This is a genomic window from Paenibacillus sp. GCM10027630 (assembly GCF_042676305.1).
GTDB lineage: Bacteria > Bacillota > Bacilli > Paenibacillales > NBRC-103111 > Paenibacillus_S.
In genome coordinates this window covers 1-57,671 of the sequence record NZ_JBHTGY010000017.1, presented here as the reverse complement: position 1 = coordinate 57,671, position 57,671 = coordinate 1, and the positions used below count along the sequence as shown (strand labels likewise).

The window sequence follows — 57,671 nt, the reverse complement described above, 5'->3', positions numbered from 1 at the left end:
CTCTATTTCTGCCCGCCCCAGGGAGACCAAAGTTTGTTCTACTCGCTCTTTGGAGCACTTGCAGCGAAATTCAACCTCCGACTCACCCAGCACCTGCACTTCAGGCAAAATTTTATGTAAAATATGTTCAAGATCCAGTCCTTGCTCCAGCATCTTGGTAATCGGCTCAACCCGTGATAGTTGTAGCTCTATCAGCGAAATCTCATCATCGGTTAATCCAGGCAAGAGTTGGATAATAAACCCGCCTGCCGCTGTTACCGTGTAATCGACACCAACTAAAACTCCAAGCGCCACAGCGGAGGGAGTTTGTTCGGATTTGGCAAAATAGTAGGTGAAGTCTTCAGCAAGCTCCCCAGAAACGAGAGGTATACTGCCGCGGTAAGGCTCTTTAAGACCTAAATCTTTGATAATATTCAAAAAGCCTTCGGTTCCCACCGCCCCGGCAACATCCAATTTGCCCGCCTTGTTCAGCGGTAAATCAACCTCCGGATTATCAACATATCCGCGGACTTCGCCGTGAGCATTGGCATCGACCACGATCTGACCAATCGGTCCTCCGCCTTTAACAAGAATCGTTAATTTTTCTTCGCCTTTTAGCATGGCTCCCATCATTAGCCCCGCCGCAACGGTTCGTCCTACTGCAGCAGTAGTTGTCGGTGTCATAGCATGGCGCTTACTGATTTCATTTACGATACCCGTAGCCCGAACGGCAAAAGCCCTCACTTTGCCTTCCATGGCAGTCGCTCTAATTAAATAATCTCGCATCTGTGTTCCCTTTCATGATCGGCTGTATTAGATTGTCAGATCCGTCTTATTGATTACGTTCATAAATAATTTGCAAGCCTTGTAATGTCAGCAATTGGTTCACGCACTTAATAGTACGTGATTCGCTAGAGATAAGTTCCGCCAATCCACCGGTGGCAACCACCTTTGGCTTAACTTTAAATTCCTCACAAATCCGATCCACAATACCATCCACCTGTCCGGCAAAACCGTAAATAATCCCCGCCTGCATCGAAGCTATCGTATTGCGTCCAACTACACTTTTCGGTTTTACCAGCTCGATTCGCGGCAGCTTGGCAGCACGCTGATACAAAGCCTCCGTGGAAATACCTATTCCGGGAGCAACCGCTCCTCCGATATATTGTCCCGCTTCATCTATATAGTCGAAGGTGGTTGCCGTCCCGAAATCAACCACGATACAAGGCGCCCCATATTGCTCGATAGCTGCGACCGCATTCACAATCCTGTCAGCACCAACCTCCCGGGGATTTTCATAACGGATGTTGAGCCCTGTTTTGATACCCGGACCTACAATCAGCGGGGCTTTCTTCAAGTATTTTACACACAATTGCTCCAGGACAAACATTAATGGCGGTACAACGGATGAAATTATTACGCCATTCACTTGATCTAATGAAATACCTGCATGCCGGAATAAATTGTACATCGTCATTCCGTACTCATCAGCCGTTGCCGAACGATTCGTGCTTAAACGCCAATCATGCAGCAGCTGCTTCCCCTTGTAGATGCCTAATACAATGTTGGTATTACCCACATCTACGACCAAAATCACGACTGTACCCCCTTCTGCTCATTTAGATCTAAACTAATGTCGAGAGCTTGAACAGAATACGTCAATCGGCCGACGGATATAACATCAATGCCCGTTTCGGCAACGGCTTTTATCGTTTCTAATGTGATGGAACCTGATGCTTCTACCAGAATATGCGCAGCTTGCGATTTAATGCGTGCAACCGCTGCTCGCATTTGCTCCGGCTTCATGTTATCCAGCATAATGATATCCGGTTGGGCTGACAAAGCCAGCTCCAGCTGCTCCATGCTTTCAACTTCTATCTCAATCTTCATTGTATGCGGAATTTGGGAACGGGCAGCTCGAATGGCTTCTATGATACCGCCAGAGCCTTTAATATGGTTGTCTTTGATCATGACAGCGTCGTAAAGACCAAACCGATGATTGTGGCCGCCGCCGACACGAACCGCATACTTTTCAAGCAGTCGGTGTCCTGGTGTTGTTTTTCGCGTATCTACCAGGCGGACCGGCAATCCTTCCAAGGCATCGACATACTGCTTGGTACGTGTGGCAATCCCCGACATCCTCTGCATTAAATTCAAAGCAAGACGTTCGCCGAGAAGGATGCTGCGCGTACTGCCAGATACTTCAGCTACTATATTGCCGTAACTTACGGTCTGTCCCTCTTGTACCTTCGCTTTGAATTCCAGCTCGGGATCGACCAATGCAAATACAGCCTCTGCAATCTGCAAACCCGCTATGATGCCATTATCCTTCATGTGAATAATACCTTTGGCACGGCTCTCCTTCGCAATGGTGGTCATGGTAGTTACATCGCCCATGCCTATATCTTCTTCCAGCCATAACCGAAGATTTTTATTTATAATTTCCATCTGCAGTTCATACATCCATATGTCCCTCCGTAATGCCCTGCTCGCGGCTGAAAACAGTGTGTTTCCTCCACAATAGGTCATCCTTCTCAGCAAAGTCCTCCCGATAGTGTCCCCCACGGCTTTCTTCCCTAATCAAGGCAGCCTCAGTGGTCAATAGAGCACAGGTCAGCAGGTTGGCAAACTCATAATCCTCACGTTTGGTCAAGCTCGTATCGAATATAGACAGCTGGCGGCGCAATTCATCATAGCCCTTTTGAAGACCTATCGCCGTACGCTTCAATCCGGCATATCGCAGCATGATCTTTTGAAGCTTTAGTTTCTTCTCTACAATAGGCTGCTGCGCATGCTCTGTTCTTTTTTTATCCACTGCTGTTACCTTGGCTTGTTCCAAAGGCTTCAGTTGGTGAATACGTTCCACAATCCTGCGTCCAAACACAATGGCTTCCGATAACGAATTGCTGGCCAAACGGTTCGCTCCATGCACACCTGTCGATGAAACTTCCCCGCATGCAAATAACCGCCTGACTTCCGTCTCCCCGTACAGGTCAGTCTTCACGCCACCCATCATATAATGAGCTGCTGGCGCCACAGGGATCCAATCGGAGGATAAATCCAATCCATAATTCAAACAAAACTCATAGATCGTAGGAAACCGATGTTTAACCGTTTCTTCCGATTCATGGGTAAAGTCAATGTAGACGAACGTAGACCTCGTCTCTTCCATCTCATCTACGATAGCACGGGCAACAATATCCCTCGGAGCCAGCTCCAACTGGTGGTGATACTTCTCCATAAAGCGCTCGCCCTTAATATTGCGCAAGATAGCGCCTTCACCGCGAACCGCTTCCGATACGAGAAACCTTGGAGCTCCCGGATAACATAAAGCCGTCGGGTGGAACTGAATAAACTCAACATCCTGGATTAAAGCCCCAGCCCTGTAAGCTATAGCGATACCATCACCTGTAGCAATATCCGGATTCGTTGTATAGCGGTACAATTGCCCAGCTCCGCCTGTGCAGAGGATAGTTGCATTCGCTCTCACAAATAACTTCTGACCGTCCTGCCTTTGAACTAAAGCACCCAGACACTCGCCATCCTCAGTGATCAAATCAATAACAAAATGATCATCCCAAACTTCAATATTCGGATCCAGCTTCGTCTTCTCTGACAAAGCACGAACGATCTCAGCGCCGGTAGCGTCGCCATGTGCGTGTAAAATACGCCGTTGGCTGTGCGCCCCTTCCTTCGTAAGAGCAAACTCACCATTTTCCAAATCAAACTGTGTCCCCATATGTATTAAATCCTTAACACCTGCAGGTCCTTCATGAACCAGCACATCGACAGCAGATGGCGAACATAATCCCGCTCCGGCAACCAAAGTATCCTGACGGTGATAGGCAGGTGAATCCTCATCTGAAATAACCGCAGCAATCCCGCCTTGTGCATAGCGGGTATTACTATCAAGAAGAGACTTCTTGGTAACCATAAGCACTTTATACTTTTCACTAGCCTTTATAGCGGTAAAAAGACCGGCGATTCCCGCGCCGATCACCATTACTTCAATATGCACTTGAGGCAATTCATTAATATCAAAATCTACAAGATAACGTGGAATCATAGTTAGGCTCACCTCTTCTTACAAGAGAGTAACGCATGCTACTTCACTAGCAGCATGCGTTCCAGGGATGCTCTGGCTTGATCTGCGACATGTGGCGGCACATATATTTGCGGCTGCATGGTTTCAAGACAGCGTACTACCTTTTTCAAATTATTTACCTTCATATTAGGGCAAACCAAATATTTAGTGGCAAAATGGAATGATTTGTTCGGACTATCCAACCTTAGTTGGAATCCTGTACCGTCTTCAGTACCAACAATAAACTCCTGATGTTCGGATTCTTTGCAATATTTAATAATCGCTGTAGTACTGCCGACAAAGTCTCCCAGCTTAACTACTTCAGGACGGCACTCCGGATGAACAACAAACTTGGCATTCGGATACTGAGCTCTCATTTCCTCCACATCTTTTACAGTGAGCATATCATGGGTATTGCAATACCCTTCCCAAATGATTACTTTTTTGTCGGTAAACTTGGATACGTAATCACCCAAATTTTTATCCGGTACCCAGATGATTTCATCCGAATCAACAGATTCGATTACTTTAATCGCATTAGCTGAAGTACAGCAAATATCCGTCTCTGATTTAACATCGGCCGATGTATTGATGTAAGCAACTACCTTGGCATTCGGATGCTGCTTCTTTAAGGCGCGCAGTCCATCCACATTAACCATATCGGCCATCGGACAGCCAGCCCGCTCATCCGGTATTAAGACAGTTTTGGTCGGAGCCAAAATCTTAGCGCTTTCTCCCATAAAATGCACACCACAGAACACTATAACATCAGCATCGGTTGATGCCGCTTTTTGTGCCAATAAAAAGGAGTCGCCCCTAAAATCTGCTACCTCTTGAATTTCATCACGCTGATAATAATGAGCAAGAATAATGGCATTACGCTCTTTCTTCAATTGAAGAATTCTTTCCTTAAGCTCACGCTTTTGTTCCTCTTTACGCTCTAAAGCCAAAGCTTCCATCTTCACACCGTCCCTTCCGTCCTGGTCCCCTTTATTAACTGCAAATTACCTAGTGAAAATGTTCACATAATATTTAAAGATTTACACCTAATTTACACAACATCCTTGGTGGTGTCAATGCTTAAATAACCACAAATTAGCCCGAATTTACTATTATCAGTCGGCCTTATTCCTCGTTCTTTCCCTTAGGACTAGTTTCTCGTCTGAAGTCGATATTTAACCTTCTCTAATGAAGAAAAAGCCGGAAGCATTGGAAAATGCCCCGGCTTATTTCTAATAGTAAAATTAAGATTCTTTCTTCTCGTCATCGCCTGGATCAGCAGCTTTATCGAAATCCAGCTTGTTGGCTTCAGCCGTTGTCTGCTGGCTTTGAATGTTAACCTTCACATCCGTGGAGCTGACCTCGTCTAATTTACCGGTATCGATTAACTGTTTGATCTGATCCTTCTCCAACGTTTCCTTCACAATCAAAGTTTCTGCAATCAGGCGAACCTGATCCGCATACTTCTCAAGTGTTGCCTTTGCGTTAGCATAACAGCTGCGGATAATCGTCTGCATTTCCTGGTCGATTTCGTATGCAATAGCATCACTATAATTCTGCTCATGTCCCAGATCACGGCCAAGGAATACTTGCCCTTGTACGTTACCGAATTGCATCGGACCCAGCTTATCGCTCATTCCGTACTCCATGATCATTTTACGAACAATAGTCGTTGCACGTTGGAAGTCACTGTAAGCGCCAGTTCCAACTTCGCCAATAAACATTTCTTCAGACACACGACCCGCAAGGAGACCTGTTACTTTATCAAGAAGCTCGGTCTTGGTGTTCATCATACGGTCTTCGCCATCTTTAGGGAGCATCATTACATAACCGCCAGCGCGTCCTCTCGGAACAATCGTGACCTTATGAACCATTTCCGCATTTTCCACATGGTAACCGACAATAGTATGTCCCGCTTCATGGAAAGCGACCATGCGTTTCTCACGTTCGCTGACAACCCGGCTCTTCTTCTGCGTACCTACAACGACACGGTCGAAGGCTTCGTCCAGCTCTTCCATTGAAATATCTTTACGATTACGGCGTGCTGCAATCAGCGCCGCTTCGTTCATTAAATTTTCCAAATCGGCACCGGTAAAGCCTGTTGTATAACGTGCCAATGCTTCAAGCTTAACATCTTTATTAAGCGGTTTGTTGCGAGAATGCACTTTCAGTACCGCTTCACGGCCCTTGATATCCGGGCGATCAACCGTAATCTGACGGTCAAAACGACCTGGACGCAACAACGCTGGGTCCAAAATATCCGGCCGGTTTGTTGCAGCAACAATGATAATACCTTCATTGGCGCCAAAACCATCCATCTCCACGAGGAGCTGGTTAAGTGTCTGCTCGCGCTCATCATGTCCGCCGCCTAAACCGGCGCCACGCTGACGACCTACAGCATCAATCTCGTCTATAAATATAATACAAGGAGCATTCTTCTTGGCATTCTCAAACAAGTCACGTACACGGGATGCGCCGACACCGACGAACATTTCCACGAAGTCGGAACCGCTTATGCTGAAGAATGGAACGCCTGCTTCACCTGCAACAGCACGTGCCAGCAAGGTTTTACCTGTTCCCGGAGGACCATTCAATAATACCCCTTTAGGAATTCGAGCTCCTACAGCAGCAAATTTCCGAGGATCCTTCAAAAACTCTACAACTTCTACAAGCTCTTGTTTCTCCTCATCGGCCCCCGCCACATCTTCAAAGGTCACGCGCTTCTTCTCTTCATTATACAGCCTAGCGCGGCTCTTCCCGAAGTTCATTACTTTACCGCCGCCACCCTGCGCCTGGTTTAACAGGAAGAAGAACAGGATGAAAATAATAACGAACGGAATAATGGAGGTAAGGAAGCTGATCCAAACGTTGTCTCCTTCCATTTTTTCAACATTAATGGTCGGAACTTCGCCCTTTTCGATCATCTGGATAACTTCTTGGTCAAAAGGTGCACGGGTTTCGAAATTTTTCTTATCCGGCGTAGGCGGATTTTTGTATTTACCGCGAACCAAGTATGTATATCCGTCAAACTTCACACTGACCGATTCTACATTTTTTTCTATTAAGGCCTGTCGGAGCTTATCGTAGCTAATCGCGTCTTTCTGATCATTTTGTGTGCTGATAAAGTGAACGATACCGACAGTGACCAAAAAAATAAGCAAATAAAAGCCTGTATTGCGAATGATTCGATTCATCCCCTACCTCCTCTCAAAAACGGCAACTTTGTTTATTGTACCACAGCACGTCTTGGCATCACAAGAAATGCTAATGGGAGTACACCTCAGGTTTCAAAATGCCTACATACGGCAGGTTGCGGTACTTTTCCGCATAATCGAGACCGTACCCAACAACAAATGCATCAGGGATAACAAACCCTTTATAGTCTGCATCTAAATCGACCGTTCTACGCGCAGGTTTATCAAATAATGCGGCAACGGTAATCGATAATGCATTACGGCGCTCCAGCACATCGATTAAATAACTCAATGTGAGGCCACTGTCGATAATGTCCTCAACAATTAGAACATGACGACCCTCTACCGAAATGTCCAAATCTTTGATGATTTTTACGACTCCTGTAGATTTAGTGGATTGCCCATAGCTTGAAACCGCCATAAAATCAAGCTCCAAAGGTATGGTGATTTGTTTAACCAAATCAGCCATAAAAATAAACGCTCCCTTCAGCACACAAATAACCAATGGATTGCGCCCTTCAAAATCTTGGCTTAGCTGCTGGCCCATCTCCTTTACTTTGTCTTGAATTTCTTGCTCACTGTAAAGTATTTCTTGAATGTCTTTTTGCAAGAGAGAACCTCCTACTAGAATAATTACACAATTATTTATACTATCTTGACATGCTAAAAGTTAATCCCTCCGGCATGTGAAGCTTCATATACAAAATCAGTCGGGTCGAGTCAGTAACTGTTGAAAGCGATGACCTTCGAACACCAGATAACCAAATAATACGGCCGTGACCATCGGTTATAATTGGAACCTTAGTACGTAAGCTCGGCGGAATTTTGGCATCAATAAAAATATCTTTTACTTTTTTTGAACCGTTTAATCCGAACAGGCTCATACGGTCTCCATCCCTGCGGCTTCGTACTTCTAATGGCTGCTGCAGCTGATCCGCATCAAACCAAGCCGTGTATGGATTATCTGAAATCGGCACTGCCGCCTTATTGAATCGCTCGCGGTCCAACCATGTGCATTCCAGGCTCACACCTATTTCCGGTATTTCCAAATGGTTCTGGCCGGGCTCGAATGAGTGAGAAAAAGGGATAGGTGGTACCACATAATTATGTAGATAAACCCTATCATATTCCCTGGTCAGAATCAGGCTGCCCCCAATATTTAAACGTATATTGGAAGGTTCAACCTTAACAATAGCTTCCCGCATCTTCTCCAGCTTCAGGAAATCTATCGAATCAGGGTCTAAGCCAAGATAATTTAATATTAGTTTAATCAAACGCCTTTGTAAAGCAACATGTAACCCTGCGAACCAATTTCTTGACCATTTGGCGCAATCGCTTTCTTTAGCCACGCCCTCTACTAATAGAGCCCTTGCCTGCGCCTGCATATAGTCGTCTTCAGCAGTCATTAGCTCCGATAACCGATTAAGCGCCTGAGGCAGTTGTTCATTATACTGCTTCTGAAGCGAAGGCATCAGCTCCAGTCTTATTTCATTGCGAACATACTTGCTGTCCAGATTACTGCTATCGATACAATAGGATAAATGCTGATTGCGGCAATAATCTAATATTTCTGTTTTATATATACGGAGCAAGGGGCGAACAAGTTCCAATTCTTTTTCCTCGCGGCGTTTTGGAATTCCTGTCAGTCCTGACGGCCCGGTACCGCGGAGCAAGCGCATAAGAACAGTCTCAGCTTGATCGTCAGCATGATGCGCGAGAGCAATTCGATTTGCCTTAAACCGTACAGCCGCCTCGTGTAAAAACCGGTATCGGATCTCTCTGGCTGCGCTTTGAGAATTTTTGCCCGTTTCTTTAATATACTCCGGAACACTGACATGAGCAATTTCTACGGGCAGACCAAGCCTTGCCGCCAATTCCGACACAAACGCCGCCTCCCGCTCCGATTCCTCAATTCGAAACCCGTGATTAAGATGGGCTACGCTTAAGCGCCACTTCCATTGTTCAGACAACGCAAAAAGGACATGCAGCAAAGCTACGGAGTCCGGCCCCCCCGATACCGCAACTACGATACTGTCCCCTACTTCAAAAAGGCGTTCCGCTCTGATTTCCTGTTCAACCCTGGACACTAAATCCATTGTTCAATTCCTTTCCTCGAAACAACAAGCATTACGATGGCCAATAAAAATATAGAGCTAGTCCAAACATTAATAAAGAGAGGGTGAAACATAATTTCAGCAAAGAGGACAGGCTGCCCTTCTTGGGGGCCGTGAGTGAAGGTTTGCCGTACCCTTGCCTGCGCCAATCAGCCAAAGCTTGCTTCGAAGTCGAATATTGCCCAAGCAGCGCTTTACGAAGCATTGGAGCAACCTGCCGTAGTGCCGGATTTGACTGAAGCATGTTGATAAGAATATCCACGCTTCGATTTTGCGGCAGCAGCTTATCCATCCCCTTCATTCTCTGCTCTGTCTCCACACTGCTGATGATTAGCACGGCAAAAGCAAACAAGTCGTAGGCCTCATCTGCTGAACGGGTCCCGGCTCCCCAATAGCCGCGATCATACACCTCTGTGAACTGCTTAACCGAACGGCCTTTAGCAGTAACCCCGCCGAAATCAATCAATTCAACATCACCATAACCGGACACAAGCATATTTTGTACTTTGATGTCGCCAAAAATATAGGCTTGCCCATGCAGCTCCACCAGCTTGCGAAGCATATTGGTCCCAATTAAACCGATCCAATCCCGTCCGTTTCGCCATATGAAGTCAGTCATGGACTGTCCTTTAATATAGCGCATTACATAGAAGGGTAGATTAACGCCGTTCTCCTCGTAATCATCCACATCCAGCAAATAATGACGAAACGATGTATTCGACTTCGAGAGCTCCTTAAGTGCATTGATCTCCGATTGATGATCCACTGCATCAAAGCCTATTTTCATGGCATACTGGAGCTTTCCCTTCATCACGAGATAGACTTTTCCGTTAGCTCCTGCCCCAAGCATTCGTTCAACACGGTACTGTGCCTTGTTCCATTTTCCGATGATGATTTTACCTGTATGTAGGTCTTGCTCAAACGACGTAATCACCCAGTATCCCTTCCTTGCCTGCAGGCGTGCGCCCTGACGCTCGCCCAGGATTCGCTTCATCGCCTTCTTTACTGATTTTATCGTCAGCAATGCCGCTTGTCATGAGTTGAATTACTTTTAGAAGCGCAGGCCCCGTAGGTGTCGTACCCTTCATGTTTAATTTATAGAACAAACGGTTCAAATTTGCAAGGTCTCGTGTCCAATCCAGGTCCATTTCCACATCAAGCCGTGATGAAGGAGAACCCGGAAAATGAAATACTGCAGTCTCGCTCACACCCGATCGAGCTTGCAGACTAAGCTGCAAATCATAAATCGCTTCTTTGACAGCTTGCAGCTTGGGTTTCATACTTGCGCTCGTATCAATCAGCAGCGCAACCTTCAAAGTGGTGGTTTCACTTAGATCATCCAGAACTTGAACGACTTGTGAACGCTTATCCGGGGGTAAGCTTTCGATTTTGGAGTCTCCTAATATATGCTGCAGCTCCTTGCCAATCACCTGCTGAATCGTCTGGGCAACTGTCTTTCGAGTCATCATCTGAACCGTCTGAGATAGCTGGGCCGTCGTAACTATTCGACTCATTCCTCCGCCTGCCAGCGCGATTTCATTGATTTCCTCGGAACCATGCTCTCCCAGCAAACCGGAATCCAAGAGCCCTATGACATTTACGGTAATGCCTTCCACTTTCGCATTCGCAGCTGCAATAACCGGACTAATCCCTACATTTGAACAGCCGTCGGTAATAAGTATAATCTGTTTCATTTCTGTTCCCTCCCAAGAGCAAGCATCGAATGGATCCTACCATTCCTATCAGTTTTTCCACTTTGCAAGTTTCCTAAACTTGGGAATCGAACTCAAACAAGGACTATCCGAAAAGAAATCGGATGTCCTTGTTATGTCAGATCTCTTATTTGCGTCTAGTAGAGCTATGAAAACCGTTTCACATTAACTAACCGTTTTAGGCCGCTCGATACGCTGCATTCCTGGCCAGCTGAACGTGGCCCATTCCGGTTGATATTTCTCCAAACGCGCTACAACAACCGTCATATCGTCATATATTTCGCCATGGTGATACCGTACAATCCTCTCCAGCAAAATGTCCGCAAATTCCTGCGGCGATTCCGTATCGATTTCTGTAAGCAATCGCTTCATCCATATATCTTTATTGACGGCATGTCCTGGCGCATCATAAATGCCGTCAGTCATCATTATCAGAATATCACCTGGCTGCAGCGGCAGGCTCACCAAATCGACGTCAATTTCGTGAAGAATACCTACCGGTAAATTATTACCCGTAATGGGAAACACTTCGCCTCCTCGTTTGATAAAGCTGGGTGTGGAGCCAATTTTCAAAAAAGTCGTATGAGCATTGTACAGATCAATAATGGCCACATCGACTGTTGCATACATTTCGTCAGAGGATCGCAGCATGAGCACAGAATTAACCGATTTGATCGCCAACTTTTCATCCATGCCTGACTGCAGCAGCTGCTGCAGAATCGTAAGTGCGGTGCTGCTTTCCGCTCGCGCCCGTTCCCCATTGCCCATGCCGTCGCTCAACGCAACAGCAAACTTCCCATTACCAAGCTCCACCGTACTGAAGCTGTCCCCTGACAGCAGATCTCCTCCTTTTGCCGCCGCGGCAATCCCCGTCTCTACCTCATACTCCTTGGCTGATCCGAACACTACGGTGCTGTAACCTTCCTTTCGCTCCAACATCTGTTCATTTTTCACCGCGATATGCTCACCTAATATGTCCGTCAATAAAGGAGCTATAATTTTACGGCATTCGTCAAACCCCCTTGTATACTGGTGGATGATTTCAATTTCCACGTTCCCTTCGTCCAAGCTGATGATATCAATACTGTGAATAGATAGCCCCAACTCCTCCAGTCCAATTCGTATTTGCTCCTCCTGTAAAAACAGCTCCTGCCCCTCTCGTTTGATTTCCTTAGCCAAATCCTCCATAACCTGTGACACACCGAATAGCTGATCGGCTACTAATTGACGACTATCGATAATTTGTTTTTTCCAATGCTGATCATTTCGGTATAGGCTATACTGCTGTTTCATCACTGTGAGCACCTGATCGGGCTTGACGCAGACCTTCTTCCATTGCGGTAAAATATCTTTTCGGCCCATCTCCTCCCTAAGCTCGACTTCTGTCATCATATCGGTCATGAACTTATGCGTTTGATAAAATTTATCATTCCAGCATTGATTTCGTTTCCAGCAAGAGGAGCATGATCGTTCAGCCACCGAGTTCATAAAATGCCCGACTTCCTCTTCCTTCTGCCTCGGCTGGGAGTCTACGGTAATTTGCTTAAAGCTTTTGGAGAGCTGGCGGAATACCTCCGAGAATTGCTCCACACGATTTGCTGTAATATCTCTTACTCTTTTCGCATAATCATGTTGAGACTTCAAATTTTCCTGAGTACCCGGCACGTATTTGGCCAATGTATCAATGACCCCTCTAGGGGTGAGGAGAAATAGCAGGACAGCCGCTACTGATTCCCAAGTAGAATTAATGACTTCAGCTTGATTGCCAATATAAAAAGAGAGAATCGAAGAACCAAGCAACATCCCTAGCCCCACGGCGAGCTTATTGCCTTCTTTTAGCAAACCAGCGAGCATCCCAGCAAATGCCAGCAAACTCATCTGGTAAATGGCATTGGAGTTAGCAAGGCTCAGGATTAACCCTGTAATGACACCGACCGAAGCTCCCAGAGGCGCTCCTCCGACTAGCGCGAATAGTAAGATAAGATATCTCGATAACACATGCTCCACAGTGACAGACCCGATCGACCAACCAACTGTTCCCGTCATTACGGAGGCAAGCAGAATGATAAGACAGATGACCTCCTCGTTTTTTAAACTGTAGTTTTTGCGGGTAAGGGTAAATACAGGGACGGCTTGCAAAAAGATATGGGTTAATATTAAGCTCAGCATCGCCTCGACCCCGGTCAACATAAAGGTGTACCAGCTCAATTCCGTTGAAACGAGATGCACGAACAATTGAACGAGAAAAACCGATACAAAAACAATCACGGGGGAATACGAAATATCTGAGCGCTCAAACCTTTCCACACCTTTCTGGATAAGTACAAACACGAGTATTTCTGACACCATGTAGCTGGTATGCTGGGGATCTCCCGAGAGTAAGCCGCCCAAAACCAGGAAGAATCCAGTCATGAACAGAAGCTCTCGCCGCAAAAAATACACAACAGCAAAAAATGCAATCGCAAACGGAGATAACTGATCAAGAATCATAGCTCTGCCTAGCAAAAATGCCATTAACAATAACAAGATTGACCACTTCTTAGTGTTCACCGACTGTACCAGCCGATTCTCCAGCAACACGCTCGCCGTCTTCTGCTTCGCTTTCTGACTCCATCTGTTCCATGTAAGCCCAACGTGACTGAAACCTGATTTTCTTTGCATACTTTATGAACACCACCCATAGCCTATTAGTGGTCTTAGTATAACGGCACTCTATTATAAAGTTTGTCAGAATGAGTTGGTAGGTATAAAGTTTTTTCCGACAAAAATCAAGACTGACGCGCTAATGACGAAAACCCGCCGCCCCTATATTTGAAAGCGTTTTCAATAATTTTTGTAATAGCTGCTTCTTCTCAATACTTCATAACAAAGGTCTATTAAACGTACGTTATTGCCGTTAGATGTTGTCGATTCACTCTATTCATAATAATATACGACAAAAGCTCCAAATCCAAAGAAGCTATTCAACACAAAAAACGCCCCGCCGGAATCAAAGTTCTCGGCAAGGCGCCTTTTTTTCATCTTACAATAGCGGCGAAGGGGATCGAACCCCCGACCTTACGGGTATGAACCGTACGCTCTAGCCAGCTGAGCTACACCGCCACAACAAGCATGAGTATATAATAGGCCTGGACATTTTGTCAAGCAACAATCAGGGGTGATTTCGCTGCCAATAGCTTCAAATAACTAAAAAGCCGTGCAGGCGAATTCCGCCCAAACGGCTGCATATGCTATAGTTAATCGCGTCTAGCGCCTCGGCCTCCACGTTTCCCTTCGGTGTTCTTCTTCAGGGACGAGATGCGTTCCTCGCTATCTTTTAGAAAGCGCGATACTTTGTCTTCGAATGTAGGTTTACCAGCAGGAGGTTTGCCTCCACGGCCGCCGCCGCCAAATCCACCGCCTCGGCCTCCACGGTCTCCACCGCCGCCGCCGCCAAAACCGCCTCCACGGCCACCGCCGCCAAATCCACCACCAGGGCGACCTCCACGATCTCCGCCGCCAGCGCCAGGTCCGCCGGGTCCGCCACCTTGTCTTTCAAAACGAGGGGGCCTTGGAGCTTCAACCGGTTTGTCTACCGCTTGTTTAATCGATAGGCCGATTTTGCCATCCTTGTCAACATTAATCACTTTAACGGTAACCATGTCATTCAACTTAAGATGATCGTTGACATCCTTAACATAGTTATCTGCTATCTCCGAGATATGCACCAGGCCCGTACCGCCCTCAGGCAGTTCAACAAACGCCCCAAAGTGAGTAATGCCCGTAACCTTTCCTTCCAGCTTGCTGCCGACTTCAATTGCCATAAAGTAAAATGTTCCTCCCTTAAATAGTTAACGAAACCCTGACAATGCAGATTATAACGTACAGCTACAATATGGTCAACTAAAGGTTTGATAGCGCTATCGTGCCTATCTCTTCTGTTCCTTAGGTACATAGAACAGGGTTTCTCCCTGCTTAACATAATGTAACTCTTTTCGAATTTTTTGTTCTACGTATTCTGGATCGTTCAACCGAACAATTTCACGTTTCGTAATCCCATTGGTCTGCTGCGTTTCTTTGTACTTCTGCTCCAATGCGGTTAGTTTCTCGCTTCTGTCATTGATTTTACCGATTTGATTCCACAGAGTGACTCCAGCCCAGCTTAGAAAGCAAGCAAGAACAATCATGACCAATCGGCGTCTGCGATAAGAGCCTTTGTTAAACGGCTTGGTATTGTTGCTTGCCAATCGGGCAGAATTCATAGCTGTAAAACCCTCCTACGTCCGACCAAAAAGCCGCCGAATAAACGACGAGACCGCTTGACCTGATTTGTTTATCCATGAAGGAATGTGAATCCGACGGATTAGCGGCTTACTTAGCCACCATAACAGTTTCCACACAGGATAAAGCAATTGTAACATAATTTTATACAGGAAAATAGCTATGGCTAATAAAAATCCTAAAATTATAATAGTTGCCCTATACATCCATACGATAGGTTTTATTATCAAAATTTCAATTGTGCGTTTACCTATACGGATCAAAGCTCGAACAAACCGAATCATCCATAGAATCATTTGGACGACCGCTCGGCTGAACAGCATAAAGTACACAGCAATTCCTAGCAGCAAACCAACAAAAATGAACATCCGCACTTGTCCTAAATTGCTTGCATACAAAAGCTTGAATACAAGCAAGGTTCCGATGAGCCAAAACACGAGATCCAGGAGGTAGTAAGCATACCGCGGCGCCTTTAGCTGGCTTGCAAGCACCCGGTACAAATCAAACAATCCCCCTAAGGATAACCCCCCCAGCAGCATCATGCCCATCGTAACAAACTGAGTTTGCAGTGTCACTTAAAGAGCTTGCCCCATAATCCCTTGGATTTCCCTTGGGAGTTTGCGTCAACATAGGCCAGCTCGTTCACTAATCCTTCAATCGCCACCAGCCCCTGCTCGAGGCTTAAGTTTTTAATGTGCAGGTTCTGACCTCTGATCATAAGAAACCCGAATTCGGTTTCCAGCAAAAACTCTTCGCTGTCAAAGCTTTCTACGTTCATAACTCCGGACACTTCGAGCAGCTTGCGATTGAGCATTTTTATTTCTTGTCGCTTCACTTTTCCCGGCTCGATTGCCATGGACGATCCCTCCTGGCAGCTTTGTATTGGGAACGTTATTGTCAAGAAAGCGTGGAGTCTCCAGGTTAGTGCTACGGCCTCCGGTCGCTGGTAAAAATCCGTTTTCAAAGGCGACACGTAAACTCTCCGACCGTCACACTAACCCTCCGCTCCACCAACTTGACAAAAACCTAACCCCAAGAACAAAGCTTGTTTACTTAAAAATATGGGGGGATGTCCAAGAATAGAACTACAAAAAAAAGAAGACTGAACTCGTCAGTCTCCCTGGCTTTGCCATAATTCGGTTTTGTGCATTTCTTCTTTAAGCAGAGTGTACATGTTCGCCGCATCTTCCTTGCGGGTAGATTCGGCAAGTTGTTCCACACGAACCGTCACGCTCTTTTGCCCGAATTGAATTTTCAATTCATCGCCGACCTTGACGGCACTGCTTGGTTTTGAGTCTTTCCCATTAATCCAGACACGCCCTTGATCGGATACATCCTTAGCAACGGTGCGCCGCTTGATTAACCGGGAAACCTTGAGAAATTTATCAAGCCGCATTATTTTACCGCTTCTTTAAGCTTGTTACCTGCTTTGAAAGCCGGAACTTTTGACTCAGGAATTGTAATTTCTTTACCTGTTTGAGGATTGCGTCCAGTACGTCCGGAACGTTTGCGAATTTCAAATGTTCCAAAACCGATTAGTTGAACTTTGTCACCAGTAGATAAAGCATCGGTTACTTCGCCCAAGAAGTTGTTAAGAACGGTTTCCACGTCCTTCTTGGTCAAACCGCTTTTTTCTGCAATGTTGCTGATCAAGTCTGTTTTGTTCATGGATACTTTTCCTCCTCAAAATAACTCTATGTTATGTATTCTTTGTTTTTCAGGAAATTCCTGCTAGTTATTGTCGATATATAAAACTTTTTTTGCTTCCTGCCACAAAGATTCCATCTCTTGTAGATCAGTTTGGTCAAAATTTTTGCCCTTTAAACGCAGTTGCCGCTCTATATACCCGAATCTCTCAAAAAATTTGCGATTGGCGCCAGACATAGCTTCCTCTGGCTCAATTTTAAGAAAACGGGCCAGATTAACAACCGAAAACAGCAAATCTCCAAGCTCTTCCTGCTGCTCTTTTTTCGAAAATTGAGCTATCGCTTCTTTCACTTCTGCCAGCTCTGATTCGACAACCTCCAACACTTCATCCAATCGGCTCCAGTCAAAACCCACAGCAGCAGCCTTCTTCTGAAGCTTATAAGCCTTCATCAAGCCCGGCAGCTCACGGGGAACACCGCTCAGCAAAGGAAGCTCGTCAGGATCAATCCCTTTTTGACGTTTCTCTTCTTGTTTAATCTGCTGCCAGTTTTGAAGAGCTTCATCCGCATCCCCGGCCAAAGCCTCTCCAAAAACATGAGGGTGGCGGCGAATCAGCTTCTTATTTAAAGCTTCAATGACGTCCAGTACTGTAAATCCGCCTTCTTCAGCTTCAATCTGGGAGTGCAGCATTATTTGCAGCAATAGATCCCCCAATTCCTCAGCCATATGATCAGGATCTTCTTCATCGAATGTTTCCAAAACCTCGTAGGCTTCCTCTATTAAATTTTTGCGCAAGGATTGATGCGTCTGCTCCCGATCCCAAGGACAGCCCTCCGGGCTGCGAAGAATTGCCACAATTTCATGCAGACGGGCAAAGGTCCGGTTGCGAAGCTTATCCTCATCCGTTCGCGGAATCCAGACAAGCGACAGATTGCCGTAATCCTGTAGATGATCCAGCTCGAACAGCGGTATGCGATGTATTTTTTCTTCATCTGCTACACCCAAAGCATGTCCGACCACGACTTCCATATCGTCCGGGTACAGCTCCATTAAGGTCAGCTTCACATCTGATGCTGTAAAAGTGTCATACACTTGACCGATCACTGTATGCAGCTGCGGGTTCAAGCTGTGAACGGATAGTACCGTTCCATTAAGCAATTGGAACCCGTCAATCGGATCAAAGCCAAGGCGCAGAAACGCTTGGTCCAGAAAGCTTTCTCCACCTAGAAGCGCAAGCGTTACACCCTCCTGCGGACAACGGTCGCGCAGCAGCTGTACCGTCATCTCAGCCACCATCGGATGGCCGGGAACCGCATAAATAATATCTGCCGGCGCGGACTTGGCCAAAGCTAGCAGTTCACCGGCAATTGCCTCATATACATCCTCGAAGGTGTCATGACTTTCATATAACGCATCAAACGATTCATAAGCGATATTGTTGTTTGTCAGCATGCCGATCATCGGATGCTGATCCGTTCGCAGATACAGCTTGTCCGCTGCCTGCAGCTTCTTCCAGACGCCTAGCGTCAGCTGATCTTCATTGCCGGAGCCTAAACCGACAACTGTGATTTGAGGTTGCATGAATATTCGCCTCCTTCGTTCAAGTGGGTCGAGAATGGGGTAAAGATAAGAGCGGCAAATATAAGTCACGATAAGTAGGAGTTCAAGCCATTCTTATCGCAGCAGCTTCGTTCTGCGCAGCAGCGCGAGAGGTTTGCCTCTCAGCTGCGGAATCTGCTCCAGCTCGGCGGAGGACACGACGCCGAGACGAAGCAGTGCGAGCGCGTATACAAGCGCTCCAACGGCTACGCCTGCGAGCGAGACCACGGTGGCCATGCCCCGAGGGGGCAGGCCCACGTGGAGCGCTCCCAGCAGCGCAGGCAAGCCCTGCGTCACGGCGAGCAGGCCCACCGTCATCAAGCCGAGGCTGAGCATCGGTTTGATGACGGTCTGGCCGAACGCCGGCGTGACGCCGGTCGCGCGCAGCGCATGGGCGAGCGCGAGGCCGCCTGCGAGCGCGTAGGCGGCCACCGCCGCGGTCGCGGCGCCATCGATGCCCCAGCGGGGCACGAGGGCGGCGTTCGCCGCGATTTTGGCCGCCGCCGCGGCGAGCAGGTAAAGCGCCGGCGCAGCCACGGCGCCGAAGCCCTGAAGCACGCTGCTTGCGACGATGTTGAGTATGCTAAACAGCGCAGTAAAGCTAAGAATAACCATCGCTAACGATCCTTCACCGCTTCTGAAGAACATCACATTAATCGGTTCAGCCAACACGGCCAAACCAACCGAAGCGGCCAACCCGATCAGCCAGGTTAGACGAAGCGATTGCTCCGTCCGGCTGCGAAGCAGCGCAGAATCCCCCTTAGCCTTCGCCTGAGCTATAGCAGGCACTAGCGCTGCGGACATGGAGGAGGCAAGCATTGCGACCAATTGAACCAAGGGGAGTCCATGATTGTAAAGACCAAACTGATATAACGCCCCCATTTCATCCAATCCGTGATGCTTCAGCAGCCTGGGCACGCTAAACGAATCTACAAGGGTCAGTATCGGCAGAGCAATGGTCCCGAGACAAATGGGCAGGGCGTAAAGTAAAAGACGGCGTATTAGGCTGCTATTGCTTTCCCTTGCATAGCAAACTTCTCCAGACTTCGCTGGAGCAAAAGCCGCGGTCTTCAGAAGAGAACTATCTTTTCCTTTCCTCCGCCCCTTCAAGTAATAATGAAGCATCACCAGCAATCCGGCAACAGCTCCCATTACCGAGCCAAATGTTGCCCCAGCAGCAATCCAATCGGCCCCATAGCCATAATGAACGAAAAGCAACAATAGTCCAAACATAGTCGCTACACGAATGGTTTGTTCGACCACTTGAGAGACTGCGGTAGGTATCATATTCTGATAGCCTTGAAAATACCCGCGCAGCGCAGACATCACAGGCACTAACAGCAGTGCGAAGGAGACGCTGCGAATAGCTCTACTTGTTTGACTCGCCCCCATCAATCCTGCCAGCCAATCAGCGCCGCAAAACAAAAACAAAAAAAACAAGAAACCCGTAGCAGCCAGTACCGCTGACGATACCTTGAGTACGCGATGAGCCTCCTCATGGCGTCCAGCGGATACATGCTCCGACACAAACTTGGAAACTACAATGGGAAAACCTGCCGTTGCCAAAAACAAGATTAATATATACAGTGGATAAACCGCATTATAAATACCGAACACTTCATCCCCTGCCACGTTTTGCAGCGGAATTTTCTGTATCGTTCCAATTAACTTCGATATAACAGCAGCTACACCTAGAACAGCTGCTCCTTTCAGCAGAGTCGCACCTGCTTGCTGCCCTTCTTTGCCTTGAGCCTCTGAATCTTCTTTCATCCCGCTTCCCCTTCGTGCAAGCAGAGCTTGTCCATCTTCCTGCTTTTTCCTTCTTACAATCCATTTATTATATACTATCTGGACACAACAAAAAAAGGGATCCCTAGACCCCCTTTTCAGGTTCCTCTATCTCTCCCTTTAATTTGTTTTACTATTTCACTGCTCCATTTGTTTGGCCAAAAACCCTGCGGCCGTTTCAGCCATTTTAACTTCCATTTGCCCCATCTTAACATTTTCATCCTTGCTGAAGAGAACCACTGATCCAATTGGATCGCCACCTGCAATAATGGGGGCAATGACATAAGAGGTATACGTATCACTTACATCCTTGATAACCTCATATTGGCCTGTACTGCTTTCCATTGAAGTTTTACGGTTTTCCATACACGCTTCCACCAAAGAGCCGATTGATTTCTCCAGATAGTCTTTCTTGGACGCTCCAGCAACGGCAATGATGTTGTCACGGTCTGTGATCATAGTGATATGATTCGTGCTCTCATACAATGATTCCGCATATTCCTTCGCAAAATCACCTAATTCACCGATTGGAGAGTATTTCTTCAAGATGACTTCTCCATCGCGATCCACGAAAATTTCCAGCGGATCCCCTTCCCTTATCCGTAATGTGCGACGAATTTCCTTGGGGATAACCACTCTTCCTAAATCGTCAATACGACGAACGATTCCAGTTGCTTTCATGTTTCTTGATGCCTCGCTTTCCTTGAAGAGTTAGTTACGACTGGATAGCTAAAGTTTTATTCAATGTAGAGGGAATTTCATATTGTAACCATAGTATTCTTCGATTCCCATCGGCTTATACATGTGTTGCATGTAAGACGTCATTTGAGCTAATTTAACCCATGTTGTTGATCTCTTTGATCAGCCCCTTTGAGTTTATGTACCCGTGACGCTGACGTCGTTGCCTTCATTATGTCCATATTTGAGAAATAAAAACAGAGTACCCTCTCGGGTACTCTGGTAATATATTACTTAGCCGGTGTTTCCGCCTTCGGTGCCTCAGGAGTTGGTGTTCCTGCTGGCGCGGTCGGGGCTGGAGCTGGGGCTGGCTTAGGCAAATTATTAGTTTCAATTAAAGTAGGCAGTTCTTTCTCTACAAATTCGTACACTTGCGTTTCCGCCGCTTCCGAGCGCAAGCTTGGTTTTACCTCATCGAATGTTTTAGTTTTACGGGATTCTACCTTCATAATATGGTAACCGTAAGAGGTTTCAACAGGATCGCTAACTTGGTTTAGAGGCAGTTCAATTGCAGCTTTCTTAAATTCAGGAACCCACTGAGAAATTTCAGCATTCTCATATTTACCGCCTTTATCCTTGGAGCCCGGATCTTCGGAGTACTCCTTGGCCAGTGCAGCAAAATCACCGCCATTCTTCAGCTTGTCCTGAACTTCGATTGCGCGTTTTTTCGCATCTTCCTTCGAACGGCTTTCCTTTTGGGTGGCCGGATCCATTATTCCAATTAAAATATGGCTGACCGTTGCAATGTCATACGCATTTTTATCCTGCGCAAGATGCTTATCATACGCATCCTTCACCTGTTGATCCGTAACCTTGCTCTCCATAGCTGCAATTCCTTGCATACTGCGGAGAATAAAATCATTGATATCCTTTTCTGTCAGGCTGGCATCCTTAAGCTGCTTCTCTAAACCGCCCTCCTGCATGCCAAGAAACATTTTGATCTGATCCATTTGTTCTTTCGCCTTAGTTTCCGCTTCCTTTTTCGCCTTATCGTCCGCACGAGCTGAAAGCACACGGAATGTAACAAACTGCTTCATCATATCCTGCTGAAATGCAGGGTCCTCTTTGTATTGTGCATATTCTTTATAGAAAAAAGTATTGATATTCAGGAACGTATTGAATTCGCCACGCGTTACTTTCCCGCCATCCTTGTAGGTTACCAGCACCTCACTAGGGTTCGCTTCAGGTTTTGCCGGTGTTGTAGCACCTGGAGCCGGTTCTTCAACCTTTTTCCCACAGCCTGTAGCAACCACCGAAATCAAGGTTACCGCGGCTAAAACAGCAATAAGCCCCTTTTTTGTTTTCATCCATTTACTTGACAGCATTTTGCAATTCTCCCTTCGATTTCAAAGCACGCTTGTATTGATTCAGGAATTTTTCGAGCAGTTCGATGGATTGCTCCGGCTGCAATCCCTTGCCCTTAAGATGGATATGAATTTGCGGACCGGCAATCAATTTCACACGGCCTTCAAACTCACTTGCTATGCTAAACAACAACTGCCCATCCAAATTGCCGGTTTGATCCGCATGAATCTTAATCTCATAATCCAGCCCTTTTTGCGAAATGGATTCGATGGCATACATGGAGCCATATGCCTTCAATCTCGCAACGGCAAGCAGATTGTGCACAGCTTCCGGCAAATCACCAAAACGATCTACAAGCTCATCATGCAGTTCAGCAGCCTCTTCCAACGATTTAACGGCTACAACCTTTTTGTAAATCTCTATTTTTTGCACGCTATCGTAAATATAATCACCGGGAATATAGGCATCCAATTGGATGTCCAAATGAGTTACCCAAGATTTAATTACTTCCGGCTCTTCGCCTGTAATCTCATGCTTCCGTTTGGCAATTTCCTCAGCAAGCATTTGGGAATACAAGTCAAAGCCTACCGATGCAATAAAACCATGCTGCTCGGCTCCAAGTAAATTCCCCGCACCGCGGATGGACAAATCCCTCATGGCAATTTTAAACCCTGACCCTAATTCTGTAAACTCTTTTATAGCTTGAAGCCTCTTCTCAGCAACCTCGGTCAGCACTTTATCCCGCTGGTAAGTAAAGTAGGCGTAAGCAATCCGATTAGAGCGCCCTACACGGCCTCTAAGCTGGTACAGCTGGGATAAACCCATCTTATCGGAGTCATGAACAATTAATGTATTAACATTCGGGATATCAACACCGGTTTCTATGATGCTCGTGCTGACCAGTACATCATATTCTCCATCTAAAAAGTCGAGAATCGTTTTCTCCAGCTCTTGCTCGGACATTTGGCCATGGGCAACCGTTACCCTCGCATCAGGGACAAGCATCGAAATTTGCTCAGCCATCTGGTTAATGCCCTGGACACGGTTGAACAAATAATACACCTGTCCTTCACGAGCCAATTCACGTTCAATAGCTTCACGAGCTAATGCATTGCTCTGCTCCACCACGTAGGTCTGTACCGGGAACCGGTTCTCTGGCGGCGTTTCGATGACTGACAAATCACGGACTCCAAGCATCGACATATGCAGCGTCCGAGGGATCGGCGTAGCTGTTAGCGTGAGCACATCTACATTCATTTTCAGCCGCTTCAGCTTTTCTTTGTGCGACACACCGAAGCGCTGCTCCTCATCGACGATAAGCAGTCCAAGGTCTTTAAATTTTACATCCGCTGACAGCAATCTGTGTGTACCAATGACGACATCCACAGTTCCCGCCTTGACACCCTTCATAGTCTCAGTCTGCTCCTTTTTGGAACGGAAACGGCTCAGCACTTGAATATTAAAAGGGTATCCGGAAAAACGCTCGCGGAATGTTTCATAATGCTGCTGCGCCAGAATCGTTGTCGGCACCAATACGGCCACTTGCTTGCCATCGATGGCTGACTTGAACGCAGCGCGGATGGCGACCTCCGTCTTCCCATAACCAACGTCGCCGCAAAGCAGCCGATCCATGGGACGCGGTTTTTCCATATCCTCTTTGATTTCACTAATGGCACGCAGTTGATCCACCGTTTCCTCATAAGGAAACATACCTTCAAACTCCTGCTGGTATGTGGTATCCTTGCTGAATCCGTATCCCGTTGTTGCCTGGCGCTCTGCGTATAATTTAATCAGGTCGTCCGCAATGTCTTCAACAGAAGCCCGCGCCTTGCTTTTGACACGATTCCAATCAGCACCGCCAAGCTTATAAATCTTCGGCTCCTTCTCTTCGGAACCTACATATTTTTGGATATGGTCAATCTGGTCAATCGGGACAGACAGCTTATCTCCCCCGGCATACACAATATGCAAATAATCTTTATGAATTCCATTGATTTCGAGTGTGCCAATGCCAACAAACTTGCCGATACCATGGTTAACATGAACCACATAATCGCCAACCTTGAGCTCCTGATAGCTTTTGATGCGCTCGGCGTTTTCTATTTTTTTATCAACTTTACGCGCTTTACGCTGCTTCTGAGTGAACATTTCCCCTTCGGTAATGACCACTAAATGAATATTCGGAAGCTCGAAGCCTGCCTGCAAGTTTCCCCTTAGAATTGTCGGCTCGTCGATATTATAATCAGCAAGCACACGGCGAACCCGATCCACGCGCTCTTCCCCATTGGCCAGAATCAGCACCTTGGCGCCAGATTTTTTCCAACGTTCCATCTCGGACTTCAGCACATTCATTTGACCGTGGAAATTCTGCATAGCCCGGCACATGAAGTTCACAATATTTTGCGGTTGCGTTTGTGGAACTTGCCGCAAAAATAAAGACATATACAGTGTCGGATAAGGCTTCCGCTGTAGCAAGGTTTCATAGGACTTCGACAGCACAAACGCCGGAATGCTCTTTCCATCCTGAAGCGACATGGTCGTCCATTCCGCTTCATCCCGCTCCAGCTGCTTGGCTGTTTCCAACAATCTTGCCGGCTCATCGATCAGCAAAATAGTTTCCTTAGGCATATAATCAAGCAGAGTTTGCCGTTCCGGGTACAGTAAAGAGATGTATTTGAAAATCCCCGGGAAATATTGTCCCTCCCGCATCATTTCAATCTCATGCCCCACACCTTCAAGAAGACGGTCCTTGGCTCCCCGATCAGCCATCTTCTCAAGTTGAGCCTGCAGCAGATCATAAGCGTGCTGGGCCGCAACTTGTAAACGTTTTCCATCCGTAATAATCTCACGGCATGGCGTGATCACTAAAGCATTTAACTTGTCGATAGAACGCTGGTCCGTAACATCAAAGGTACGAATGGAATCAATATCTTCATCGAACAGCTCGACCCGGTAGGGATGGATTGAATATAGCGGAAAAAAGTCAATAATACCGCCCCGCACACTCATCTCACCCTTTGCTTCGACACGTTCCACGCGCTCGTAGCCCAGTCCAACCATGCGGGCAATAAAATCATCCAATTGAAGCGTCTCGCCCACCTTGATTGGAATCCTCGCTTCGGCAATCAGCCCTTTGAGCGGAAGAACGCGTCGCATCCCTGCATAGGGAACAACGACAATGCCGTGAAATCCGGCTGCCAGTCGGGTCAACGCATCAATACGCTGCGCCAGCATCTCCGGACTTGCAACAGCCGTTTCCGCAGCCATAAGCTCCTGTGCCGGGAACAACAAGACTTTGTCGGCAGGCAAACACTCGATCAAATCTTCAAATATTTTTTGCGCCGAGAACATGTTATGTGTCACGATAAATAACGGCTGCTGTAACTCCTCATAAAGAGCCGCCAGCATGACCTGTCGTGAGGAACCCGACAAACCAGACAGCAGCTGCTCTCTCATCCCGGAGCGTACGCCCGATACAATACTCTGCAAATCAGGATCTGCGGAGAATGCTTGAATTAAAGCCTGCAAAAACGTACACCCCTCTCACCCATTAACAAAAGCAACCCAAGGATAATTAGTCGCATCGTCTTTTAAGGACGAGCCATCCTGGGCTAGATTATACATATCCCATCCGTGTACCTGAAAAAGCGCCTAGACATTAATTCAGCCTAGGCGGTATCCGTCAACATTTGTAAATCCGTGTTAAAATCAAACCTTACTGTAGCGGACTGGTAAGAAGCGACAGCTCCGGGTTACTATCCAAGGCTTCCTTGCAATAGTCGCACACCACTTTAACAGTGACATCCCCATTTGGGTTATACGATATTATATCTCTCCGTTCCTCAGGGGTCAAGAAATGGAAGCCTAACAGCTCCTCACTGATATATTGTTGCTCCAACTCGCCTATCAGTGTCTGGCAATGACGGCAAAAATACTTTACTCCCACAAGCACTCTCCTCCTTTTCCTTCATTATGACCAAAAAAGGAGGAATTTAGCCCGAATTTCCAAATCCGTCATCCCGCAGCAGACCATGACTGGCTTCGAAGCAAAAGCAATGAATTAAACATTAAACTTTGCCATTGTCTTTTCAAAAGGATTATCAAGGGTGTATTCCAATGCTTCACAAGTCGTATCCAGGATTTGCGGCATGGACTTGAATTCCTCCTTGGAAAAGGAAGACAATACATAATCTGCTATATTATATCCGGGAGCAGGCCGATTAATGCCCATCCGGATGCGATAGAAGGACTGTGTCCCCAAATGCTGAATAGTGGACTTAATTCCGTTATGTCCTCCGGCACTGCCCTGATAGCGTAACCTTATTTGTCCATAGGACGTATCCAGATCATCATACACGAGGACTAAATCTTCTATCGAGGCTTTGTAAAAGTCCATAAAAGCGCGGATGGATTCTCCGGATAAATTCATATAAGTCATCGGCTTAATCAAATAAACCTTAGTCCCATTTACATTTCCCTCGCCTATAAGCGCTTTGCATTTGCTCTGGGTAATTTTGATACCATGCTTGTCAGCAAACCGATCCACTGCCATAAATCCAATGTTATGCCTTGTCGATTGATAAGGCGTTCCAGGATTCCCTAAGCCTACAAACCATTTCACGTTGCACCTTCTCCCCTTCCTTGAATCGATCATACCAAACTTTTCTCCATACATGAAGCCTGATAAAGGACACAACAAAAGAGCGCATCGCATATCGACACGCCCTCAGACAAGGCTCACTTCAACAGATTCGACAGATGCATGCTGCTTTACTCTTGATCAGCCGCTCCTGCAGGCACCGCTTCCGCCTTCTGATCCTTTTCATCTTCCGCATCATCAGCAATAACTTCTTTCTGAGGCATCAGCACCGTAGCCAAAACATCATTCATATCCGTTTTGATTTCAATAGTAGCTGGAAGCTGCAGCTCTGAAACCAGAACGTTGGTTCCAATCTCCAGAGCGCTGATATCCACCTGAATGGAAGCAGGAATATCCCTTGGCAAGCATCGAATTTCTATTTCGTGATGCTGAATTTGCAGAATGCCGCCCGCTTGTACACCGGCTGACTCACCTGTAAAATCCAATCGGACAGTCGTTGTTACGGGCTCGTCCATATTGATTTGATGGAAATCAACGTGCAGAACACTTCTGGAAAGAGCATCACGCTGCACCTCGCTGATCATAACGGGTTGTTTCCCTATCTGCGGCACATCCATCTCGATAATGGCATGCGGATTAGAGCGAAGAAGCACCAGAAGCTCCTTTTCTGATATAGCGATAGGAGTACTGCTAACCTTTGAACCATATAGAACTGCCGGAATTTTCCCCTTCGCGCGAAGCCCTTTACGTTCTGATTTTGTGCCTCTGTTTCGTTCTTCCGCTTTCATTGTAACTGTCATAAGGGTAATACCTCCTTCAATTTAGCAAATCGGGATTAGGCATTTACAAATTTCCTAATTTTAATTTACCCAATTGAAGGAGAATCAAACCTCTTATTTCTAAGCGAGCCTATAAAGCGTCCGCTTAGTTCTTTCGCGGCCGCTGTTTCTTCTCGGAAAACTTATTGCGTAATTTCTCCGCATAACCCGGTTTGTTAACCTGCCGCTCACGAGCGATAGCCACATCATTATCATCCACATTATGCGTAATCGTTGAGCCGGCCACTACATAAGCGCCCTTGCCTATTTTGATGGGAGCAATCAAATTCACATTACTGCCGATAAATGCATCTTCTTCCACTTCGGTCAGCTGCTTATTGAAGCCGTCATAATTAACCGTGATCGCGCCGCATCCGAAATTCACATTTTTACCTATCCTGGCATCACCGATATAGCTAAGATGCGAAACCTTAACGTCATCAGCCAAAATGGCATTTTTGATTTCAACAAAATCACCGATTTTCACATTTTCCCCAAGCTTGGCACCTGGACGCAAATAAGCGAAAGGTCCAACCGCACTTTGGCTCCCCACTTCAGCATCCAACAGCACCGATTGCTTGATGTGTACTCCATCTCCAATCGTGCTGTCCGTAATTTCTGTATTCGGGCCGATTAAGCAGTCTTCCCCAATAACCGTATGGCCTTTTAAAATAGTTCCAGGCAGCACAACCGTATCCGATCCAATTTGCACATCAGCATCGATATAGGTGTTTGCGGGATCAATTAAAGTAACCCCGTTCAACATGTGATTACGGTTTATACGCGAACGCATGATTCGCTCCGCCTCGGACAGCGCTACACGATCATTAACGCCGAACGTATCCATCGCATCTGGAGTGCAATAAGCCTCGACAATCTCATTTTGACCAACTAATATACCTAACACATCAGTTAAATAATATTCATTCTGTGAATTGTTGTTCGTCACTTTGTTCAAGGCGTCAAACAGCTTGCGGTTAGAGAAGCAATACATGCCGGAGTTGATCTCTTTGATTTCTCGTTCCTCGGCATTGCAATCCTTCTGCTCTACGATACGGGATACACGGCCATCCTCGCTCCGGATAATACGCCCTAAACCGAATGGATCATCCATGATTGCCGTCATGACTGTCGCGGCTGCACCCTTTTCACAGTGAATACGGATCATTTCCTGCAGTGATTCACTAGTTATCAATGGAGTGTCGCCATACAATACAACCGTTAACCCATCTTCATTTCCTAACAGCGGCTCCGCTTGAAGAACTGCATGTCCGGTGCCCAGCTGCTGATCCTGCATAGCATATTCAACTCGGTCTCCCAGATACGATTTAACCGACTCAGCCCCATGTCCGACCACTACTATGGTTCTTTGTGTCTCTATTTTCTCTAATGCCTGAATCACATGCCCAACCATTGGCTTCCCGCCAACTTTATGCAAAACCTTGTACAGTTTCGACTTCATACGCTTGCCTTGTCCCGCTGCCAGAACGATCCCCATTATATTCAATCCGGTCACTCCCTCTATCAAAAATACTCACTAGTGTCATGTCGCAAAAAGAAGCGAGCCAAAAACACGCGCGCCCCATTATTTCAAACTTCATTATCAAAATGATCCCTAAAAACAGCCACTACTATTTTATGCGCAACATACTACGCCCTGCATTCAAATATATATGAATTTATGCAAAAAGAAAAGAGAGCCGCTTACGGCTCTCCCAAACTCGTCGATTATGCCCCTTCAACGATTACTTCTTCCTCAGTCGCTGCACGGTCGTATTCTGCCAAAACAGCAGCTTGAATCTTTTCGCGGGTAGAGGAAGAAATCGGATGAGCGATATCCCTGAACTCTCCATCGGGCGTTCGTTTGCTTGGCATCGCCACGAACATACCGTTGTTACCGTCAATCACACGAATGTCATGAACCACAAATTCGTTGTCGATGGTTATGGAAGCAATGGCTTTCATTCTTCCTTCGGAGTTAACCCGACGGAGTCTCACGTCTGTAATCTGCACTAGTGTTCACCACCTTTTCCCATCTAGAAGACTTGGTCTATAAAATTCCACATTTTAGGGCAAATTCCTTCTTATTTTATATAAATTTATTTAATTTAATAAATATTTGATTAATTTTAAATTATTCGACAATAACTGTTGCGATCAGCTCTATTTCGACAAAAACATCCTTTGGCAGCCGCGCTACTTCGACAGTTGAACGAGCCGGTTTATGGTCTCCAAAGTACTCTGCATAGATTTGGTTGACCTGCGCGAACTGATTCATATCTTTAATAAATACTGTCGCTTTAATTACATGGGCAAAAGATGAGCCTCCCGCTTCCAAAACCGCTTTCAAATTTCGAAATACTTGATGTGTCTGTTCTTCGATCCCACCTTCTACAACTTGTCCATCAAGTCCAAGCGGGATTTGTCCGGATGTAAAAAGAAGCTCTCCAAATTGTACAGCTTGCGAATAAGGTCCAATAGCTGCTGGAGCTTGATTAGTTGCAATTATATTCAATCCCATAATAGGTCACTCTCCATCGTAGAAATAATTACCGGGCACAACCGTAATTTGCTTGGTTTTCGGATCAACTCCAGACAGCTTGGCCAGTGAAATATACTCTTCCACCAGATGCTCCTCTACTTCTCCGGACTCCACAAATACGCCGACCCCTTTTACTGTCGCTCTAAACTCTTTCAACAAGTCCATCATCCCGTGCACCGTACCGCCAACCCGCATAAAATCGTCTATAATCAGCACTCGCGATTCTTCCTTCAAAGCTCTCCGCGACAAAGACATCGTCTGAATACGCTTGTTGGAGCCGGATACATAGTTGATGCTCACTGCTGAGCCTTCCGTTACTTTGTTATCGCGTCTGACAATTACAACAGGCAGATTTAAGAAAGAAGCCGTTGCATAAGCAATCGGAATTCCCTTGGTTTCCACTGTCATAACTACATCAATGTCCTTCGAAGAAAAAGCGGTTGCAAACATCTTGCCCACTTCATTCAAAATGAACGGCTGGCCCATAATATCCGACATGTACATATAACCACCCGGCAAAATGCGTTCCGGCTGCTCCAGCTGTTTGCATATACCTTGAATAAACTGCAGGGATGCTGCTTTGGACACTTTAGGGATAAACTTCACCCCTCCGGCCGCACCCGCTAAAGTTTGTAAATCACCAAGCCCCTCTTCCTCAAACACTTCCTTTATAATCGCTAAATCTTCGCTTATAGATGATTTAGCCGAATTGTACCGATCCGCAAATGTAGTTAAAGGAATAAGTGTATGGGGGCGAAAAAGCAAGTATTGCGTCATTTCGACCAATCTTGCACTTCGTTTTAACTTTTTCATTGGTGGCACCCCTCATCGTAAAATGGCATAAAATCCGAATAATATAACATGAATATACCATTTTTATACGTATTTTTTCAAGATGTCCATGAAAATTATTCTGACATGTATGTGACATCGAAGAATTTAACATCATCAGGTCAAAAGACGAACGGCGAATACATCCTTGCAAAATCCCCGCAGTCCATTATAAATTCTGGCTACCTTCGCTTCCTTGGACACCAAACCGAATACGGTAGGCCCGCTGCCCGACATAAGCACACCATCAGCACCGAGCCGCAGCATACATTCCTTGAGTCGTCTAACCTCCGGGTATAAATCCAACGTAACTTCCTCCAGCACGTTTCCCAGTCGATCACACAATAAATCAAATCGCTTCAGCCGAATAGCCTCCAATACCAGCTCCGCTGACGGATGATGCTGGATGGCGTTAGCTCTCAGCTTACCGTAAACATCTGCCGTCGAGACGTTTATTGGAGGCTTGGCCAATACAACCCAGCATTGCGGCGGCGCCTCGATCGGCTCCAGCTTTTCGCCACGCCCACGCGCAATTGCGGTTCCGCCAGTAACGCAGAAAGGCACGTCAGAGCCGAGTTCGGCTCCTAATCGCTGGAGCTCTGCCATCGGAATGCCAAGCCCCCACAGCCGATTCAGACCGCGCAGAGTGGCAGCCGCATCACTGCTTCCTCCCGCGAGGCCTGCAGCGACCGGTATTTTTTTATCCAAATGTATGTAAACACCTTGCTTCACATCGTAACGATCTTTGATCAATCTGGCTGCCTGGAACGCCAAATTTTTCTCATCCAACGGTATGTATCCGGCTTGACTTGAAATCATAATCGTATCTCTGGGCAGCTCCTGCATTTCAATACGGTCGGCGAGGTCTACCATGGTCATAATCATTTCTACCTCGTGATACCCGTCTTCCCGTTTACGCAGTACATCCAGCATGAGATTAATTTTGGCCGGCGCTTTCTCAAAAACTTTCATAGGACACCTTCTTTGCAGCTCTATTGCTTCACAGCAGTCATTCCACTTACGGAAAAATGCTGGAAAAGTTCTAACACTAATACTATACCAAAAAAGCAACAAAAAAAAGCTAAAGCCGCGCTCTGCGCACTCTAGCCTCCGTTGAACGGTTTTGAACTACTTAATCAATACCTTGGCGGTTGCTGCGGTTGCTGTTTGGATGCTTGCTCGGCAATTTGAATCGCTCTTTTTACCATGTTGCCCGCATCCTTCGTACGTATACCTCCCCAGCCTTCACGCTGCACAGTTTCATAAAAACCCAAGTCCTTCGCAAGCTCGTATTTGAACCCTTCCGACATTACTCCACGGTTCCTGCGTGACATGCGTGTTTCCTCCTTTGCGGTAAGATAGGAGTAGTATGTCCTGAGGCTTAGCGTTACATGCAGGCAATAATAGGGGCATATACAAAAAACAGCACACCCCGCAGGCATGCTGTTTATGTATATTATTGCTGTATAGTGATCCGTACTTGTCCGTCATCGTTACAAACGGTAACTTCCACGGACTCCGTAAGTATGTCTGCGTAACTGTATGAGACTCGCTTAAACGCGTTTTGTTCCTGATCCAGCTTCACGATAAAAACGGAAGGGTAGGTCTCCTCCAATACACCGGATCGTTCGATCGTTTTACGGCGACCACCATTTGCTCTTAGCATGATTTTCTGTCCGACATGAGGTTCCAAACTGCGTTTGATCTCCAACAGCGCGTTTTTAGCCATTGACCACTCCACCTCTTTCCTTACAAAGTATACAGCAATAGTGGTAGTATGTCAAATTAGAACAAATATTATATCAGTCACACAAACCTGTTGTCAACGGCATATTTCCTATGTGGAGTAAGGTTTTGGCTATAAAAAGACCTCGTTCGTTCACAAAATCGTCTTATTTTCAAAATAAAAAGCACCCTAAGGTGCTTGGACAGGAATATTTTTTTGGACTCTGGGCACTCCACGACGGTAGCTTCCCCGGGATTCAATCCCTCCCATGCCTTCCAATCCACTGTGCGTAAGCCTGATAACATCGACCATATTAACCGTATCCTTAATAGATGTGAAGGACACCTTGGCTGCTACACACAGTGGATCAAACGCATGAATCAAGACCCTTGCCGGTGAACTGGCATAGTTGGCCCCCGCTTGCAGCAATGCTTCAAAATGAGATTGACATGCACCCGCAATGACTGTGAGCGTATCTTTATTCTTCTCATATTGTCTGGCCACCCTGACTGCTTTAACAAAGTTGTGTGAGTTCTTATAGCTGCTGAGCTGGCCGATATCTCCGTTTCGTCTACCTTTAAGTATGGCATCATGACCTGTTATGACTACTATATCCGGCCTGATTTGAGGCAGCATTCGATATAAAACATCGGCCATATCCACCTCAGCCACATAAAAGCCCTCTACAGGCACTCTAAGCTCCCCGTACAGACTCATGCATTTTCGCAAATAAGCAGGGTCTCCGTCCAAATGAAGCACCTTTCCAGGCATTTCAAAGTAGCTTTGAGCAGCATTCTCTGCTGATGGCATACTTATGCTATCGTGCAAGGGCGCAGTGGCAGATTGCACCTGTGTCCTGCGCATCGAGTCCATCCATGCCGGTTTAACAGATCCTGCATATTGATAGGGGTCAAATTGTGACGCTGTGGTTAAATCTTGAATAGGAGCATCGGCTAACAAACGATAGTCTACCCCTCGCAGCACTGCTTGCTGCTGCAGGATGTCCTGAATTCTAAAAAGGATGTCACCACCATAAGATCTACGAGTGACCAGGTCTCCCTGTTTCATGGGCAAATCGCCTCCCTCGTCTATCCTATGGCCTTTATAGGCATTTGGTGAATAGCGATACCCCATTTACATTTAGATGACCTGTATGGATGATTTTGTCGATCTAATACTATTTATTCTCAAGCTTTTCCCAGAGCCGCTGATAACGCGCGGCTGAGTCGCGCATATTCTTGCATAGAAAGCGTTTCTCCCCTACGGGAAGGCTCAATCCCTGCCCCCTGTAATATGGCCTCCAACTGCCCTTTCGACTCTTTACTGAAATAACGGGCTGCCAAGTTGTTATATATCGTTTTTCTGCGCTGTACGAAGGACGCTTGAACCACATCAAAGAAAAAAGCTTCATCCTCTACTTCAACGGCAGGCTGCTGGCGCACCTTTAATTTAATAACAGCAGAATCCACATTGGGCTGAGGAATAAAGACTGTACGTGGAACTATAGTTACAATCTCCGGTTCGCAATAATACTGTACGGCAATGCTTAGGCTGCCATACTCTTTGCCGCCCGGCTTTGCAGACATCCGATCAGCTACTTCCTTCTGAATCATGACAACAATATTCTCAAGAGGAAGTTTCTCTTCCAACAGCTTCATAATAATCGGCGTCGTTATATAATAAGGCAAATTTGCAACAACACTGACTTGTTCGAACCCTTGAAACTGCTCATCAAATAAAGGACTTAAATCCACCTTCAGTACATCATCATGAATGACACTAGCGTGTGAATAAGCACTTAAGGTCTCCTGAAGAAGCGGCAAGAGCCGTTGGTCGATCTCGATAGCCACTACTTTACCTGCGATTTTGGACAGCTGCTGGGTTAATGCGCCGATCCCTGGACCGATCTCCAGCACTCCTTTAGATACATCCAGCCCGGCAGCGGAAACAATTTTATGTAAAATGTTCGGATCTACCAGGAAATTTTGGCCCAGACTTTTTTTCAATACAAGACCATGTCTTTTCAAAAGTTCATTGGTTCTCTTTGGGGAAGCTATATCTTCTTGTACGGTTGGTTTGACTGTATCCATGGTTAACTCTACTTACCCCTCTTCTTTATCCAGCTGCCGCCAAGCAGCCGCAAATTCTTCACGTGTGATTTGGAACATTCTGCATCGTTTATAAAATTGCTTGCCGTTACAATAGCCAATCCCCAACACTTTCCCTACAGCCATACGTCGCGAAGCAGCTTGGGGATGAACTATTAATCCTGCCGCAACCAAATCGTCTAAAGTAATATCGGACTCTGCTGACTCATAATCCGTACGCAAGTTAGAGAGTGCTTCACGGATCGTCTCCACAGATGCATTCTCTACCCCAATATCCCCTTTGCTTGTCGCATTTTCCTGCGTTATAAAGGCATGCTTGCAGCCAGGCACTTGGGCAGTAATAATCTTACGAATCCGCTCTCCGGCATGATCCGGGTCAGTCAGCACAATTACACCGCGCCGCTGCTGGGCAAGCTTGATTCGTTTAATAATATCCTTGTTAATCGCCGATCCGCCGGTCTCAATCGTTTCCGCCTCAACCGCTCGTTTTATAGCGGTTGTATCATCTTTTCCTTCAACCACAATAATTTCCTTGATCACTGGATTATTCTCCTCCCAAACCCTCCCCGCCGGGAGGGCCCCAAGGGCTCCGCCCTCTGGACACCCGTTAAGGGCTTGGGGGAGGAGGTTCGGTGGCGCTCCCTTGGAGCCTTATGTACTTACATCGCTACCGTCCCTACGGGACACGCTTCTCCTCTGATCCCCTGCCCTTTATGAATGGGACACTCTGATCTAGCCTGTTACCGCACACTATGCAAGCGTGGAGTGGCTTGCTTCGCGAAGCCAAAGCAGCCACGACTAACGCGCTCCTACCACCTCCAACCCATCGAAGAACTGTCGAAGCTCCTTCCCCAATAAAGCGGGTGTCCAGAGGGCGGTAGCCCTTGGAGCCCTCCCGGCGGGGAGGGTTTGGGTGGGGGACTCCGGAGGATTTTGGTGGGGGCAAGAGTGCACTAACTGAAAGCGTGTCCCCTAGGGACGAAAGCGATCCTCCACCTATAATAGCATACGAAACGCCAATCTGCCTCCCACCCCAAGCCGTTAGCGGGTGTCCAGAGGGCGGCCAGCCCTTGGAGCCCTCCCGGCGGGGAGGGTTTGGGTGGGGAAATCCGGAGGGTTTGGGTGGGGGACTCCGGGGGAAATCCAAAAGAACAGAAAAAAGAAGAGGATGCCCCCTTCTTCTTTCAAAACCTTATATATGATGAGTCTGCCCTAATTGCAGGCCTTTAGTCCGCTGTAGGTTTCTTGGGTCCAATTACGTAAATGGTATACCCGCGTTTAGTGCCGAAACGGTTCGCATAATCGTTGTTGTCAAAATAGACATCAACTTTGTTACCCTTAACTGCACTGCCGGTATCTTCGGCTCTGCGGAATCCAAGTCCGTCAATATAAACCCACCAACCGAGCGGAATTACTTTAGGATCCACTGCAATCGTTCGACCTTCCGTTACTCTCGTGCCTGAGGACGTTAGTCCATACTGCGGGTGTTCGGCGCTTTTGCCAGTTGATGATGCTCCAGCCGAATAGGCCGTTAGCGTCACATTGTTAATAACCTGCTTCACTCCGAAAGAAACGCCGCTCTTCATCACATCTTGCAAATTCGGCGAGGATGCTGATAATACTACTACCGGATTTTTCGTTCCTATTGCAACAATTTTATTGATACTTTCAGACTTTACTTTTTCATCAACCACTTGTTCGGATACAAGCTTACCATCTTCAAACAGCTTTTCTTTCGTTTTTAGGAGCAGCCCTTCTTGTCCTTCTTGAACTATTTGCTCTTTCCCCTTAACAAGCTGAGGATCATTCTTTTTCTCCACATCAAAAGCAATCGGTTCCGTTACCTCTTCCGTCTCTTTCTTGACACGGACGATCTGGATTGCCCTATTCTCCGCCAAATTGGCATCAATAGCTGGACTAACCTTGTCTAGCTCGCCAACCGGCACTTTTAATTCGCTTAAAGCAGTCCCCACGGTCTTGGCCACCGTATACAGGGTCTTGGTTTCTCCATCCGCTGTTAACTGCACCGGTTGTGCATGTTCTATCGCAATCCGGTCCCCGCTCTTCAGCTTGGCTCCAAGCTCTGCAGAGAGACGATCGTGCTCTCCAACAGAAATTCCTTGCTCATCCAGTAAACTCTGTAGAACCCATTGTTTAGTATAAACAACCGATTCCTGTCCGTTCACAACTACAGATACCTTCTTGGTAGCCGTACCGTGTAACATCATCATAAACATGAAAGTCATAGCGATTGAAATAAGTCCAATGATCCAAATCAAACGCAAGTTTTCATGCTTCCATCGCATTGCGAAGGACATGCTGGATGATCGTCTTACATGGGGTTGCTCATGGTGAATAGCTCCCACTTGTTCGGTCCTCCTTCAAAGCCCCGCCGTCGTGTGTTACGCATGATTCATCTGACGCGACTATGGTTTAATTTTGCAATCTTTTCGTTAATCAACTAGGGGCTGCAATCTTACTTTCCATATCGTTCTTCCTGCGTGCGGCTAGCACCTCCTTGGTTACCTGAGCAGCTATGTACCCGGTCTGTGAATTGAATATCGTAACGAAGAACACAAAAAAGTCGCGGAAAGAGGACTCTTCCCGTGACTTTGAGTTATTTCAGCAATATGAAATAAAGCGCACGACAATCGTTACCTCTCTCTTAACGCTTACGAGGTTAGCTGACGGATTCGGACTTGAGAGTCGCCCTACTTGGGTCGGTTCACTGTAACATGACCTAACCATGATTCACCCCTGAAAATGTGACCTTTGTCTCATTGAAAAAATGGGACAGTCACTTTGCGGTTCCCCCGTTTCCCTGATGGAAACTCAGCGAAAATGAAAACTTGGTAAACGTATTAAGTTAATATTGAGTTTACGCTGTCTGATACAAAGTTGTAAAGTATACAAACTGGTCAAAAAACCTTGATTTTTGACCATATTAGGTATTTTCATCCGTTTTCAGGAATAAAACCATTGTTTTTCTATTGAAATCGTACAATATACCATATATTTCTTTGATTATCGTGTTTTCGACGAAAATAGACTCGTCCAAACCCTTATAACCAAATTAAAGTAACCCGAATAATGTAACCGCATTTTGGGTAGTTACCCGAGCTAATTCTTCCAAAGTCAGCCCTTTAAGCTCAGCAGCCGTTTCTGCGACTAATTTCACATATGCCGTCTCGTTCCTCTTGCCGCGAAATGGGTGCGGGGTTAAATAGGGGGCATCTGTTTCAATCAAAAGACGCTCCAACGGCACCTTTTCCAACACTTCTTTTGGCTGCTTTGCATTCTTGAATGTAACAGGCCCTCCGAAGGAAATGTGAAAATTCATATCCATACAGAGCTTCGCCGTTTCCCAGCTGCCTGAGAAGCAGTGCATGACCCCTCCAACATCTGAAGCCTTTTCTTCGCGAAGAACCTGAAGAATGTCATGGTGCGCATCGCGGTTGTGAATCACGATCGGCATACCCAGCTTACGCGCCAACCGGATTTGCTCCCGAAATACACGATCCTGCACATCTTTAGGCGAGGTGTCCCAATAATAATCAAGGCCAATCTCACCTATGGCTACCACTTTCGGATGGGCACATAATTGTTCGATCCAATCTAAATCATCCGCCGTCATATCCTTCGCATCCTGGGGATGCCAACCAACGGTTGAATAAATAAAATCATATTGCTCCGCTAAGGCAATTGAGCTAGGGATGGTTTCCCGATTAAATCCGACATTAATGATTCGACTGATTCCGCTCTCGAGCGCGCGCTGAATAACGTCATGTCGATCTTCATCGAACTGGGGAGCATTAAGATGAGTATGCGTGTCTGTTAACATTGAAGTAGCTATTCTCCTTTATTTGTTTTATGTAGGTAAAACTTTCGCTTAATCTATGCCCAACAGCCTGCGAATATCCGGTGCAAAAGTCTGCCGCTGGCTATGAAGAAGCAGCTCTTCCGGGAAATACAAATGATATTTCCCCATATGAATACCGCTGATTGATCTTACAATGTCGGATTTAAGCGATATCTCAGTTAATCTATCCTTGTTATCCAATAACAAAATGGGCAGTTTTTCGTCATGATCGCCAGGGCGGTACACATCATAGGAAAGATCGGACGGAAAATCAATGGCCAGATAAAAAATAGGGTCCATTCCAAGTCCTTCCATCGTTTCCCTCAGCCGTTCGATCTGTTCAGCTTCAATCCGCTCCAGCGACACATATTTAAAAAGATTACGATTCAGAAACCGTGAGCACAGGTCTGACAAAATCTCATCCTTTTCATACGCCCACTGCATCAGCACCGTTTGCATTAACGCCTCATCCAGCATGTGATATTCCTGAACGGTAAGCGATTGACGGAATAAGCTCAGCAATGGCGGCAGCATGAAGGCGAAGCTATATCCTTCTTCGAATAACTGCTTTGCTCTTTGAAACACCTTATGTAATACAATCTCAGCGCTGCGAGTTACCGGATGGAAATATATTTGCCAATACATCTGATAACGTGACATTAAGTAGTCTTCTACAGCATGCATACCGCTTTCTTTCATTACAATATGTCCTTGAAAGGGCCGCATTACACGCAATATCCGCTCCAAATCAAACGTACCGTAATTCACACCAGTGAAGTAGGCATCGCGCAATAAGTAATCCATACGATCCGCATCCAATTGACTCGAAACTAGACTGACCACAATTTCTTTATGATACGTTTTGGCGATGACACCCGCTACTTGCTGAGGAAAAGTGGGTGAAACCTCTCTTAACACCCGATTGATTTCCGTGTTGCCAAGAACAATGCGGCAGGACCAGTCCTCATGATGGGTTCCAAAGGTTTTTTCAATGGAATGAGAGAACGGACCATGACCTACATCATGAAGCAGCGCGGCGCATAAGCACAACAGCCGTTCTTCACTAGGCCAATCCTCGTATTTGTTGCGTTCAAATTGCGAGATGATTTTACGGGTTACTTCATATACGCCCAGAGAATGAGAAAATCGGCTATGCTCCGCGCCATGAAACGTTAAAAAGCATGTCCCCAACTGACGTATCCGGCGAAGCCTCTGAAATTCCTTTGTATTAATAAGATCCCAAATGGTACGGTCCTGCACATAGATATACTTATGAACCGGATCTTTAAATACTTTTTCTTCTTTTAAGGGACTGGACATAAGGGGTCACCTCCTGGAGTTAAAGTATATTTTTCGACATAATAGGTTTTACTGGTCACTCGTTATGTCGAATAATGTCATATTCATCTTCCAATTACAAGCTGTAAAATGCTTACATTTTTTAGGTTAATAGCAAATAGCTGCAAAAACACCTTCTAATAGGTTTGTTCACAAATTTGCTTTATTCTCAAGGTTTATCTAAAAAAATAATAAATTTTTGGTTAAATCGGTTGTTTTTTACCAAATATTGAGAGGCAAAATGCCAATATGAAGGTTGACTATTATGGGAATGGTTGGTATCATGAATAATAAGAATTATGTCGAAACATGACGATTTATTTTCCGAGAGGGGTACTTATATTATGATGAAATCTACTGGTATCGTTAGAAAAGTCGACGAATTGGGTCGCGTTGTTATACCTATCGAGCTTCGCCGTACTTTGGGCATAGGCGAGAAGGATGCATTGGAAATCTATGTGGACGGCGAACGCATTATGTTGAAGAAGTACGAGCCTGCTTGTATCTTTTGTGGCAATGCCGAAAACGTTTCTTATTTTAAGGGAAAAATTGTTTGTCACGAATGTTTATCAGAAATGCCAATACCTGTGACAAAATAAGAAAAATAGGTTATAATAAGGATAGCACTTCTTACTTAGGTAATTCTAACCTTTTTCATATCTCCTCTATGTCCCTGATTTGCAGGCTTTCTGCAAATTAGGGATTTTTTTTGGCGCGGTGGTGAGAGTTTGAAAATCACCCGTCTTGGGAGAAGGGATGTGCCTCCGGCCGCTGTTGAACCTGTGTTCCCTAATTAGTCTAGGAGGCTGGAACACAGGTTCAAAGGCGGCGCGTAAACTCTCCGGCACAAACCCTTATTCACTTATCCCACTTTTTCAAACTCCACTATATTTAGTAGAGAGACGAGCACTTGGGCAAATCCACATGAAGGCCTTGCTTCTATTTATTACCCAAAATCCTAAATGACTTACTTATGCAAAAAATTATAAAGCTCGCGCTTAGGCATCTGCCGATCGGCGGCAGCGCGTTTGATCGCTTCTTTGCGGTCGAGCCCCTGTGTCACATAATGCTCCACATGCTCCTCCAACCCGAATGCCTCCCACCATGCTACAGATGCGGCATTCTCGGACGCAGTCATGCCCTCAACTACAATGCAATACTCACCTTGGGGAGGCTGTTCCAGAAGTAAGTCATAGCACTCTTGAATGGTACCTCTGGCCACCTCCTCATACTTCTTGGTGAGCTCGCGAATCAGGCACATTTGCCGTTCCGGATTCCACACCTCAAGCATGGCCTCCAAGGTCTTCATAATCCGATGGGGGGATTCATAGCAAATTAGTGTTTCCTTCGCAGAATGAAGCAGCTGAAGCTCCTGGAGCAGAGGTTTCCTGTCTCGCGGCAGGAAGCCGAGGAAAGTAAAGCGATCCGTAGAAAGCCCCGATATGATTAACGCCGATAGTGCCGCATTGGCACCAGGTATCGGGATGACATCGATCCCCGCCTCCACAGCTTGCCTCACCAAATCAGCCCCAGGATCGCATATAGCAGGGAGTCCCGCATCGCTCACCAATGCTATCGATTCACCCGACTGCATGATACGAATCAATTCAGGGCCGCTAGCCTGCTTGTTATGCTCATGGTAGCTGATTAACCGGGTCGATATTTCAAAATGCGTCAGCAGCTTGCGTGTCTGCCTCGTATCCTCAGCCGCAATCCACTGCACTTCCTTCAAAATCCTGATAGCCCTGAAGGTGATATCCTCCAAATTGCCGATTGGGGTACCTACTAAATAAAGCTTGCCTGCTCCTGCATCCTGATGATAGCTCTTTTGAATTTTCACATGCGTTCCCTCATTATAGTACGGGCGGTTGGATGAGTTCAGTTCGCTGGCCATAATAAATATCCAACAGCTCATCGCAATATTCCGTTTTATTTTTGTAAACAATCAATGGAGGCAGCGTTCTAAGCTCCGGCTTCCCATCCCTAACTGCTTCTATAAGCACCATATTTGCTTCTTCGCCAGCTCGCGGATGCACATAGCGGATTCGCTTAGGCTCCAACCTATACTCGCGCATTGTACAGAAAATCTCCACTAATCGGCTGGGCCGATGTACCATGGCTACACGTCCGCCATTTCTGACCAACCGACTGCTCGTCCTGACTACATCCTCCAACGTACAGTGGACTTCATGCCTCGCGGCAGCAAAATGCTCATTCATGTTCTGCTCACCGTTCGGGACCGGCAAATAGGGCGGATTAACTGTAACTACATCAAACTCCCTGTAACCCAGCGTCTTATCGACATTGCGTAAGTCACCGTGTACGATTCGAATTTGCTGCTCCAGCTTATTGATCCTTACATTGCGCTCTGCCATATCAGCAAGTCTGTCCTGAATTTCTACGCCGATAATGGAAGCTTTGGTTCTGGTTGTAAGCAGCAGCGGAATAACGCCATTACCTGTACACAAATCCACAATACGCCCTTTAGATGATAAAGGAACATAACTGAAGCGCCCCAACAGCACCGCGTCCAAAGAAAAGCTAAATACTTCATCACTCTGAATGATTTTTAAATTTTCGGTTAGCAGATCATCAAGCCTCTCACTGCTATTTAATTGAACATTATCCATAATATTATTTTCCTCTTTCTTCAAAAAAACCGCAGAGAAGTGTATACTTCCCTACGGTGGTTCTTATTACATGAAAGTTTTCACACTGCACATGCAGTTATTTATTTAGAAATGACATGCAGAACAAGCAGTCTCCTTCTGTTCGTAAATGTCCGTAATAAACGTTGCATATATGGAAGCCTTCGTGGTACAGCTTAGCTAAATTATCGTGGCCAACACCCGTAATTTCTTTGGCTTGTGCTTGCGCTGCCGTAATAGGCACGAGTGGCACCCCTGTGTTTACTGGGCTGGCATCCTTCTTCAGCACCTTGCGCAGCTGCTGATTTTCTATGCTTAATCTTTTATTCTCTTCCAAAAGCTCAATAATTTGCTGTTTCATCTGGCCTAATTCCGCATATATGGTACCCATCTGTTTTTCCAACTGATCGATTTGCACAAAAACGTCCCGTTTATCCACACGCTCACCTCAAAAGCTTAATGCTGCGCTACCACATCGTCAAAGGAAAGATCCATTACTTTTCCTAACTCGTAAATCTGTACTTTGGCTATTCGCCCACCAATGTTCAGCGACACCACGCGACCATTACCTAACGAAGTAATGACATCACTGCCTACTCGCGGCACGTCCTCTTTGGCACTTTCATAATTATCGTGCTCATATTTCAAGCAGCACATTAACCGGCCGCAAAGTCCGGAAATTTTCGTAGGATTTAATGATAGATTTTGATCCTTCGCCATTTTAATGGAAACCGGTTCAAAATCACCTAAAAAGGAAGAACAACATAAGATACGGCCGCAAGGACCGATTCCTCCCAGCATCTTGGCTTCATCACGAACGCCAATTTGCCGCAGTTCAATCCGTGTACGGAACACACCCGCCAAATCTTTTACCAGCTCCCGGAAATCAACTCTTCCTTCGGCCGTGAAGTAAAAAATAATTTTATTGCGGTCAAATGTATATTCAACATCTACCAACTTCATCTTTAATTGATGATCTTTAATTTTTTCCTGACATAATGCAAAAGCGTTCTTGGCCGCCGACTTATTATCTTCTACAAGCTGGGCATCCGTCTGATCTGCAATCCGAATCACTTTCTTCAAAGGCAATACAACATCTGATTCCTGCACCGTCCGTTTGCCGATAACCACTCTTCCGTATTCTATCCCACGAGCCGTTTCAACGATAACCGCACTTTCATTGTCTACAGGTAGATCAATAGGATCAAAATAATATATTTTACCCGCTTTTTTAAAGCGAACGCCAACCACTGAGTACATGCTACACCCCCTTCAGTTGCATTAACATTTTTTCCAGCACAAGCTGCGGGTTAGCGTGAAAGCGGAGTCTTTTTTGCAATTCAATCGCTTGATCCAAGCAGGTTACCCAGTGCTTCATATCATAAGACAGGGATTGTCCTGCCATCCATTCCGTTTGGTCTGCATAAACCAAATCGTTTCGATCACCGAGACTTAGCCGCACCATATCTTTAAGCCAAAGAATCAGCATATCCATAAACATAGGAAGCTGGTCCGAAAGCTCCGATTTAGCCATCTTTTGCTGCGCTGTAAGCATAGCCGTCGGCAATCGGGTCAAGCTTTCCTTAGTCAATTGTATCACTAGGTTTCTTATTTCTGCAAACCCATTTCCTTGAATAAGTTCACGAGCGGCATCCGTACCTGCAGCCAGGCGAACAGCGGCCTGAATTAGCACAGAAGAATGGCCTTCGGATTGAAGAGCAGCTACCATCAACTGACGGTTAAGCGGTGCAAAAGGAACCCATTGGGATCTCGACCGGATAGTCGGTAAAAGAGCTTGTCCATTATCCGTAATCAGTATAGCTACGACACGAGAGGTTGGTTCCTCTAAAAATTTCAACAGGCTGTTAGCCGCCTGCACGGTCATTGTATCGGCATTCTCGAGCACATACATTTTTAGTCCTGAAGCAACCGCACGATATGAAAACTGCTTCTGCAGCTCGCGTATTTGTTCAATCTTGATCGATGCGCCATCCGGCTTCACCCAATGAAGGTCCGGGTGATTTCCATGCTCTACCTTGCGGCAGTCCAAGCATTCCCCGCAGGCATCGTCAGGCAGCACCTGGCAGTAGAGCGCTTGAGCAAAAGCAAGCGCCATCTGCCTCCGTCCTGTGCCGGAAGGACCTGTGAAAATATAGGCATGAGAAACTTTATCTGTACGCAAACTGTTTTGTAATATACGTTTAACACGATCTTGCCCTGGTATGGATTGAAAAGACATCTCGGGTCCATTAAATCCTTTCCTAATTATCTATAGATGTAAAATGCATTTAGCCAAGATTAAAGCTAAAAAGTAAGATTAATCAGCATGCCTCGAATCTCGCCGATTTTATGAAGCAAATCGATACGTCCCTGCTCACTCTCCAGCATATCATCAGCCATCATGAGCAGCTGTTGGTCCACTTCCTCAAGCAGCTTATAACGTTTGGCGCGCCCACGGCGATCCCAACCCCTCGTATCGCGAAGTTGAACGCCGCGGCGTGCCGTTTCCTCCAGAAACTGCTTGACGAGCAGCTTATACTGGCGCAGCTCGCGCACCGTCATCGACTTGGCCAGTCTATCGCCCTGCATGCTGATCTGCTGTAAAATACGCTGCAGTTGCTCCTGCGACGCTCTTTCGTCCTGATTCTGCATCATATCGGAGAATGATTTATTTTGCAGCTGCTGAGTGGATGAACTTTCACTGCGCTGAATTTCTTTGCCGAAAGTACGTATGCCGGGATTTATTTTCACGCTGGTGTCCAACCTTTCTGTTCTTTCAAGGATACACGGCTGCGCTACCCTTTGAGAACGGGGTCGATCTTAGAAATGCTCAAACCTTTCAACCGGAAGCACGAATACTGCTGCACCGCCAACCTGTACCTCGACAGGGAAAGGGATATATGAATCCGTAGTGCCGCCCATGGGGGATACCGGTGTTACCATTTGCTCACGAATCTTACAATTCGTTTTGATCACCTGCATGACTTCGCTAATACGTTCGTCTTCTATTCCGATCATAAAGGTCGTATTACCGGCGCGTAAAAAGCCACCCGTACTTGCTAATTTCGTTGCCCGAAAACCATCTTTAATCAAAGCATTAGAGAGACGGTTACTGTCTTTATCCTGTACTACGGCAACAACTAATTTCATGGCATTGCCCTCCTTTAACGTTTATGAGACGACTTTTTTCTTCATTAAAGTATGATAGTAGTGCGAGTTCACGAAGCGGCTATTTTACAAAACCACTACTCTAATAATTTGACATAAGTACTCATAATTCCTGCTTACCTAAGGAAGCGGTCCCAAAAGATGAGAAATGTTTTCCGCCTCAAACTATTCGTGGTTACCAGAACAGCTGCTCCAACCCGTCTATCTATAGTATATGAAGGAAATGCCCTTCAGGTTCGGACTTCGAGCAAGGGGGTTACCATGGTGCTGCAAATATGCCGATAAAATAAAAAGCTGACCATAAAAGGACAGCCTGTACAGTTAAAGTCATGACCCGCTTCTTAAATCTTCAGAAATAGATTAAGAGCCTGCTTCACGCGTTCAAATACTTCTTTTATATGATGGTTCGCGTCCACTTTAACAATTCGATTGGGAAAAAGCTTTTCAACCTCCAAATAACCCTCACGAACCTGTTGATGGAACGCTAATGATTCTAAATCAAGTCTATTAATCTCTCTATCCTCATGGGCATGAATCCGTTTAAGTCCAACTTGCGGATCAACGTCCAAATATAGGGTTAAATCGGGCAGCACATTATCTATCGCAAAGTTGTTAATTGCCAATACCTCTTGAATGCCCAAGCCCCTCGCATACCCTTGATAGGCCAGGCTGCTGTCAATAAACCGGTCGCATATCACTATCTTACCTGCAAGCAGAGACGGTACTACCTTTTCTACCAGGTGCTGCCTTCTTGCTGCTGCATATAGTAAAGCTTCAGTGCGTCCGTCCATTAACGTATTTTTTTTATCTAAAATAACCGATCTTATTTGTTCGGCAATTTCTATTCCGCCCGGCTCACGGGAAGTAACGATCTCATAGCCTTTCGAAGCAAGATATTCGCTGGCCAAGGTAATGACGGAAGTTTTTCCAGCTCCCTCACATCCCTCTACGGTAAAAAAGTACCCTTTTTGCATATCTATATATATTCTCCATTCATTTTGTGGATCATACTGTGTAAAAAAACTTCCCCTAAAACCCCTTCAAGTTTACCATTATTATAATGGGTTTGTGCCGATAATGAAAGAGCCCCTCCGTTAAGAGGGGTTCATGGAGCTGTTCATCCAATCGCGAAGCTCTTCAAGCATTTGTTTGATCGTAGGGGTTTCATATTGTATGGAGCGCGTGCTTTTCAACGTCCTGTCAAGGTCAATAACATCATTTGGCTTAATCTGGACATCCCTCTTCTTGAAAACAAGTCGACATTGCTCCAGCAAGTTGTATTTGCTGACCATTTCCTTGCCTGCCAGGTGAACAATCCCTCTAAGCTTGGGCTGTTCTTCAATCAAAAAACAAATGAATTTGGCTAATTCCAACGTTGTGACTCCATTCCATGCCACATTGACGAAGCCCTTGACGATTCCCCGCTGACGCATAAACCATTCGAACAAGCCAACAGGCTCTTTTCCAAGTTCAGGCCCAAACATTGATACTCTAATGGTCACATGCGGAGCCTTAACTTCTCCCAATGCCTTAGTTTTGGCAAACACACTGGTTCCATCAGGTACATGAATTTCCTCGTAATTCCCTCTATTTCCTTCAAATACACCGTCCGAGCTGATCTGCACTAGTCTGGCTCCATAGCGTTCCGCGAGCTTTGCCAGTTGATGCGGCAGAAGAGCGTTAATTCGGTAAGCCGCGATCTCCTGCTGTCGTGCTAAATCATACCAAATGCCGCTTGAATTCACGATAACATTGGGCCTAATTATAGCGATTAGCTTTTCAACCATGACCATATCCTCCGGATCCCAGAATAAAGCCCGTTCCGGCTTGACTTTAGGATGAGATCCCGTTGCTGTATAAAACAGCTCATGAGAGGTACATCGGGATAAGTAGTTAAATAACATGTAACCTGCCATTTCATGACCGCCAAGGATTAATATTCTCATAATCACTATTCACCTTTTAGATTTCTTCAAAGTTTTGCGCCTATAAAGCGGGCTTTTAGAGACAGCATGGATGGTTTTCGTCCAATCATCCCGGTACAGAACATGAATTTTTAAATTCATTATATGTGTATGTCAGACGATTCGAGGAGGTTAGGGATAGATACCTATTTATTTGTCAGGCAAAGGCTCTCCTTCTTTATATGCAGTCCTATTTAGTTTGTTATAAGGCTTACAGCTTGGGCGCTCAATTGGATGGGTGACCATACCGTTTCCGATTTCTAACATAGTCTATATAGATCCTGAGGTCGATCAGTTATAAACGATTCTTAAAGGAAAAGGAGGATTTGTGTGCAGATCGTAATTCGACACGTTTTCTATGAAGCCACCGGATATGGGAATAGTGCCCGGCAAATCGCTTTGGCCATGGATCAAGCAGGTGCTGATATTAAGCTGGAATCGATGGGTAGAAGAGACGAATTTTTGGATCCTTCTATGGAAGCATTTCTGCAGCAAATGGAAAACAAACCTTACCAGGAAGACCGGATTTTGTTAAAGGTTGGAACCGATTTGACCGAAGAGGATCGTCGGTTTTACCGGAAGGTTGTCAATTGTTCCATGTGGGAAACGAACAAAGCCCCAGCTCCTATGGCGAACGACTGCCATAAATTCGATGCTATCATATTACCCAATTCATTTAACCGGCAAGCTTTCTGGGATGCAGGAGTCCGTATTCCGCTTTACATTGCCCCTTATGGAGTAGATTCCAATCTCTACACGTCGGAAGGCGGAAAGGAAAGATTCGGAGAGGGAGACAATACATTCTTATTCTTATCCGTTTTCGGCTGGTCATACAGGAAAGGCCCGGACGTCCTAATTAAAGCTTTCCTGGAGGAATTTGAAGCGGATGAACCGGTAGCACTTGTTGTCAAAACACACGGGTTGGACATTCAGCAAAAACCCGACCGGGATAGTTATGAATCCATCGTACAATCCGTCACAAAGTCAAGGCTCCCCAAATTCAACATAGTGACCCGCGTCATGACCCCGAATGAAACGGCAGCAATGTATCGCGGTGCAGATTGCTTTGTGCTTTCAACCCGTGGAGAGGGGGTTGGACTGCCCGTACTAGAAAGCATGTCAAGCGGAGTCCCCGTCATTGCAACCGGCTGGAGCGGTCTCGTTGACTTTTTGGGCCCCGATAGCGGCTATTTACTTCCCTACAAACTAGTTCCTGCTGGAAATGTGCATTATACAAATTTGTACGGTGAGGATCAATTTTGGGCAGAACCCGATCAAGGATCGCTGCAAAACTTAATGCGCAGGGTCTACGTTCGCCGGGAGGAAGCGAAAAATAAGGGAAGGAAAGCAAGGGAAATGGCTAAGCATTGGAATTGGAACCGCACCGCCCATGCATTTATCGACGCTTTAGAGCAAATTGCCGGAAAACCAATCGCAAGAAAATGATATCCGCAGCAGAATGATAACGTTGAATCGAGGTGATTGTGTATGAGGTTTGGCGTAGATATGATGTACGCCCAGGATGATTGCGCGTTTCATGGCATTGGAAATTATTCCTTTGGGCATATGACACATCTGGCACAATTGCCTGATGTTGAATTGTTCATGTTCCAACCTGATTTCCGGAATATGACCCGGGAGCGTTATGTGAAACAGCTATCCCAATTCATTTCAATGAATAATCTGGATTTTTTCCACTTCCCGAATCCTATGATGGTTCAATTCCCGGATGCATTTTGGAGCGGGGAGCTGCCTAAGGTTCGGTGGACAGCTCTAGTGCACGATATCATTCCGTGGGTTTACCGGAGTCTTTATCTTCCCACGGCAGAGGCCCGTTTATTTTACAAGAAGCAATTAACGATGCTCCAGCAGATGCACCATGTGTTTACAAACTCGGAGTATACCCGTCAGGATCTGGTTCGTATTGGTTTTCCTCCGGAAAAAATCACGAATATTTCCGGAGGGTGCGACAACTCTTTCTTTCCCCTGGATCATGTTGACCTTGGGGGGTTCTCCCATGCGTTCGACATACACGCTCCCTATGTACTTGCTTTTACTCCGGGCGATTTCCGGAAAAACGGAGAAAGACTGATCCGTGCGTTTGTGCGGGCTGTGAGAGAAAGAGAGGATCCCTGGCAGATTGTTTTCACCAATGATACGCCCAATGAAGCTTTATGCCAACGTCTGCGGAATTTGGCTGAGGAAGGTGGAATTCCTGGGGACCGGATCTGCTTTACGGGCAGAATTTCCAAATCTCAAGTTCTGCGTCTGTATAACGGAGCTAAAGCCGTAGCTATGCCGACGCTCTATGAGGGTTTTGGTCTTCCCGTATTGGAGGCTATGCAGTGCGGCACTCCAGTGCTTACTTCTACCGAGACGTGTATGTCGGAAGTAGGGGGTAATGCAGCCGTATTCGTGGATGCTTACGATATTAACAGTATAACCGAAGGACTGAATAAAGTTTTGTTTGATGATTCTTTGAGACGGGAACTTAAAGCCCGCGGATTGGATAGGGCTGAACAGTTTCAATGGAACAAGGTAGCGGAACGTACTTATCATGTGTGCCAACAAATTATGGCAACTGGTGGCGGAGCAATCGGCCTGTTTGAATTGAAACCAACGGATGGGAAAGAGGAAGACATTCCTGTTGGAATCTATTTTCCTGAACCTCGTCCCGCTGGATCCATTCCTGCCGGAACCCCTCCCGCCACAAATGGCGGGGTCGTTTCTACGGAGCCTCACCCGAACCGGGATCTCCCATCAATTAACACCGAGCTCCAGACAATAAAGGAAACTAAAAGAAAGAGGAAAAAGTTCCTATTTAAAAAACGGCCCAAACAATCGCGCAAAAAACGAAAACTTGTATTGAAGCGGATTGGGCGCAAAACCATAAAAGCCCGCTATAAAAAGAAGAAAAAAGGGTTAGCGACCCGTAGGTCACGCAAATTTGTAATGAAGCGTATAGGGCGTAAAACCTTGAAAGTCCGCGATAAAAAGAAGAAAAAAACGGGAACAACCCGCAAGACAAACAAATTTAAGTTGACGGTTGTAAAAAAGAGGCGAAAAGCCTTAACGAAAAGATAAGAGAAGCTTCTGATCGAAGCCAGCAGACAGCCACCCCCGTCAAGGGTCGGCTGTTTTTATACCTAATGGGTAAAATGACTTTCGTATTCTTTTTAATAGGACCCTTTACTTCCATGATTGGTGAGTTTGGAGCATCAGGACATTCGCCAATTTCTCACGGCTTGGGTATTTGCGTAGAAATAGAGTGTCTATGGCTCATAGTATATAAATAAAAATAGAGGTACTGAAAGGAGTGAAGGCGAAAATGAAAAAAATCTCAAGCCTTCCCCGGATTAGAAAAAAAATAAGAAACCGGAATCGATTAAGAAGGCTAATGACCGTCAGATTAAAAAAACGTTCTGTTCGAAAGGCAAAACTGCGAAATATTATTTTACTAAGAAAGAAACGTCCGTTCAAAAAGCGCCAATTAATCAAAAAGAAAAAAATAAAATTTACCGTACAGAAATTAATTCACCTACAGCCCATCCACTCTACCGTACCTATACCCCCTGACTTGCCTGCCATTCCTACACAGGCTGAACTACAGGAGCATACGTCTCCTCCCGTGGAAGACTATTCGGATGTACCTCCACAACTGCTGGAACCTGGTGTTAATCTGATTGGATATACCCGGACGGAAATTGGTTTGGGTGAAGCTTGCAGATTAATGGCTAAGACTTTTGAAACGGTTCAGCTGCCTTTTGGCATCCTAAGTTTTACCGATCCGGGTGCAATAAGCGCAAGAAATACTGATACATCTTGGGTTCATAAAGAAATGAATCACGCCCCTTATAAGGTTAATCTTCTTCATATGAATGCCCCAAACTTGCGCTGGGCTTTTGACCTTAATGCGCTGCCATTAGGCAAAGGACTCTTAAATCACCGATATAATATTGGTTATTGGGCATGGGAAATGCCTGATTTTCCTGATGAATGGTGCAACAGCTTTGAGCTCATACAGGAGGTTTGGGCACCAACAAGCTTTATTGTGGAGTCCATAAAAAAGAAATCCCCCGTACCGGTAATCAGAATGCCACATGCTATTGAAGTTCGAGGTCAAGGCAGAAACAGGCCTATTTTCGGTTTACCGGAGAACCAATTTCTGTTCCTTGCTATGTATGACACGCACAGCCTTAAGGAAAGAAAAAACCCGCAGGGTTCAATTGAGGCATTTAAAAGAGCGTTCGCATTTAACGATACCTCAGTCGGCTTGGTGATCAAAGTCAACAATCCCAATACGAACCCGGCGGAGATGGAAAATCTGAAAGAACTAATCCATGGTTACTCTAACATTTACTTAATTCGGGAAATTTTGGATCGTGATAAAGTCGACATTTTAATCAACTCCTCCGATTGTTTCATGTCCCTCCACAGATCCGAAGGCTTTGGCCTCGTACTGGCGGAAGCTATGTATCTCGGAATACCAGTGATCGGAACCAATTGGTCCGGAAACACTGAATTTATGAACGCAGACAATTCCTGCTTGGTAAATTATTCATTGGCCCAGTTAGGAAGGGATATAGGCCCATACAAAGCGTTTCAAATATGGGCGGAACCGGATATCGACCATGCGGCATACTTTATGCGCAAATTGGTAAACGATACACGATGGCGAAATTCAATAGCGCTGCGGGGACAGCAGACCATACGAAGCGGTTACTCTCCGGCGGTCATTGGGGAGATGGCCAAAAAACGGCTGATGGAAGTAAGTTTACTGGTTTAAGAAGAGAGTATGCTGGAGATCCAATATCATCAAGCTAGCGTATACGGCATCGATGCTTCTCCGATGCTCATCTCCAACTTAACCAATGATCCTCCCTCTTATTAAGAATTGGAAAAATTGGCCTCTGCCGTTGTATACGCGGTCGCCTTTCTCCTTGCCATCCACTTCAAGATCATGTCGCAACAAACTGGGACAAGACAGAACCTATTTTTATTATCTGCCTATGATTTCAAACTCGTCTACATACGCAAATGGACAAGCTGTATTCAAAATTGGGCCAAATGCCAACTCTCCCTAATAGTCCGTTACTTATCATAGTCGACGATTGTAGCATGCATCCGATTTAAAATACAATTTGGCGGTCATGAGGACATGTGCCAATTTCTCAATTACCGGGTCATGGTCCATGGTAGCGAAAGATGACTTGCATATCGTATAGGATGGTCTGCTTATTCAATAGAGATCAGGGACAGGAGGGACCGAATTGAAAGTCATCATAATGGCGGGTGGAAAAGGAACACGTTTTTGGCCCCGAAGTACAGAAGCCACGCCTAAGCAGTTTTTAAGGCTCACCTCGGACGAGACAATGCTTCAGGTGACATATAACCGTTTTGCTGAATGGCTTCCAGTCGATTCCATTTACGTAGTGACTGCCAAGCTATATGAAGATAAGGTTTTAGAGCAACTCCCCCATTTGAGTGGCGACAGGCTCATTATCGAACCGGAGCAGCGGGATACGGGACCGTGCACTGCGTTGACTGCACTTCATTTTTTATGGCGCAAAGATGACGAAATCCTGGTGTTTACTCCTTCAGACCAGTATATATCCGACGCCCAAGCGCTGTGGCAGGCTTTACTTGAGGCAGAGAAAGCGGCCTACATGGGTAGAGCCGTCGCTACCATAGGTATCGTGCCGTCACGACCGGAAACCGGTTATGGTTATATTGAAACGATGGAAGAAGAGACGGAAAGCTTGTTAAAAGTAAAGAGATTTATTGAAAAACCTAACGAAATTGAAGCCAGATCTTTGATACAACGTCCCAACGTGTTTTGGAATAGCGGCATATTTGTATGGAAGCCTTCAACCATTGAGTACTATATGAAGAAACATCAACCTGAGTTATGGGAGCCCTTAGTAAGAACAAAAGGCCAAGAGGATGCCATTAAAATCATTTATCCTTCTTTGCCTAGAATTTCCGTTGATTATGCCATAATAGAAAAAGCAGAGAATATCCTTATGAGACCCGTTCAATTTATCTGGGATGATGTTGGGAATTGGACTTCACTTGAACGCATTCGTTTGGTAGATGATAAAAGCAATATGCTGCAGGGTGATATCCATGCTTATTGGACTGAAAACAGCATCTTATATACGGAAAACCAGAAAATTGTGGTGATTGGCGTTCAAGATCTCATTATCGTATCTACTGACGAGGGGATGTTAATCTGCCATAAAACAAGAGAACAAGATATCAAGAAGGTTCTCCAAGTCATTCAGAACGACCGGAACCTGATTGAAGGAGAGAGTTAGCGAAGGTTGTTTATCGGAGCCGGGTGGTGATACTAGAGGTTCCGTACGATCATGAGAGCCGCATGCGGCAATTAAAAGCCAGTTATAAGCATAGAGACGTCTACAAGGTATACTGGCCGATCATATCGGCCAGTATACCTTGTAGACGTCTCTTGCTTCGCTTGCATGTAATTATTCTCTACCTGCTATTAATACAGGCAGCATGGGTACCTCCCCGGAAATCATCCCATGGATTCGGGCTCCCATTCTGACCAATTGGGTTAAATATTTAACCACTTCCTCTGTAATACGCTCACCTGGACATAGAATGGGTATTCCCGGAGGATAAGGCACAATCATCTCGGCCGACATCTGCCCTATTGCTTCTTCAAGTGGAAGCTGAGCTGTCCCTTTTTGCCTGTACACATGCTCATCGAACGAAACAGGCTCAGATAACCCCGGTACAATGGAATACGTATAAGTTGATTGCCCTTGCTCCACATTGATCTCAGTGCGATGTGCCCTATCATCAATTGCTACGTTCCCTATATTCTCCAATGCCTCAGCTAGCCTGCCCGCATCGTTTTGTGTGGAAGCTAAGCTGAAGACAAGAAGCACGGCCTGCGGGTCGGCTAGCTCCACGAAACAACCCCGCGCCTCAAGTGCATCCTTCAGTTCAAACCCGCTCATTAAGCCCTCGCGATCCTTCAGTATCACTTTAAACGGGTCTTGACGGATACTGCCGAAATCCGCCGGTTTAGTCTCCAGCAGTTCGAACCTGCTCAGCTCCTTCATTCTTTCTTTGAATTGCTCCACGACAGCTATGCCTTGTCCCAGTAGCTCTTCACCATTGGTATGCATCTGCTTTCGGCTAATATCCAAGCTTGCCATTAAAGGATAAGACGGACTCGAGCTTTGAAGCATCGTCAAATACAGCTTGATTTCCTTCCGCTCAATAAGATTACCCTGTACATGCAGCATGGCTCCCATAGTCATGGAAGTTAGCAGCTTATGAGTTGATTGTACTACTACATCCGCCCCACAGGATAACGCCGATTTAGGCAGCGCTGGGTGAAATCCGAAATGCGCTCCATGCGCCTCATCCACTAATAGCGGCTTCTCCCTATCATGAAGGAGCTGCACAATGGGTTCAAGCGGCATAGCCCTTCCATAATAGCTGGGGCGTGTTATAAGAAGCCCCTTGGCTTCAGGATACTTATCCAGTGCCAGTTCTACTGCTTCGGCCGGCAGACCAAGTGTCATACCTGTTTGCGGATCTACCTCGGGGTTTAGAAATACCGCTCTCGCTCCTGCCAGCATAAGTCCATGAATCACTGATTTATGCACATCCCTCTGAACAAGTAGAAGCTCACCCCGTCGACAGACGCTAAGAATCATCGCCAGATTACCTACGGTGCTTCCGTTCACAAGGAAGAAGGTTTCCTCAGCCCCAAAGCAGTCTGCTGCTAATTGTTGTGCCTCCAATATCGCCTCTTCCGGATGATGAAGATCATCCAAACCGGCTATTTCCGTCACGTCCAGCCGCAGCATGGCTTCATAATAAGGCCGGGCGGATGCCTCCAAGCCTTGTCCTGATTTATGACCAGGGACATGGAAGCTGGCGTGCTCTCCCCCGGCGTGTTCGATTAACCGCTCAAATAGCGGAGCCTTATGTTTATTCATGTCAGTTATTCTCCCTATCAAACCAATAAAATGTATAAGCCTATTGTAACAAACAAAAAGCTCTCAACCAACGGGCAGCCGCCGAGATGAGAGCAGTTCTTTTTTCATAGACGAACTAAGCGTCTTTTTTATATAAAATTTGCTTCATTTGGTGGATAAAAAAAGAATACTTGGCATCCATAACATCGGTTTGGACCATCTCGTGTTCGCAGTCCTCGCAAATAAATTCTGATATAATTATAATGCCGTATTCCTTTGTTTGCCCGCAGATGATGCAGTTATGGGTCATAGTCTCAAGCATTGGGTCTCCCACACAACTCACCTCTATTCTTCTTTTCTATCAGTATGTCCTCATTCTCTTAAAGTAAACCTTACTGCTATATTTTTATGAAAATAGCTCGTACATAGTTCCAAAAGCTTATTTTTGGCCCTTTTCCTGCCGATATAATAAATAATTAAAGAAATCTATGAAAATGGACGAGTGAGGTTATTGTGAGGGAACAACAGCTATCCAAGGAATCAACAGTTTATCATTACCGTCTTTTACAAAGGATTCACTCCAATAAGGTTTATTTCGGTATTTACTGGAGCCTAATTGCCGCACTCTATATCTGGGATTTAATCCATCTGCAGCCGTTTTTTCTGCCCATTGGGCTTATTATCATTCCATTTCTACATACTCTTTTGATATACCTGTACTATAAACTAAAAGAGAAACGCAAGCTTGCACACTGGATGCACCAGCTTCGATTACCTTGGATCGGATTTGTTCCAACTAATTTCATAGCCCTGCACCGTTTAATGAGGCTTCATCTTCAGTTGCTGTGGATCCCTGTTGTGATTAGCGCCAGCTTCTACCCCTGGGTATCACTTGACCTTATTATACATATAATATTTGTTCATTTTTGGATTTTACTGCCGCGATTTATTATTTTTTTCCGATTTCGGCGCCATATTGAGAATGGCCTTCTAAAAATTAATGAGCAGGACACCTCTTGTTACACACAATAGTGAATGGTTTAAACAACAGCCCTATTTCTAAACAACCTATAACTCTTTCTTGCTTTCTATTATAGTTATGCAGTTTCATCAGGTCTGGCTTCCCCCAAAGGAAGCCGCCTTTTTCCGAAATCTGCCTGGAATATTCTCCTTAACGGTGAGTCATTTACTAGGCAAACCTTTGTAATTTTATTCTTATAGACACTATCCCCTTGCTTCAGTAAAAATCCACCTTCTTGAGGCTAGCCTCTTCCCAACACCTGTCGTCAGGCAAACCCTTGGAAAAATAACAAAAAAACCTTTTCGAACTAAGTTAAGTCCAAAAAGGTTTTTTCTGTTGTTGTTTTGCTTGGCAACGTCCTACTCTCCCAAGACCCTGCGNTTTGCTTGGCAACGTCCTACTCTCCCAAGACCCTGCGGTCTAAGTACCATTGGCGCTGGAGGGCTTAACGGTCGTGTTCGAGATGGGAACGCGTGGTTCCCCTCCGCCATCATCACCAAACGATGTTTTGCTTGCGCAAAACTAACTTGTTGAATACTTCTGCCAAGAAGCATCGTTAACATCTATTCAAGGCGGCTTGCACCCTGAAAACTAGATCCGAAACAAGCAGCGTCGAGCAACGCTATATATTTTTCACGGGGCCCCCCGCAAAGTATTCGGAGTCAGCTTC

Annotated in this window: 54 protein-coding genes, 1 tRNA gene, 1 rRNA gene and 1 riboswitch (1 of these 57 running past the window's edge); of the genes, 5 read left to right on the top strand and 51 right to left on the bottom strand. The window is 45.9% G+C overall.

Annotated elements, in window-relative coordinates; translation table 11 throughout:
• The 39 genes from hslO to ACFQ0C_RS09455 form a co-directional block, all read right to left on the bottom strand.
• On the bottom strand, positions 1 to 765 hold the 5' portion of the coding sequence (hslO, locus tag ACFQ0C_RS09645) for an Hsp33 family molecular chaperone HslO (protein WP_379366212.1). The gene continues 105 nt to the left of window position 1, outside the view; only the first 765 of its 870 coding nucleotides appear in the window; it begins with the start codon at positions 763 to 765; its stop codon lies off the left edge, out of view.
• A 46-nt stretch (positions 766 to 811) separates the two neighbouring features.
• Positions 812 to 1,576, bottom strand: coding sequence for a type III pantothenate kinase (locus tag ACFQ0C_RS09640; RefSeq protein WP_379366210.1), 765 nt, complete (start codon positions 1,574 to 1,576; stop codon positions 812 to 814).
• Complete coding sequence (nadC, locus tag ACFQ0C_RS09635; protein WP_379366208.1) at positions 1,573 to 2,442, bottom strand: carboxylating nicotinate-nucleotide diphosphorylase; 870 nt, start codon at positions 2,440 to 2,442, stop codon at positions 1,573 to 1,575. The genes ACFQ0C_RS09640 and nadC overlap by 4 nt, the downstream gene beginning before the upstream one ends.
• Positions 2,435 to 4,045, bottom strand: a complete 1,611-nt coding sequence (gene nadB, locus ACFQ0C_RS09630; protein WP_379366206.1) for an L-aspartate oxidase — start codon at positions 4,043 to 4,045, stop codon at positions 2,435 to 2,437. The genes nadC and nadB overlap by 8 nt, the downstream gene beginning before the upstream one ends.
• Before the next feature lie 38 nt (positions 4,046 to 4,083).
• The gene (gene nadA, locus ACFQ0C_RS09625) at positions 4,084 to 5,022 is read right to left on the bottom strand and encodes a quinolinate synthase NadA (RefSeq protein WP_258217673.1); all 939 of its coding nucleotides are present in this window, start codon (positions 5,020 to 5,022) and stop codon (positions 4,084 to 4,086) included.
• 285 nt (positions 5,023 to 5,307) lie between these two features.
• Positions 5,308 to 7,257 (bottom strand): ATP-dependent zinc metalloprotease FtsH, encoded by a 1,950-nt coding sequence (gene ftsH / locus ACFQ0C_RS09620; RefSeq protein WP_258217656.1) that lies wholly within the window; start codon positions 7,255 to 7,257, stop codon positions 5,308 to 5,310.
• A 70-nt stretch (positions 7,258 to 7,327) separates the two neighbouring features.
• Entirely contained in the window at positions 7,328 to 7,867 is a 540-nt protein-coding gene (hpt, locus tag ACFQ0C_RS09615; protein WP_258217655.1) for a hypoxanthine phosphoribosyltransferase, read from the bottom strand.
• A gap of 40 nt (positions 7,868 to 7,907) precedes the next feature.
• On the bottom strand, positions 7,908 to 9,353 hold the full coding sequence (tilS, locus tag ACFQ0C_RS09610) for a tRNA lysidine(34) synthetase TilS (protein WP_379366203.1): 1,446 nt from the start codon (positions 9,351 to 9,353) through the stop codon (positions 7,908 to 7,910).
• A gap of 31 nt (positions 9,354 to 9,384) precedes the next feature.
• Positions 9,385 to 10,305, bottom strand: a complete 921-nt coding sequence (locus tag ACFQ0C_RS09605; RefSeq protein WP_379366201.1) for a protein kinase domain-containing protein — start codon at positions 10,303 to 10,305, stop codon at positions 9,385 to 9,387.
• Positions 10,289 to 11,065: a vWA domain-containing protein gene (locus ACFQ0C_RS09600; RefSeq protein WP_379366199.1), complete on the bottom strand. Its 777-nt coding sequence runs from the start codon at positions 11,063 to 11,065 to the stop codon at positions 10,289 to 10,291. Before ACFQ0C_RS09600 ends, ACFQ0C_RS09605 begins: the two co-directional genes overlap by 17 nt.
• Before the next feature lie 183 nt (positions 11,066 to 11,248).
• Positions 11,249 to 13,744, bottom strand: coding sequence for a stage II sporulation protein E (gene spoIIE / locus ACFQ0C_RS09595; RefSeq protein ID WP_379366197.1), 2,496 nt, complete (start codon positions 13,742 to 13,744; stop codon positions 11,249 to 11,251).
• 367 nt (positions 13,745 to 14,111) lie between these two features.
• Positions 14,112 to 14,185: transfer RNA gene (locus tag ACFQ0C_RS09590), tRNA-Met, on the bottom strand.
• A gap of 134 nt (positions 14,186 to 14,319) precedes the next feature.
• Positions 14,320 to 14,886, bottom strand: a complete 567-nt coding sequence (locus tag ACFQ0C_RS09585) for a S1 domain-containing RNA-binding protein (RefSeq protein ID WP_258217650.1) — start codon at positions 14,884 to 14,886, stop codon at positions 14,320 to 14,322.
• A 105-nt stretch (positions 14,887 to 14,991) separates the two neighbouring features.
• Positions 14,992 to 15,324 (bottom strand): FtsB family cell division protein, encoded by a 333-nt coding sequence (locus tag ACFQ0C_RS09580; protein WP_258217649.1) that lies wholly within the window; start codon positions 15,322 to 15,324, stop codon positions 14,992 to 14,994.
• Between the two features lie 15 nt (positions 15,325 to 15,339).
• Positions 15,340 to 15,918: a spore cortex biosynthesis protein YabQ gene (gene yabQ / locus ACFQ0C_RS09575; RefSeq protein WP_379366194.1), complete on the bottom strand. Its 579-nt coding sequence runs from the start codon at positions 15,916 to 15,918 to the stop codon at positions 15,340 to 15,342.
• Complete coding sequence (gene yabP / locus ACFQ0C_RS09570; protein WP_258217647.1) at positions 15,915 to 16,199, bottom strand: sporulation protein YabP; 285 nt, start codon at positions 16,197 to 16,199, stop codon at positions 15,915 to 15,917. Before yabP ends, yabQ begins: the two co-directional genes overlap by 4 nt.
• A gap of 255 nt (positions 16,200 to 16,454) precedes the next feature.
• The gene (locus tag ACFQ0C_RS09565; RefSeq protein ID WP_171656573.1) at positions 16,455 to 16,739 is read right to left on the bottom strand and encodes an RNA-binding S4 domain-containing protein; all 285 of its coding nucleotides are present in this window, start codon (positions 16,737 to 16,739) and stop codon (positions 16,455 to 16,457) included.
• Complete coding sequence (locus tag ACFQ0C_RS09560; RefSeq protein ID WP_258217646.1) at positions 16,739 to 17,011, bottom strand: HU family DNA-binding protein; 273 nt, start codon at positions 17,009 to 17,011, stop codon at positions 16,739 to 16,741. The genes ACFQ0C_RS09565 and ACFQ0C_RS09560 overlap by 1 nt, the downstream gene beginning before the upstream one ends.
• 63 nt (positions 17,012 to 17,074) lie before the next feature.
• Positions 17,075 to 18,571, bottom strand: a complete 1,497-nt coding sequence (gene yabN / locus ACFQ0C_RS09555; RefSeq protein WP_379366191.1) for a bifunctional methyltransferase/pyrophosphohydrolase YabN — start codon at positions 18,569 to 18,571, stop codon at positions 17,075 to 17,077.
• Positions 18,572 to 18,664: 93 nt separating this feature from the next.
• Complete coding sequence (locus ACFQ0C_RS09550) at positions 18,665 to 20,359, bottom strand: putative polysaccharide biosynthesis protein (protein WP_379366189.1); 1,695 nt, start codon at positions 20,357 to 20,359, stop codon at positions 18,665 to 18,667.
• A gap of 156 nt (positions 20,360 to 20,515) precedes the next feature.
• The gene (spoVT, locus tag ACFQ0C_RS09545; protein ID WP_379366187.1) at positions 20,516 to 21,058 is read right to left on the bottom strand and encodes a stage V sporulation protein T; all 543 of its coding nucleotides are present in this window, start codon (positions 21,056 to 21,058) and stop codon (positions 20,516 to 20,518) included.
• A 287-nt stretch (positions 21,059 to 21,345) separates the two neighbouring features.
• The gene (locus ACFQ0C_RS09540; RefSeq protein ID WP_379366185.1) at positions 21,346 to 22,440 is read right to left on the bottom strand and encodes a peptidylprolyl isomerase; all 1,095 of its coding nucleotides are present in this window, start codon (positions 22,438 to 22,440) and stop codon (positions 21,346 to 21,348) included.
• A complete protein-coding gene (gene mfd, locus ACFQ0C_RS09535; protein WP_379366183.1) occupies positions 22,427 to 25,948 on the bottom strand; it encodes a transcription-repair coupling factor in 3,522 nt (1,173 codons plus the stop codon). Before mfd ends, ACFQ0C_RS09540 begins: the two co-directional genes overlap by 14 nt.
• 187 nt (positions 25,949 to 26,135) lie before the next feature.
• Positions 26,136 to 26,366, bottom strand: coding sequence for an anti-sigma-F factor Fin (fin, locus tag ACFQ0C_RS09530; RefSeq protein WP_171656580.1), 231 nt, complete (start codon positions 26,364 to 26,366; stop codon positions 26,136 to 26,138).
• 114 nt (positions 26,367 to 26,480) lie between these two features.
• Complete coding sequence (gene pth, locus ACFQ0C_RS09525; RefSeq protein WP_379366180.1) at positions 26,481 to 27,041, bottom strand: aminoacyl-tRNA hydrolase; 561 nt, start codon at positions 27,039 to 27,041, stop codon at positions 26,481 to 26,483.
• A gap of 149 nt (positions 27,042 to 27,190) precedes the next feature.
• Positions 27,191 to 27,820, bottom strand: coding sequence for a 50S ribosomal protein L25 (locus tag ACFQ0C_RS09520; protein WP_258217639.1), 630 nt, complete (start codon positions 27,818 to 27,820; stop codon positions 27,191 to 27,193).
• A 124-nt stretch (positions 27,821 to 27,944) separates the two neighbouring features.
• Positions 27,945 to 29,345, bottom strand: a complete 1,401-nt coding sequence (glmU, locus tag ACFQ0C_RS09515) for a bifunctional UDP-N-acetylglucosamine diphosphorylase/glucosamine-1-phosphate N-acetyltransferase GlmU (RefSeq protein ID WP_379366177.1) — start codon at positions 29,343 to 29,345, stop codon at positions 27,945 to 27,947.
• 221 nt (positions 29,346 to 29,566) lie between these two features.
• Positions 29,567 to 29,851 (bottom strand): septation regulator SpoVG, encoded by a 285-nt coding sequence (gene spoVG, locus ACFQ0C_RS09510; protein WP_089201676.1) that lies wholly within the window; start codon positions 29,849 to 29,851, stop codon positions 29,567 to 29,569.
• A gap of 121 nt (positions 29,852 to 29,972) precedes the next feature.
• Positions 29,973 to 30,359 (bottom strand): RidA family protein, encoded by a 387-nt coding sequence (locus ACFQ0C_RS09505; RefSeq protein ID WP_258217637.1) that lies wholly within the window; start codon positions 30,357 to 30,359, stop codon positions 29,973 to 29,975.
• A 6-nt stretch (positions 30,360 to 30,365) separates the two neighbouring features.
• On the bottom strand, positions 30,366 to 31,193 hold the full coding sequence (gene purR / locus ACFQ0C_RS09500; protein WP_258217636.1) for a pur operon repressor: 828 nt from the start codon (positions 31,191 to 31,193) through the stop codon (positions 30,366 to 30,368).
• A gap of 135 nt (positions 31,194 to 31,328) precedes the next feature.
• Positions 31,329 to 32,183 (bottom strand): 4-(cytidine 5'-diphospho)-2-C-methyl-D-erythritol kinase, encoded by an 855-nt coding sequence (ispE, locus tag ACFQ0C_RS09495; protein ID WP_258217635.1) that lies wholly within the window; start codon positions 32,181 to 32,183, stop codon positions 31,329 to 31,331.
• Positions 32,184 to 32,347: 164 nt separating this feature from the next.
• Complete coding sequence (locus ACFQ0C_RS09490; RefSeq protein ID WP_171656586.1) at positions 32,348 to 32,545, bottom strand: small, acid-soluble spore protein, alpha/beta type; 198 nt, start codon at positions 32,543 to 32,545, stop codon at positions 32,348 to 32,350.
• A gap of 122 nt (positions 32,546 to 32,667) precedes the next feature.
• Positions 32,668 to 32,940 (bottom strand): biofilm formation stimulator Veg, encoded by a 273-nt coding sequence (gene veg / locus ACFQ0C_RS09485; protein ID WP_133236016.1) that lies wholly within the window; start codon positions 32,938 to 32,940, stop codon positions 32,668 to 32,670.
• Between the two features lie 186 nt (positions 32,941 to 33,126).
• On the bottom strand, positions 33,127 to 34,005 hold the full coding sequence (gene yabG / locus ACFQ0C_RS09480) for a sporulation peptidase YabG (RefSeq protein ID WP_379366172.1): 879 nt from the start codon (positions 34,003 to 34,005) through the stop codon (positions 33,127 to 33,129).
• Positions 34,006 to 34,124: 119 nt separating this feature from the next.
• On the bottom strand, positions 34,125 to 35,027 hold the full coding sequence (gene rsmA, locus ACFQ0C_RS09475) for a 16S rRNA (adenine(1518)-N(6)/adenine(1519)-N(6))-dimethyltransferase RsmA (RefSeq protein ID WP_379366170.1): 903 nt from the start codon (positions 35,025 to 35,027) through the stop codon (positions 34,125 to 34,127).
• 12 nt (positions 35,028 to 35,039) lie between these two features.
• Entirely contained in the window at positions 35,040 to 35,585 is a 546-nt protein-coding gene (gene rnmV, locus ACFQ0C_RS09470; RefSeq protein ID WP_258217632.1) for a ribonuclease M5, read from the bottom strand.
• 686 nt (positions 35,586 to 36,271) lie between these two features.
• The gene (locus ACFQ0C_RS09465; protein WP_379366167.1) at positions 36,272 to 37,411 is read right to left on the bottom strand and encodes a resuscitation-promoting factor; all 1,140 of its coding nucleotides are present in this window, start codon (positions 37,409 to 37,411) and stop codon (positions 36,272 to 36,274) included.
• Positions 37,412 to 37,698: 287 nt separating this feature from the next.
• A riboswitch (cyclic di-AMP (ydaO/yuaA leader) is annotated at positions 37,699 to 37,893 on the bottom strand.
• Positions 37,894 to 38,118: 225 nt separating this feature from the next.
• Positions 38,119 to 38,886 (bottom strand): TatD family hydrolase, encoded by a 768-nt coding sequence (locus ACFQ0C_RS09460; protein ID WP_379366165.1) that lies wholly within the window; start codon positions 38,884 to 38,886, stop codon positions 38,119 to 38,121.
• A 48-nt stretch (positions 38,887 to 38,934) separates the two neighbouring features.
• Positions 38,935 to 40,224, bottom strand: coding sequence for an HD domain-containing protein (locus ACFQ0C_RS09455; RefSeq protein ID WP_258217630.1), 1,290 nt, complete (start codon positions 40,222 to 40,224; stop codon positions 38,935 to 38,937).
• 362 nt (positions 40,225 to 40,586) lie between these two features.
• Here ACFQ0C_RS09455 and ACFQ0C_RS09450 point away from each other — a divergent pair, with 362 nt between their 5' ends.
• A complete protein-coding gene (locus ACFQ0C_RS09450) occupies positions 40,587 to 40,841 on the top strand; it encodes an AbrB/MazE/SpoVT family DNA-binding domain-containing protein (protein WP_010501678.1) in 255 nt (84 codons plus the stop codon).
• Between the two features lie 368 nt (positions 40,842 to 41,209).
• Here the strand turns inward: ACFQ0C_RS09450 and rsmI are convergent, their stop codons facing one another.
• The 9 genes from rsmI to ACFQ0C_RS09405 all read right to left on the bottom strand — a co-directional run bounded on the left by rsmI (position 41,210) and on the right by ACFQ0C_RS09405 (position 48,004).
• A complete protein-coding gene (gene rsmI, locus ACFQ0C_RS09445) occupies positions 41,210 to 42,082 on the bottom strand; it encodes a 16S rRNA (cytidine(1402)-2'-O)-methyltransferase (protein ID WP_379366162.1) in 873 nt (290 codons plus the stop codon).
• A gap of 13 nt (positions 42,083 to 42,095) precedes the next feature.
• On the bottom strand, positions 42,096 to 42,872 hold the full coding sequence (locus ACFQ0C_RS09440) for a tRNA1(Val) (adenine(37)-N6)-methyltransferase (protein WP_379366160.1): 777 nt from the start codon (positions 42,870 to 42,872) through the stop codon (positions 42,096 to 42,098).
• Positions 42,873 to 42,969: 97 nt separating this feature from the next.
• On the bottom strand, positions 42,970 to 43,329 hold the full coding sequence (gene yabA / locus ACFQ0C_RS09435) for a DNA replication initiation control protein YabA (protein ID WP_258217627.1): 360 nt from the start codon (positions 43,327 to 43,329) through the stop codon (positions 42,970 to 42,972).
• Between the two features lie 17 nt (positions 43,330 to 43,346).
• Complete coding sequence (locus ACFQ0C_RS09430) at positions 43,347 to 44,150, bottom strand: PSP1 domain-containing protein (RefSeq protein ID WP_258217626.1); 804 nt, start codon at positions 44,148 to 44,150, stop codon at positions 43,347 to 43,349.
• Between the two features lies 1 nt (position 44,151).
• The gene (gene holB, locus ACFQ0C_RS09425; protein WP_258217625.1) at positions 44,152 to 45,129 is read right to left on the bottom strand and encodes a DNA polymerase III subunit delta'; all 978 of its coding nucleotides are present in this window, start codon (positions 45,127 to 45,129) and stop codon (positions 44,152 to 44,154) included.
• A gap of 65 nt (positions 45,130 to 45,194) precedes the next feature.
• Positions 45,195 to 45,641 (bottom strand): YaaR family protein, encoded by a 447-nt coding sequence (locus ACFQ0C_RS09420; protein ID WP_258217624.1) that lies wholly within the window; start codon positions 45,639 to 45,641, stop codon positions 45,195 to 45,197.
• Between the two features lie 69 nt (positions 45,642 to 45,710).
• The gene (locus ACFQ0C_RS09415; RefSeq protein WP_171656598.1) at positions 45,711 to 46,040 is read right to left on the bottom strand and encodes a cyclic-di-AMP receptor; all 330 of its coding nucleotides are present in this window, start codon (positions 46,038 to 46,040) and stop codon (positions 45,711 to 45,713) included.
• Positions 46,041 to 46,399: 359 nt separating this feature from the next.
• Positions 46,400 to 47,032 (bottom strand): dTMP kinase, encoded by a 633-nt coding sequence (gene tmk / locus ACFQ0C_RS09410; RefSeq protein WP_379366156.1) that lies wholly within the window; start codon positions 47,030 to 47,032, stop codon positions 46,400 to 46,402.
• 120 nt (positions 47,033 to 47,152) lie between these two features.
• Entirely contained in the window at positions 47,153 to 48,004 is an 852-nt protein-coding gene (locus ACFQ0C_RS09405; protein WP_379366153.1) for a sugar nucleotide-binding protein, read from the bottom strand.
• A gap of 348 nt (positions 48,005 to 48,352) precedes the next feature.
• Here ACFQ0C_RS09405 and ACFQ0C_RS09400 point away from each other — a divergent pair, with 348 nt between their 5' ends.
• The 4 genes from ACFQ0C_RS09400 to ACFQ0C_RS09385 all read left to right on the top strand — a co-directional run bounded on the left by ACFQ0C_RS09400 (position 48,353) and on the right by ACFQ0C_RS09385 (position 54,339).
• On the top strand, positions 48,353 to 49,468 hold the full coding sequence (locus tag ACFQ0C_RS09400; RefSeq protein ID WP_379366151.1) for a glycosyltransferase family 4 protein: 1,116 nt from the start codon (positions 48,353 to 48,355) through the stop codon (positions 49,466 to 49,468).
• 42 nt (positions 49,469 to 49,510) lie between these two features.
• A complete protein-coding gene (locus tag ACFQ0C_RS09395) occupies positions 49,511 to 51,106 on the top strand; it encodes a glycosyltransferase family 4 protein (protein WP_379366149.1) in 1,596 nt (531 codons plus the stop codon).
• Between the two features lie 244 nt (positions 51,107 to 51,350).
• A complete protein-coding gene (locus tag ACFQ0C_RS09390; protein WP_379366147.1) occupies positions 51,351 to 52,808 on the top strand; it encodes a glycosyltransferase in 1,458 nt (485 codons plus the stop codon).
• Between the two features lie 484 nt (positions 52,809 to 53,292).
• Entirely contained in the window at positions 53,293 to 54,339 is a 1,047-nt protein-coding gene (locus tag ACFQ0C_RS09385; protein ID WP_379366145.1) for a mannose-1-phosphate guanylyltransferase, read from the top strand.
• Positions 54,340 to 54,510: 171 nt separating this feature from the next.
• On the opposite strand, the gene ACFQ0C_RS09380 is transcribed toward ACFQ0C_RS09385, so the two are convergent.
• The 3 genes from ACFQ0C_RS09380 to rrf form a co-directional block, all read right to left on the bottom strand.
• Complete coding sequence (locus ACFQ0C_RS09380; protein ID WP_379366143.1) at positions 54,511 to 56,001, bottom strand: aminotransferase class I/II-fold pyridoxal phosphate-dependent enzyme; 1,491 nt, start codon at positions 55,999 to 56,001, stop codon at positions 54,511 to 54,513.
• Between the two features lie 115 nt (positions 56,002 to 56,116).
• Complete coding sequence (locus ACFQ0C_RS09375) at positions 56,117 to 56,302, bottom strand: sigma factor G inhibitor Gin (protein ID WP_258217671.1); 186 nt, start codon at positions 56,300 to 56,302, stop codon at positions 56,117 to 56,119.
• A 1,083-nt stretch (positions 56,303 to 57,385) separates the two neighbouring features.
• Positions 57,386 to 57,502: ribosomal RNA gene (gene rrf / locus ACFQ0C_RS09370) — 5S ribosomal RNA — on the bottom strand.
• Between the last annotated feature and the right edge of the window lie 169 nt (positions 57,503 to 57,671).

What these genes read in the sequence shown, in the direction of transcription:
- ftsH (WP_258217656.1), bottom strand. Translation starts at nt 7,257, where the DNA reads ATGAATCGAATCATTCGCAATACAGGCTTTTATTTGCTTATTTTTTTG.
- ispE (WP_258217635.1), bottom strand. Translation starts at nt 32,183, where the DNA reads ATGAAAGTTTTTGAGAAAGCGCCGGCCAAAATTAATCTCATGCTGGAT.
- nadA (WP_258217673.1), bottom strand. Translation starts at nt 5,022, where the DNA reads ATGGAAGCTTTGGCTTTAGAGCGTAAAGAGGAACAAAAGCGTGAGCTT.
- ACFQ0C_RS09580 (WP_258217649.1), bottom strand. Translation starts at nt 15,324, where the DNA reads ATGAATTCTGCCCGATTGGCAAGCAACAATACCAAGCCGTTTAACAAA.
- ACFQ0C_RS09440 (WP_379366160.1), bottom strand. Translation starts at nt 42,872, where the DNA reads ATGGATAATGTTCAATTAAATAGCAGTGAGAGGCTTGATGATCTGCTA.
- ACFQ0C_RS09395 (WP_379366149.1), top strand. Translation starts at nt 49,511, where the DNA reads ATGAGGTTTGGCGTAGATATGATGTACGCCCAGGATGATTGCGCGTTT.
- ACFQ0C_RS09565 (WP_171656573.1), bottom strand. Translation starts at nt 16,739, where the DNA reads ATGCGGCTTGATAAATTTCTCAAGGTTTCCCGGTTAATCAAGCGGCGC.
- ACFQ0C_RS09600 (WP_379366199.1), bottom strand. Translation starts at nt 11,065, where the DNA reads ATGAAACAGATTATACTTATTACCGACGGCTGTTCAAATGTAGGGATT.
- veg (WP_133236016.1), bottom strand. Translation starts at nt 32,940, where the DNA reads ATGGCTAAAAACGCGCTGTTGGAGATCAAACGCAGTTTGGAACCTCAT.
- ACFQ0C_RS09380 (WP_379366143.1), bottom strand. Translation starts at nt 56,001, where the DNA reads ATGAATAAACATAAGGCTCCGCTATTTGAGCGGTTAATCGAACACGCC.
- ACFQ0C_RS09455 (WP_258217630.1), bottom strand. Translation starts at nt 40,224, where the DNA reads ATGTCCAGTCCCTTAAAAGAAGAAAAAGTATTTAAAGATCCGGTTCAT.
- ACFQ0C_RS09450 (WP_010501678.1), top strand. Translation starts at nt 40,587, where the DNA reads ATGATGAAATCTACTGGTATCGTTAGAAAAGTCGACGAATTGGGTCGC.
- ACFQ0C_RS09585 (WP_258217650.1), bottom strand. Translation starts at nt 14,886, where the DNA reads ATGGCAATTGAAGTCGGCAGCAAGCTGGAAGGAAAGGTTACGGGCATT.
- tilS (WP_379366203.1), bottom strand. Translation starts at nt 9,353, where the DNA reads ATGGATTTAGTGTCCAGGGTTGAACAGGAAATCAGAGCGGAACGCCTT.
- spoIIE (WP_379366197.1), bottom strand. Translation starts at nt 13,744, where the DNA reads ATGCAAAGAAAATCAGGTTTCAGTCACGTTGGGCTTACATGGAACAGA.
- ACFQ0C_RS09405 (WP_379366153.1), bottom strand. Translation starts at nt 48,004, where the DNA reads ATGAGAATATTAATCCTTGGCGGTCATGAAATGGCAGGTTACATGTTA.
- ACFQ0C_RS09375 (WP_258217671.1), bottom strand. Translation starts at nt 56,302, where the DNA reads ATGCTTGAGACTATGACCCATAACTGCATCATCTGCGGGCAAACAAAG.
- holB (WP_258217625.1), bottom strand. Translation starts at nt 45,129, where the DNA reads ATGTCTTTTCAATCCATACCAGGGCAAGATCGTGTTAAACGTATATTA.
- yabP (WP_258217647.1), bottom strand. Translation starts at nt 16,199, where the DNA reads ATGGCAATCGAGCCGGGAAAAGTGAAGCGACAAGAAATAAAAATGCTC.
- ACFQ0C_RS09560 (WP_258217646.1), bottom strand. Translation starts at nt 17,011, where the DNA reads ATGAACAAAACAGACTTGATCAGCAACATTGCAGAAAAAAGCGGTTTG.
- ACFQ0C_RS09520 (WP_258217639.1), bottom strand. Translation starts at nt 27,820, where the DNA reads ATGACAGTTACAATGAAAGCGGAAGAACGAAACAGAGGCACAAAATCA.
- yabN (WP_379366191.1), bottom strand. Translation starts at nt 18,571, where the DNA reads ATGCAACCTCAAATCACAGTTGTCGGTTTAGGCTCCGGCAATGAAGAT.
- ACFQ0C_RS09430 (WP_258217626.1), bottom strand. Translation starts at nt 44,150, where the DNA reads ATGTACTCAGTGGTTGGCGTTCGCTTTAAAAAAGCGGGTAAAATATAT.
- tmk (WP_379366156.1), bottom strand. Translation starts at nt 47,032, where the DNA reads ATGCAAAAAGGGTACTTTTTTACCGTAGAGGGATGTGAGGGAGCTGGA.
- ACFQ0C_RS09390 (WP_379366147.1), top strand. Translation starts at nt 51,351, where the DNA reads ATGAAAAAAATCTCAAGCCTTCCCCGGATTAGAAAAAAAATAAGAAAC.
- ACFQ0C_RS09540 (WP_379366185.1), bottom strand. Translation starts at nt 22,440, where the DNA reads ATGCTGTCAAGTAAATGGATGAAAACAAAAAAGGGGCTTATTGCTGTT.
- ACFQ0C_RS09505 (WP_258217637.1), bottom strand. Translation starts at nt 30,359, where the DNA reads ATGGGATTGAATATAATTGCAACTAATCAAGCTCCAGCAGCTATTGGA.
- ACFQ0C_RS09550 (WP_379366189.1), bottom strand. Translation starts at nt 20,359, where the DNA reads ATGAAAGAAGATTCAGAGGCTCAAGGCAAAGAAGGGCAGCAAGCAGGT.
- yabG (WP_379366172.1), bottom strand. Translation starts at nt 34,005, where the DNA reads ATGAAACAGGGAGACCTGGTCACTCGTAGATCTTATGGTGGTGACATC.
- nadC (WP_379366208.1), bottom strand. Translation starts at nt 2,442, where the DNA reads ATGTATGAACTGCAGATGGAAATTATAAATAAAAATCTTCGGTTATGG.
- ACFQ0C_RS09490 (WP_171656586.1), bottom strand. Translation starts at nt 32,545, where the DNA reads ATGTCACGCAGGAACCGTGGAGTAATGTCGGAAGGGTTCAAATACGAG.
- nadB (WP_379366206.1), bottom strand. Translation starts at nt 4,045, where the DNA reads ATGATTCCACGTTATCTTGTAGATTTTGATATTAATGAATTGCCTCAA.
- ACFQ0C_RS09415 (WP_171656598.1), bottom strand. Translation starts at nt 46,040, where the DNA reads ATGAAATTAGTTGTTGCCGTAGTACAGGATAAAGACAGTAACCGTCTC.
- rsmA (WP_379366170.1), bottom strand. Translation starts at nt 35,027, where the DNA reads ATGGATACAGTCAAACCAACCGTACAAGAAGATATAGCTTCCCCAAAG.
- purR (WP_258217636.1), bottom strand. Translation starts at nt 31,193, where the DNA reads ATGAAAAAGTTAAAACGAAGTGCAAGATTGGTCGAAATGACGCAATAC.
- spoVT (WP_379366187.1), bottom strand. Translation starts at nt 21,058, where the DNA reads ATGAAAGCAACTGGAATCGTTCGTCGTATTGACGATTTAGGAAGAGTG.
- ACFQ0C_RS09460 (WP_379366165.1), bottom strand. Translation starts at nt 38,886, where the DNA reads ATGTTAACAGACACGCATACTCATCTTAATGCTCCCCAGTTCGATGAA.